46 protein-coding genes and 4 pseudogenes (1 of these 50 cut by a window edge) are annotated in these 57,671 nt (G+C 69.4%); 23 read left to right on the forward strand and 27 right to left on the reverse strand.

Annotated features, from left to right (window positions below):
- Positions 1–471: 471 nt before the first annotated feature.
- Positions 472–1,548: a glycosyltransferase family 2 protein gene (locus tag GA0070609_RS14060; RefSeq protein ID WP_088994226.1), complete on the forward strand. Its 1,077-nt coding sequence runs from the start codon at positions 472–474 to the stop codon at positions 1,546–1,548.
- Entirely contained in the window at positions 1,533–1,736 is a 204-nt protein-coding gene (locus GA0070609_RS33180) for a hypothetical protein (protein ID WP_197700288.1), read from the forward strand. Before GA0070609_RS14060 ends, GA0070609_RS33180 begins: the two co-directional genes overlap by 16 nt.
- A 102-nt stretch (positions 1,737–1,838) precedes the next feature.
- Here the strand turns inward: GA0070609_RS33180 and GA0070609_RS33185 are convergent, their stop codons facing one another.
- Together GA0070609_RS33185 and GA0070609_RS35325 are read right to left on the reverse strand one after the other, a co-directional pair.
- The gene (locus GA0070609_RS33185; protein WP_157748152.1) at positions 1,839–2,018 is read right to left on the reverse strand and encodes a hypothetical protein; all 180 of its coding nucleotides are present in this window, start codon (positions 2,016–2,018) and stop codon (positions 1,839–1,841) included.
- A gap of 423 nt (positions 2,019–2,441) precedes the next feature.
- Positions 2,442–2,727 (reverse strand): annotated as a pseudogene (locus tag GA0070609_RS35325) (IS110 family transposase); the annotation flags it as partial.
- Positions 2,728–3,080: 353 nt separating this feature from the next.
- On the opposite strand from GA0070609_RS35325, the pseudogene GA0070609_RS33610 reads away from it, so the two are divergent.
- The 3 genes and pseudogenes from GA0070609_RS33610 to GA0070609_RS14085 form a co-directional block, all read left to right on the forward strand.
- Positions 3,081–3,609, forward strand: a pseudogene (locus GA0070609_RS33610) (vitamin K epoxide reductase family protein); the annotation flags it as partial.
- A 553-nt stretch (positions 3,610–4,162) separates the two neighbouring features.
- Complete coding sequence (locus GA0070609_RS14080) at positions 4,163–5,494, forward strand: SWIM zinc finger family protein (protein ID WP_172899337.1); 1,332 nt, start codon at positions 4,163–4,165, stop codon at positions 5,492–5,494.
- A complete protein-coding gene (locus tag GA0070609_RS14085) occupies positions 5,487–8,168 on the forward strand; it encodes a DUF6493 family protein (protein WP_157748154.1) in 2,682 nt (893 codons plus the stop codon). Before GA0070609_RS14080 ends, GA0070609_RS14085 begins: the two co-directional genes overlap by 8 nt.
- 146 nt (positions 8,169–8,314) lie before the next feature.
- Here GA0070609_RS14085 and GA0070609_RS14090 read toward each other — a convergent pair whose 3' ends face one another.
- The 3 genes from GA0070609_RS14090 to GA0070609_RS14100 are packed head-to-tail and all read right to left on the reverse strand — an operon-like array spanning position 8,315 to position 11,388.
- Positions 8,315–8,923 (reverse strand): cysteine hydrolase, encoded by a 609-nt coding sequence (locus GA0070609_RS14090; RefSeq protein ID WP_088994230.1) that lies wholly within the window; start codon positions 8,921–8,923, stop codon positions 8,315–8,317.
- 10 nt (positions 8,924–8,933) lie between these two features.
- Positions 8,934–11,024 (reverse strand): amylo-alpha-1,6-glucosidase, encoded by a 2,091-nt coding sequence (locus GA0070609_RS14095; protein ID WP_088997725.1) that lies wholly within the window; start codon positions 11,022–11,024, stop codon positions 8,934–8,936.
- Complete coding sequence (locus GA0070609_RS14100; protein ID WP_157748155.1) at positions 11,017–11,388, reverse strand: SCP2 sterol-binding domain-containing protein; 372 nt, start codon at positions 11,386–11,388, stop codon at positions 11,017–11,019. The genes GA0070609_RS14095 and GA0070609_RS14100 overlap by 8 nt, the downstream gene beginning before the upstream one ends.
- Before the next feature lie 88 nt (positions 11,389–11,476).
- Between GA0070609_RS14100 and GA0070609_RS34875 the strand changes: the two genes are divergently transcribed.
- Positions 11,477–11,659, forward strand: coding sequence for a hypothetical protein (locus GA0070609_RS34875; RefSeq protein WP_157748156.1), 183 nt, complete (start codon positions 11,477–11,479; stop codon positions 11,657–11,659).
- A gap of 43 nt (positions 11,660–11,702) precedes the next feature.
- The gene (locus tag GA0070609_RS14110; RefSeq protein ID WP_231928751.1) at positions 11,703–12,410 is read left to right on the forward strand and encodes a DinB family protein; all 708 of its coding nucleotides are present in this window, start codon (positions 11,703–11,705) and stop codon (positions 12,408–12,410) included.
- A 27-nt stretch (positions 12,411–12,437) separates the two neighbouring features.
- On the opposite strand, the pseudogene GA0070609_RS35180 reads toward GA0070609_RS14110, so the two are convergent.
- Positions 12,438–12,548 (reverse strand): annotated as a pseudogene (locus GA0070609_RS35180) (hypothetical protein); the annotation flags it as partial.
- A 302-nt stretch (positions 12,549–12,850) separates the two neighbouring features.
- Positions 12,851–13,246 (reverse strand): hypothetical protein, encoded by a 396-nt coding sequence (locus GA0070609_RS33205; RefSeq protein ID WP_157748157.1) that lies wholly within the window; start codon positions 13,244–13,246, stop codon positions 12,851–12,853.
- 34 nt (positions 13,247–13,280) lie between these two features.
- On the opposite strand from GA0070609_RS33205, the gene GA0070609_RS14115 reads away from it, so the two are divergent.
- Positions 13,281–13,535: a hypothetical protein gene (locus GA0070609_RS14115; RefSeq protein WP_088994233.1), complete on the forward strand. Its 255-nt coding sequence runs from the start codon at positions 13,281–13,283 to the stop codon at positions 13,533–13,535.
- Between the two features lie 180 nt (positions 13,536–13,715).
- Here the strand turns inward: GA0070609_RS14115 and GA0070609_RS14120 are convergent, their stop codons facing one another.
- Positions 13,716–14,270, reverse strand: a complete 555-nt coding sequence (locus GA0070609_RS14120; protein WP_157748158.1) for a TetR/AcrR family transcriptional regulator — start codon at positions 14,268–14,270, stop codon at positions 13,716–13,718.
- A gap of 37 nt (positions 14,271–14,307) precedes the next feature.
- On the opposite strand from GA0070609_RS14120, the gene GA0070609_RS14125 reads away from it, so the two are divergent.
- Complete coding sequence (locus GA0070609_RS14125) at positions 14,308–14,661, forward strand: DoxX family protein (protein ID WP_088994235.1); 354 nt, start codon at positions 14,308–14,310, stop codon at positions 14,659–14,661.
- Positions 14,662–14,874: 213 nt separating this feature from the next.
- Here the strand turns inward: GA0070609_RS14125 and GA0070609_RS14130 are convergent, their stop codons facing one another.
- The 5 genes from GA0070609_RS14130 to GA0070609_RS14150 form a co-directional block, all read right to left on the reverse strand.
- A complete protein-coding gene (locus GA0070609_RS14130; RefSeq protein WP_088994236.1) occupies positions 14,875–16,107 on the reverse strand; it encodes an MFS transporter in 1,233 nt (410 codons plus the stop codon).
- A gap of 296 nt (positions 16,108–16,403) precedes the next feature.
- Positions 16,404–17,675: a TIGR02679 family protein gene (locus tag GA0070609_RS14135; RefSeq protein WP_088994237.1), complete on the reverse strand. Its 1,272-nt coding sequence runs from the start codon at positions 17,673–17,675 to the stop codon at positions 16,404–16,406.
- Positions 17,672–21,712 carry a TIGR02680 family protein gene (locus GA0070609_RS14140; protein ID WP_088994238.1) on the reverse strand — a complete coding sequence of 1,347 codons (4,041 nt, stop codon included), beginning with the start codon at positions 21,710–21,712 and terminating at the stop codon, positions 17,672–17,674. Before GA0070609_RS14140 ends, GA0070609_RS14135 begins: the two co-directional genes overlap by 4 nt.
- Positions 21,709–22,932, reverse strand: coding sequence for a TIGR02678 family protein (locus GA0070609_RS14145; RefSeq protein WP_088994239.1), 1,224 nt, complete (start codon positions 22,930–22,932; stop codon positions 21,709–21,711). Before GA0070609_RS14145 ends, GA0070609_RS14140 begins: the two co-directional genes overlap by 4 nt.
- Complete coding sequence (locus GA0070609_RS14150) at positions 22,929–24,614, reverse strand: TIGR02677 family protein (protein WP_197700289.1); 1,686 nt, start codon at positions 24,612–24,614, stop codon at positions 22,929–22,931. Before GA0070609_RS14150 ends, GA0070609_RS14145 begins: the two co-directional genes overlap by 4 nt.
- 296 nt (positions 24,615–24,910) lie before the next feature.
- On the opposite strand from GA0070609_RS14150, the gene GA0070609_RS14155 reads away from it, so the two are divergent.
- Positions 24,911–25,405, forward strand: coding sequence for a hypothetical protein (locus GA0070609_RS14155; protein ID WP_088994240.1), 495 nt, complete (start codon positions 24,911–24,913; stop codon positions 25,403–25,405).
- A gap of 244 nt (positions 25,406–25,649) precedes the next feature.
- Here GA0070609_RS14155 and GA0070609_RS14160 read toward each other — a convergent pair whose 3' ends face one another.
- The 3 genes and pseudogenes from GA0070609_RS14160 to GA0070609_RS14170 all read right to left on the reverse strand — a co-directional run bounded on the left by GA0070609_RS14160 (position 25,650) and on the right by GA0070609_RS14170 (position 27,163).
- Positions 25,650–26,024 carry a hypothetical protein gene (locus GA0070609_RS14160; protein WP_088997727.1) on the reverse strand — a complete coding sequence of 125 codons (375 nt, stop codon included), beginning with the start codon at positions 26,022–26,024 and terminating at the stop codon, positions 25,650–25,652.
- Positions 26,025–26,617: 593 nt separating this feature from the next.
- A pseudogene (locus GA0070609_RS14165) lies at positions 26,618–26,870 on the reverse strand (hypothetical protein).
- Positions 26,867–27,163 carry a DivIVA domain-containing protein gene (locus tag GA0070609_RS14170; RefSeq protein ID WP_088994241.1) on the reverse strand — a complete coding sequence of 99 codons (297 nt, stop codon included), beginning with the start codon at positions 27,161–27,163 and terminating at the stop codon, positions 26,867–26,869. Before GA0070609_RS14170 ends, GA0070609_RS14165 begins: the two are co-directional and overlap by 4 nt.
- A 132-nt stretch (positions 27,164–27,295) precedes the next feature.
- Here GA0070609_RS14170 and GA0070609_RS14175 point away from each other — a divergent pair, with 132 nt between their 5' ends.
- Complete coding sequence (locus GA0070609_RS14175; RefSeq protein ID WP_088994242.1) at positions 27,296–27,493, forward strand: helix-turn-helix transcriptional regulator; 198 nt, start codon at positions 27,296–27,298, stop codon at positions 27,491–27,493.
- A 256-nt stretch (positions 27,494–27,749) separates the two neighbouring features.
- Here the strand turns inward: GA0070609_RS14175 and GA0070609_RS33210 are convergent, their stop codons facing one another.
- The 7 genes from GA0070609_RS33210 to GA0070609_RS14205 all read right to left on the reverse strand — a co-directional run bounded on the left by GA0070609_RS33210 (position 27,750) and on the right by GA0070609_RS14205 (position 41,348).
- A complete protein-coding gene (locus tag GA0070609_RS33210) occupies positions 27,750–28,868 on the reverse strand; it encodes a glycosyltransferase family 87 protein (RefSeq protein ID WP_331716924.1) in 1,119 nt (372 codons plus the stop codon).
- A 267-nt stretch (positions 28,869–29,135) separates the two neighbouring features.
- Complete coding sequence (locus tag GA0070609_RS14180; protein ID WP_088994243.1) at positions 29,136–30,731, reverse strand: serine/threonine-protein kinase; 1,596 nt, start codon at positions 30,729–30,731, stop codon at positions 29,136–29,138.
- Positions 30,732–30,786: 55 nt separating this feature from the next.
- On the reverse strand, positions 30,787–33,849 hold the full coding sequence (locus GA0070609_RS14185; protein ID WP_088994244.1) for a type I restriction endonuclease subunit R: 3,063 nt from the start codon (positions 33,847–33,849) through the stop codon (positions 30,787–30,789).
- On the reverse strand, positions 33,846–35,975 hold the full coding sequence (locus GA0070609_RS14190; protein ID WP_157748160.1) for an AIPR family protein: 2,130 nt from the start codon (positions 35,973–35,975) through the stop codon (positions 33,846–33,848). The genes GA0070609_RS14185 and GA0070609_RS14190 overlap by 4 nt, the downstream gene beginning before the upstream one ends.
- An 86-nt stretch (positions 35,976–36,061) precedes the next feature.
- Positions 36,062–37,336 (reverse strand): restriction endonuclease subunit S, encoded by a 1,275-nt coding sequence (locus GA0070609_RS14195; RefSeq protein WP_088994246.1) that lies wholly within the window; start codon positions 37,334–37,336, stop codon positions 36,062–36,064.
- Complete coding sequence (locus tag GA0070609_RS14200; RefSeq protein ID WP_231928752.1) at positions 37,333–39,294, reverse strand: type I restriction-modification system subunit M; 1,962 nt, start codon at positions 39,292–39,294, stop codon at positions 37,333–37,335. Before GA0070609_RS14200 ends, GA0070609_RS14195 begins: the two co-directional genes overlap by 4 nt.
- A gap of 119 nt (positions 39,295–39,413) precedes the next feature.
- Positions 39,414–41,348, reverse strand: a complete 1,935-nt coding sequence (locus GA0070609_RS14205; protein ID WP_088994247.1) for an N-6 DNA methylase — start codon at positions 41,346–41,348, stop codon at positions 39,414–39,416.
- Positions 41,349–41,447: 99 nt separating this feature from the next.
- Between GA0070609_RS14205 and GA0070609_RS14210 the strand changes: the two genes are divergently transcribed.
- The 10 genes from GA0070609_RS14210 (at position 41,448) to GA0070609_RS33215 (ending at position 50,852) form a co-directional block, all read left to right on the forward strand.
- Complete coding sequence (locus GA0070609_RS14210; RefSeq protein ID WP_088994248.1) at positions 41,448–41,981, forward strand: DUF4352 domain-containing protein; 534 nt, start codon at positions 41,448–41,450, stop codon at positions 41,979–41,981.
- Between the two features lie 92 nt (positions 41,982–42,073).
- Positions 42,074–43,834 (forward strand): DUF6119 family protein, encoded by a 1,761-nt coding sequence (locus GA0070609_RS14215; protein WP_088994249.1) that lies wholly within the window; start codon positions 42,074–42,076, stop codon positions 43,832–43,834.
- 76 nt (positions 43,835–43,910) lie between these two features.
- Positions 43,911–44,528, forward strand: a complete 618-nt coding sequence (locus GA0070609_RS14220) for a hypothetical protein (RefSeq protein ID WP_088994250.1) — start codon at positions 43,911–43,913, stop codon at positions 44,526–44,528.
- An 11-nt stretch (positions 44,529–44,539) separates the two neighbouring features.
- On the forward strand, positions 44,540–45,361 hold the full coding sequence (locus GA0070609_RS14225; RefSeq protein ID WP_088994251.1) for a ribonuclease HI: 822 nt from the start codon (positions 44,540–44,542) through the stop codon (positions 45,359–45,361).
- Positions 45,362–45,383: 22 nt separating this feature from the next.
- Positions 45,384–46,319, forward strand: coding sequence for a hypothetical protein (locus tag GA0070609_RS14230; RefSeq protein ID WP_088994252.1), 936 nt, complete (start codon positions 45,384–45,386; stop codon positions 46,317–46,319).
- A 157-nt stretch (positions 46,320–46,476) separates the two neighbouring features.
- Positions 46,477–48,960 carry an AAA family ATPase gene (locus GA0070609_RS14235; protein WP_088994253.1) on the forward strand — a complete coding sequence of 828 codons (2,484 nt, stop codon included), beginning with the start codon at positions 46,477–46,479 and terminating at the stop codon, positions 48,958–48,960.
- Positions 48,957–49,361 carry a hypothetical protein gene (locus GA0070609_RS14240; protein ID WP_088994254.1) on the forward strand — a complete coding sequence of 135 codons (405 nt, stop codon included), beginning with the start codon at positions 48,957–48,959 and terminating at the stop codon, positions 49,359–49,361. The genes GA0070609_RS14235 and GA0070609_RS14240 overlap by 4 nt, the downstream gene beginning before the upstream one ends.
- 143 nt (positions 49,362–49,504) lie before the next feature.
- Positions 49,505–49,834: a DUF4190 domain-containing protein gene (locus GA0070609_RS14245; RefSeq protein ID WP_157748161.1), complete on the forward strand. Its 330-nt coding sequence runs from the start codon at positions 49,505–49,507 to the stop codon at positions 49,832–49,834.
- A gap of 57 nt (positions 49,835–49,891) precedes the next feature.
- On the forward strand, positions 49,892–50,389 hold the full coding sequence (locus tag GA0070609_RS14250) for a hypothetical protein (RefSeq protein WP_088994256.1): 498 nt from the start codon (positions 49,892–49,894) through the stop codon (positions 50,387–50,389).
- Between the two features lie 205 nt (positions 50,390–50,594).
- The gene (locus GA0070609_RS33215) at positions 50,595–50,852 is read left to right on the forward strand and encodes a hypothetical protein (protein WP_157748162.1); all 258 of its coding nucleotides are present in this window, start codon (positions 50,595–50,597) and stop codon (positions 50,850–50,852) included.
- 31 nt (positions 50,853–50,883) lie between these two features.
- Here the strand turns inward: GA0070609_RS33215 and GA0070609_RS14260 are convergent, their stop codons facing one another.
- Positions 50,884–51,858: a DUF4184 family protein gene (locus GA0070609_RS14260; RefSeq protein ID WP_331716925.1), complete on the reverse strand. Its 975-nt coding sequence runs from the start codon at positions 51,856–51,858 to the stop codon at positions 50,884–50,886.
- Positions 51,859–51,912: 54 nt separating this feature from the next.
- On the opposite strand from GA0070609_RS14260, the gene GA0070609_RS14265 reads away from it, so the two are divergent.
- The gene (locus tag GA0070609_RS14265) at positions 51,913–53,214 is read left to right on the forward strand and encodes an outer membrane protein assembly factor BamB family protein (RefSeq protein WP_269459284.1); all 1,302 of its coding nucleotides are present in this window, start codon (positions 51,913–51,915) and stop codon (positions 53,212–53,214) included.
- A 215-nt stretch (positions 53,215–53,429) separates the two neighbouring features.
- Here the strand turns inward: GA0070609_RS14265 and GA0070609_RS14270 are convergent, their stop codons facing one another.
- Positions 53,430–53,921: a hypothetical protein gene (locus tag GA0070609_RS14270; RefSeq protein WP_088997730.1), complete on the reverse strand. Its 492-nt coding sequence runs from the start codon at positions 53,919–53,921 to the stop codon at positions 53,430–53,432.
- Positions 53,922–54,395: 474 nt separating this feature from the next.
- Here GA0070609_RS14270 and GA0070609_RS14280 point away from each other — a divergent pair, with 474 nt between their 5' ends.
- Positions 54,396–54,680 carry a hypothetical protein gene (locus GA0070609_RS14280; RefSeq protein WP_157748164.1) on the forward strand — a complete coding sequence of 95 codons (285 nt, stop codon included), beginning with the start codon at positions 54,396–54,398 and terminating at the stop codon, positions 54,678–54,680.
- A 154-nt stretch (positions 54,681–54,834) separates the two neighbouring features.
- On the opposite strand, the gene GA0070609_RS14285 is transcribed toward GA0070609_RS14280, so the two are convergent.
- Both GA0070609_RS14285 and GA0070609_RS14290 read right to left on the reverse strand, forming a co-directional pair.
- On the reverse strand, positions 54,835–56,493 hold the full coding sequence (locus GA0070609_RS14285; RefSeq protein WP_088994261.1) for a hypothetical protein: 1,659 nt from the start codon (positions 56,491–56,493) through the stop codon (positions 54,835–54,837).
- A protein-coding gene (locus GA0070609_RS14290) for a hypothetical protein (RefSeq protein ID WP_088994262.1) crosses the window boundary here: on the reverse strand, positions 56,486–57,671 show its 3' portion. Its footprint extends 773 nt past the window's final position; only the last 1,186 of its 1,959 coding nucleotides appear in the window; the start codon falls outside the window, past its right edge; it ends in the stop codon at positions 56,486–56,488. Before GA0070609_RS14290 ends, GA0070609_RS14285 begins: the two co-directional genes overlap by 8 nt.

The raw sequence follows: 57,671 nt of genomic DNA on the forward strand, positions 1-57,671 counted from the left end.
TCAACGTTTCAGCAGGTTAACCTGCCTCTTCCCAGGCTGACACAGAGGGGACGCTCGTTGAGATCACTTCATCGACTCTTGGGCGTACTTGACTGCCGTTCAGTGCACGCGTCTGGCCCCATCCCGCTCCCGATCCTCCTGCCCGGCCTGCAGTCTGGCCGAGACCTGAACGCTCTGTCGCCGGCGACTGAGTAAGGTGCCGCCGCCCTGTCGACTGATTGAGTGTTCCGAAATTCCGCCGTTCGGTCATTTCTGCCGGCCCTCCGTGCGCCTGAAACGACTGAACTGGATGTGATCGAGGCTCACTCGCGATTGAGGGTCACTTTCGTCATTGTGTCTCGTTAATGCGAACGGGACAGCGTTGCTCGTTCGCATCTTGCGGCCGCACCGACCCCACAACGGACGTGACATGTTCAGCGACAGAAACGGGACTTGCTCGGAGATGCCGACGACTTCACGGGCGGGCGCCGCATGAGCGTCTACTGGCGCACCCGGGTGGTCGTGGTGGTGCCCGCCTACAACGAGGCGGCCACCATCGCGAACACCATCCGCGCCCTCCTCGCGCAGACCCGTCCCGTGGACCGGCTGATCGTCGTACCGAACAACTGCTCTGACGACACCGCCAAGGTCGCATGGGCGGCCGGGGCCGAGGTGTGGGAGATGCCCGGCCCGAATCCGCACAAGAAGGCGGGCGCCCTGAACTGGGCCATCAACCTGTTGCTGCCGCAGTTGGACGACCGTGACATGCTGCTGGTGACGGACGCGGACAGCATCCTGGCCCCCGGTGCCGTCACCGCCGGGATCCGCGAGCTCGGGCGCCGCGGCGTCGGCGCGGTTTGCGCCGACTACCGACTGGGCCGGCAGCCGCGGCTGTTGGACATTCTCCAGGGCAACGAGTACGCCCGGTTCTCCCGCTGGATCTGGCGCAAGGGCGGCAAGGCAATCGTCCTGTCCGGGGTGGCCACCCTGTTCCCCGTCCCGGTGGTCCGGCGGATCATGGCCGCTCGCGCCAGCGGTGACCTGCCCGGCTACCCGGGCGAGTTCTACCACCGCGATCCGGCTACTGAGGACATCGAGATGACCTTCGCAGTCCAGTCCATGGGCTACCGGCCCCGGGTCGCGCCCGGATTCGACGCGATCACCGACTCCATGCCCACCGTCCAAGCCCTCATCACCCAGCGGGTGCGCTGGCAGCGCGGCATGCTCGACTCGCTACGCCTGTACGGCCTTCGCTGGTGGAACGTCGGCAACTGGCTGCGCCAGCTCGGTATCTACACCAGCTCGCTACTCGTCCCGCTCTACGTGATCACCCTGATCGTGAGCTGGTTTCTGATGGGTTTCGTCGCGTGGGACCCCCGCTGGCTCCCGATCACCGCCGTGTTCGTGCTGGAGCGGGTCGTCACCGTTCGCCGGCAGGGCTGGTGGGCACTCCTCACCGCAGCCGCGCTGCTCCCCGAGTGGTGCTACGAGCAAGTCCGGTCGTTCGCCTACTGGCGAGCCCTTGCCCAGACCGTGTGCGGAACCGACCGCGTATGGATCAACTCCTGAGAAGAAAGGCACTCATCATGTACAACCGCGGATGCGCCGCTGCCGCCGCCGGCTGCTCGGCCACCCTGCCCACCACCGGTGTGAGCATTACCTGGTCGCTCGTGGCCGGCGTGACGCTCCTGATCGCCGGCATGGCCCTGCTCCGGCTCGCCCCGCGCATCGGGCGCCGCCGACTCAAGGCCCGCTGATTTCCTATCGGGGGATCGATTGTCAAGCCGCGTGCTGGCTTGACGCTCCGTGACGGTGTCGCGGAGGATCGGTGTGGGAAAAGCTCGCCTCGTTGCTGCGCTTCAAGCGCTTCGTTGATCATGCCCCGTGAGGACTTGGTGAGGGGTCTTCCCCGCCCTGCTCTTGTTGCTGCGCCGCCGGCGGCGCACGTCCTCGGTCACGGTCCAGCGCTCGGCGATGATGTGCCTGGCCTGCTCCGGAGTGACCGGTGTGCCGTCGGTGTCGCAGATGACGTACGGCATGCCGCGGCGCATCACCGTCCGGAGCCGCTCGGCGAGGCGGGCCCCCACGACGCAGCAGGCCCTTGAGGTGGTCGGCGCCCCGTTCGACCATCTGCTGGTGGTATACCCGGGCACGCTGGGGTCCTGTCTGCGGGCCCAATCCGCGGCCCTTGTCAGGGTGGCCCGGGCCAGCCGGACTACCTGGGCGGGTCATCTCCCGCGCGAAGAAAGACGCCGCCGCCTTCAAGATCCCGTTTGCGCGGGCGCAACTCGGCGTTCTCACGCTCCAACTCGGCGATGCGCTGCCGTCGGCGCACAGCACCGCGTCCGTCAGGTCGAACAACGCGTCAGCCCGGGCAGTCAAGCACTCGTAGAACCCTCGCCGGAACCTCGCCAACTTCCCAGACGGCATCAGCCGGACCACAGTCAAGCACACTGGTCACCAGTCTTGTTCTCCCCGGCGAACGCGGCGGCCATGTGGAACGCAACCGTGCCGGAGACGTAGCGAACCTGAACCTGCCGCCGCCACAGCAGGTCAGCAGCAGCGCGGACAGGCCGCTGGTGACGTCGACTGCCCAGCGGACCGGTCGCCCGACGGCGGAGACTTCGACCATGACGGTGAGCAGGGCGGTCTCGTCATGGCGACCCGGCGGGAGTAGACCAATCGGCCGTCACCGTCGACCGCGGCCACGTGGTGGTAGGTCTTGCCGATGTCCACGCCGATCCACAGCCTCGCCGCCGTCGCGTTCCCCTTCGTCTGATCGGTTTTCTCGGATGGCCCTCGTCTGCGGGTCCGGGATTGCCGGCGCCTTCAAGCGATGCGATCAAGGTCGCAGATCTCCGTCAGCGGTCTACCGAATCTCACAGACGATGAAGCGGCGGGCGGCATCTCCTACCGTCAGCCAACCCATCTCGGCGAGACACACGCAGCCATACCCACCGCTTCCCGGGCATCAGGGTCCACGGCTACCGGGCCGCGCCCGTTCAACCAGCCGGACGCTCGAGGCGGGTGTGGGTGGCACCTCCAAGGTCGGCCATAGGCGCGGCGAAACACACGAGACGGACCCCGAGCCCGGTGCCGGGCTGTCCGACCGCCTCGTCGGATGGGTCCTCACCATCGGCGGGCTCGTCGGCGCCCTCGCGGCGTTCGTCCTGATCATCGAGAAGATGGCCCTGCTCAAGAACCTGGCCTACGTCCCGAGCTGCTCCATCAACCCCGTCTGTCCTGCGGCTCCATCATGACCACCAGCCAGGCCGAGGTGTTCGGCTTCGCCAACCCGCTCATCGGCCTGGCCACCTTCCCCGTCGTGGCCGCCACCGGCGCCGCCGTCCTGGCAAGGGCCTGGCTGCCCCGCTGGTGGTGGCTCGCCCTGCAGACCGGCACCGTGTTCGGCATCGGGTTCGTGCACTGGCTGTTCTTCCAAAGCCTCTACCGCATCGGCGCGCTCTGCCCGTACTGCATGGTCGTCTGGGTCGTGATGATCGTTCTGTTTCCCTACACCACTCTGCACAACCTCCACCGCAGCCGCATCCCTGCACCCGCACACTCACCGACACCTTGGTACGCGTCCACACCGCCATCCCGACACTCTGGCTACTGATCCTCGCCTCAACCTTTCAGGCGGAGCCGACAGGCGTGCGTTTACCGGCCCACACGAGTCATCCCGCTACCGCGGCAGCTATCTCGTGGTTGTTCCGTACCGAGACGATCAGATTCCACACCCCGCAAACCGAACACGAGCTTGCCGCGAATCGACAGTCCCGCCCTTCACCGAACGTGATCCAGGGCTCACCGATGACCGAACGATCCGGTCTGCTGATCTTCAGCAAGCGAGCACCGCAACGCCGCGACCTGCGCCCGACCGAAGAAGTAAAGAAGCTGCAGGTCACCAGCCTGCGGACACGGGCGGAGCGTCGGGTTAGGAAGCGGTTGCACCAACGCGTCCAGCCCGGGCCGGTGGTTCGAGCCGGAGCGAGGTGGAAGCCGAGGAAATGTCGTACGGCTCGGGTTAGCTGCCGCGTACCGCTCGCCGTGCGGAGCCGGGGCATCGTCGATGCGTTGTGGGCGGGCGGAGGACAGCGCGGGTTGCGCGGTGCGTGGCACCATTCCCGGACGCCGCGCGGGGGGGCCCAGAGAGGATCGAGCATTGAGTGCGAGCCCGTCCGTGGTGGATACCAGGATCTACCGGCACGCGTCGGGCGTGGTCGGCGACACCGTTGCCCTTGCCACGTCGGCGCCGGACCGGGTCGACGAGCAGACCTTCTTCGCCGGTTTCGTGCGTACGCCCCGGGTGGTGGCCGGCGGGCTGCTGGCACTGGCCGACATCGCAGCCGCCGACTTCCGGCCGGTACGTAGTCCGGGCGGGCGCGATCCGGTGGTCACCGGCGACGGCGAACGGCTGCGGTTCGAGGCGCTGTCGACCTGCGGCGGCGTGTACGGGCGCCTGGACCTGGCCGGAGAGGAACTGGACGGCGCGCCGGTGGGTCAGGGCGTGACCAACGTGGACATCAACCCCGAGTTGTACACCGCGCTGACCCGCGTCGGGGCCGGGGACCCGGTGCGACTGGCGGTCGGCGAGGACGAGCTCGCCGTGTCGACGCTCGACGGGCGCGTCGTCGAGAAGCGGGTGCCCCTGCCGCAACGGTGGCTGCGCGGGCTGGCCGAGGTGTCGGCGCACGCGCTGCCGATGGACCCGCTGCTGGAGCTCCGCCCGGGCCGCGCGGTCGCGCTGCTGGCCGAGGTGTCGGCGCGTACCGGCCGGCGGACGCGGTGGTTGATGCCGGCCGCGACCGGGTGGCGCTCCACGAGCCGACCGGATCGCGGCGCGATCTGCGCGGCGGACGGCTACCGCCTGTCGGTGCTGCGTCCGCTGCTTCCCCTCGCGCGCACCGTCACCCTCTACGCGCCGCCGGTCAGCGGCGCGCCGACCCAGGTGAGCGGCTGGGTGCTCGACTTCGGCACGGCCCGGTTCACGCTGCTGCTGTCGACCGCCGTGCAGCACGGCTTCGCCGGGGACGGTCAACTGCTGGCCGACCTCGGAGCCGGGTCCGCCGCCGACACCGACGCCGACGCGTTGAGCGCCCTGCTGGTCAGCGACCCGGTCGTCGACCGGTCGTCGGTCGCCGAGCGGATGGGCTGGGACGGTCGACGGGCCACCGCCGCCCTCGCCGCGCTCGCCACGGCGGGCCAGGTGGGCTACGACATCGCGGCGGCGGCGTCGTTCCACCGGCCGCTGCCCTACCGGGCCGATGTCGTGGCCGCGCTGCATCCGCGGCTGGCGGCGGCGCGGGCGCTGGGGGCGGCGGGCGGGGTGATGTCGACGGCCGCCGGCGTGGAGGTGACCTCCGGCGGTTCGACCTATCTCGTGCACCGGCGCGGCGCCGGGTACGCCTGCACCTGCGCCTGGTGGGCCGAGCATCAGGGCCTACGCGGGCCGTGCAAGCACGTCGTGGCAGCGATGCTCAGCGAGAAGAAGGGAGTGACGCACGGTGCGTGACGGATGGCCCGAGGTGTGCGCGCTGATCGACGAGGCCGACTTCGACGCGCTCGGGGAGACGCTCGCGGGTCTGGACGCCGCCGGGCGGGCCACCCTGCTGCCGACGCTGGAGGCGCACACGCCGACCCGTGCCGAGCCGAAGCCGGTCGTGCTGCCCCCACCCGAGCCCGAGCCGGAGCCGGAGCTGCCCACGTCCGGCACGTTCGGTTTCGCGTTCATGACCGCTCCCGGGGAGGAGATTCCCCGCGACCTCGCCGGCATCCGGGCGCTCATGGCCCGCCAGCGGTCGCAGCGGCAGGAACGCCAGCGCGGCTTCGAGCAGCAGCGACTGGAGTGGCGGGCCACGCACGAGGCCAGAGAGCTGAACGAGCGCCGCCACACGGTCCTCGCCATGGCCGTGCTCGCCTGCGCTCCCACCGTCGCTGACGCGGTGAAGCGGTTGTACCGGCCGTGGTCCGCGGGCCCGTCGCTGCGGGTGGCACCCGAGATGGTGCCCGGCCTGCTCCGGGCGCGCGGCGCCGACTGGGGTGCCAGCCTGGCCCGACAGCTGCTGCGCCGGTCCGGCTCGCGGATCCGAGGGGCCGCTCACTGGCCGTTCACCGAGGCGCTCATGCGGGCCGTGGGTACCGGGCCGCCGGACACGTCCGCGGCCGTGGCGCAGTACGTGGGGATGCGGCGGGGCAACCCGTCGCTGGCCGCTGCCCTGGCCGCCGACCCGTGGCTCGACCACGTGGTGCCGTACCTCTTCGACGACGACCGGGTGGCCGCCGCCTTCGCGACCGGCGTCGCCAGCCGGGACTGGCCTCCGGCCCTGCTCGAGCTGGCCGCCAGCGGCCGGATCGACCGGCGGGTGCTCATCGCGGGGTGCCTGCGCCGGTTGCGGGCCGGCGGGCGGAAGGGGCTGCTCCAGCCGTACCTCGATCTGCTCAAGCAGCTGGCACCGACCCTCGACGAGTTGGCCGGGCACCGGCAGGAGCTGATCGGCCTGCTGACCGCACCGATGTCGACGGTCGCGAACCTCGCGTACACCGGGCTGCGCGACCTGCACCGGGTGTCCGCGCTGGATCCGGCGGCCCTGCTGGAGATCACTCAGAGCATGCTGTCCCGCCAGGAGAAGACGCTGGTGCGGGCACATCTGAAGTGGCTACGGACGTTTCCGGTCGAGCCGCTGCTGGACGGGCTGGTGGTCGGGCTGTTCCATCCGGTGCCCGAACTCGCCGACGCCACCCTCGATCTGATCGAGCGAGGGCTGCCGACGCTGTCGGCGGAGGGCCGGAACCGGCTGCGCGACGAACTGCCGGCGCTCGACGGCGCGGTCGCGCGCCGGCTGGCCGGGCTGCTCGGCGCCGCGCCGCCCGCTCCCGCCGCCGTTGCGCCGCGCGTCGCGGAGCCGCCGGCGGAGATGCCACCGCCGCTGGATCTCGGCGCGCTCGCCGGCGAGTTGGCGATCGTGTTCCGCAAGGGCAACGACGATCCCGTCCGGTACGAGCTGCTGCTCGACGGGCTGGTGCGGGCGGCGCGAGGCGACCGCGCCGCTGCCGAGCGGGTGCTGAGGCCGATGGTCCCGCAGTGGACCGGACCGTGGCCGGCCGTGGTCGCCGCCGCCACCGGCAACTACGTGTCGGCTGAGACGCCGCACCGGTGGGCGGAGCCGCATCCGGTGACGCGCTTCCTGGAACGCCGGGTCACCGAACTCGCCGAACGGCTCCTCAAGGAGCCGCCGCCGGCGCTGTTGGCCACGCCGGCCACCGTCGCCGGGCACGTCGATCCCGCTCGGGTGCTCGACCTGCTCCGCACGGCCGAGGACGACGGCTGGCAGCCGGGCCACGCCGACCTGACACAGGCCATCCTGCGGCTGCCGCGCGAGGTCAACGAGGTCGTCCACGCCGGCGCGCGGCGTCTGGCCTCCCCCGCCGGGCGCCGGTTCGCCGCGGCGCTGACCACCCGGGTCGAGCCGCGCACCTGGGTGGAGGAGGTCGGCCACCAGCCGTACCGGACCGGTCGGCGAATCGCGATTCTGGACCCGACCGGCCTGCCGGCCGAACTCGCCGAGCCGCTCGACGCGGTCCAGCGGATCAACCACATCGGGTGGACCGGCGGCCTGCCGCTGTGGCCGATGATCGCGCCGTCGCACCGGGAGGTCATGGCCGCGCACCTCCAGCCGTTCGTCGCCGCGGCGGTGGAGCGGGGCACCATCCCCACCGGGATCCTCAGCGGTCTCGCCACCGCCGACGGCCCACCCGGCCCGGCGATGTGGTCGACGATGGCGTACGCGCTCGCCAACCATCGGCAACCCGTACGGTTGGCGGCCGGCGACGCGCTCATCACCCTCGCTGCCCGGCCGGACTGGGACAGCGCCGGGATCGGGTCAGAGATCGGCGCCCTCGCCGCTGCCGGTCGGATCGTGCTGCAGCGGGTCGTCCCGCCGCTGACCGAGGTGCTCAGGGCCGGTGCCCGCGAGGCGGTCTGGCAGGTGACGTCGGCGGCGCTGCCGATGCTGCTGCCCGCCGGAGCCCGGCCAGCCCTGGCCGACCTGGTCACCCTCGCTGCCGACGCCGCACCCGGCAACCGCCCGGTCGACGTGCCGGGCCTGGCCGCGCTCGCCGCCGATCCCCGGCGAAACCGGCTCACCGAGGCCGCCCGACGCTTCACCGCCCGCACCGCCGGCACCTGATTCGTGCCCTGGCACCGGCTTCGACACACCGCCCTGACGCCGGCACGGACGAGCTGCTACCTCACCGGGCGCGGGTGTCTGGTGGAGGGCATGGAGGTGTCAGAACATGGTGGCCGTGCCCGGCGCCCGCCGCCCACGTGAAGGGCTCAGGGTCCGCCCGTCAGGCGGCGGACCACGTCGTCGGTGCTGACCACCGGTCCGAGCTGGCCCAACGTGGCCAGACTCGCCCGGTGCGCGTCGTCGGTGGCCGCCGTGCACGCGTCCGAGACGGTCACGATGCGATACCCGTGGTTGACCGCCTCGTACGCGGTGCCGGTGATGGACAGGTTGGTGGCGACGCCCGTGAACAGGACGGTCTGCACGCCCCGGGCGCGCAGGATCGTGTCCAGGTCGGTGCCGAAGAAGCCGCTGAGCCGGACGTGGGTGATGACGACGTCGCCGGACTGCGGCGCGACCTCGTCGATGATCCGGGTCTTCGGGGCGCCCTCGAGGAAGGCGTTCCGCTGCCGGATCAGGGCGAAGGCGGGGGTGTTGGGGATGAGGTCCGGATAGCCGGGACGGTGAGCGACGCGCGTGTAGACGACGGAACCGCCGCCGGTCCGCACGGCGGCGGCGACCCGTGCCGCGTGCGACGCGACATGGTGCCGGGCGACCTGGTCGGCGAAGAGCGGGCCGAACAGCCCGTCGGGGCTGACGACCTCGTGCTGCCAGTGGACGCAGAGGACGGCGGTACGCGCCGGGTCGATTTCCTCCATCGTCCCTCCGTCACGGTGGCGACAGCTGTAGCGGCGCCGGCTGGAGTTCGCGGCGGTCGGCTGTGGCCGGCCGTCTGCCGTAGGCGTCGAGGCGCCCCCATCGGCCGGGGATGTCCAGCAGCGCCACGAAGTCGAGGTTAGCGGGCAGAGCCGGCCTGATCACCAGATCTTCGCCGACCGGCCGGATGCCGAGCATCGTTCGCAGCAGGAGCAGTGGGGCGCCGGCGGACCATGCCTGAGGGCTGCACGCGGTCGGGTAGTTGACGGGGTACCGGGTCTCGGCGCGGGTGCTGCCGGCGAACGCCTCCGGCAGCCGGCCGTCGTAGAAGGCCGCCGCGTCCAGGATGCCGGCCGCGACCCGCGCCGCCTCGTCGGCGTACCCGTACCGCCGCATCCCGAGGGCGATGAACGAGTTGTCGAACGGCCAGATCGTCCCCACGTGGTACCCGATCGGGTTGTAGCGGGCCTCGCCCTGGGCCAGCGTGCGGATGCCCCAGCCACTGAAGAGTGCGGGCGACATCAGGTGCCGCACCACGGCGGCGGCCTTCTGTTCGTCGAGGATGCCGCTCCAGAGCAGGTGGCCCATGTTCGACGCCAGGGCATCCACCTGGCGGCCCTCACCGTCGAGGGCGAGGGCGATGTACTCGCCGTCGGCGACCCAGAAGTCGCGGTTGAAGCGGTCCTTGAGCTCGGCCGCCTCCCGCTCCAGCCGGTCCGCGTACGCCGGGTCGTTCCAGATGCCGCGGGCGAGCCGTGCGGTGCGCATCTTCGCGTCGTACGCGTACCCCTGCAGCTCGCAGGTGGCGCGGGGGAAGGACGGCAGCCGGCCGTCGCGGAACGAGATGCCGTCCCAGGAGTCCTTCCAACATTGGTTCTCCAAGCCGTTGATCGTGTTGCGCCGCTGGTAGGAGATGTACCCGGCACCGGTCAGGTCCGCGTAGTCGTTGATCCAGTCGATCGCCGCGCGCGCTTCCTGCTCGACCGAGCGGACCAGGTCCGCGTCACCGGTCCACCGCTCGTACTCGTCGAGCAGCACGAGGAACAGTGGCGTGGCGTCCGCGCTGCCGAAGTACGGACTGTGCGGCGTCTCGTCGAAGACGGTCCGCTCGCCGTATCGCATCTCGTGCAGGATCCGGCCGGGTTCCTCCTCCCGGAAGTCGTCGACCCGGCTGCCCTGCCGAAACGCCAGCACCTGCAGGGTGGTGGCGGCGAGTTCCGACGCGACCGGCAACGCCTGAAAGCTGGTGAGGATGCTGTCCCGGCCGAAGAGACTCATGAACCAGGGCAGCCCGGCCGCCGGAACACTCTTGTCCTCGGCGAGGAAGGGACTGAACCGCAGCGCAGCCAGGTCGATCAAGCTCTGTCGGTAGGTGCCACGCAGCGGCTCCCAGCCGCACTCCAGGCGCGGCGCCTGGTCCAGCCAGTCCAGCAGGTCGCGCTGTTTGTCGCGCCCCGCCCGCACCGCTCGACCGGGAATGGTGAGCCGATCCAGACCTCGTGGCATGGGAAGATCGGGCAGCGCACTGAGCCGGCCGGACCATCGACTGTGCGGCTCGATGTGCACCTCGAGCGTCACGCCGTTCTCGTCGAACGCCGCCGGCACCGACGCCGAGACGAGCGTCTCCCGCCGGAACCGTTCGCGCTCGTAGCCGAGGACGAGGCACCGCCCGTCGTCGACTCGCCGGTAGTGCCGTCCCTTCTTCGTCAACGCCGCGTCCTTGACCTCGAAGAGGTCCGCGAAGTCGGCGTCCACCTCGACCCGCAGGGTCAGGTCGACCGGTCGCCGATCGTTGTTGGTGATGATCAGTTCCTCGTGCAGGCCAGAGTCCAGGTTGTGGATCCGGCGCACGGTGAGGGTGCTGTTGACGTAGACGTCGTGCTCGCCGGGGACCAGGTAGAAGCGGTTCTCGAAGTAGTGGACCTCGTCGATGGAGAGGGTGGTCAGCCGCTCGCCGTTGATGGTCAGCTGCCACTTCGACAACAAGCGAGTGTCGTGGGCGAAAAGGCCGTGCTCAGCGTCGGGTGACGCGACGATGTCGCCCGTCCGATCGGATACGACGAAGGTAGTTCCGTCCAGAATGCTGACCTGGCTCTCACTCACGGCCACCTCCCGGCGTCCGGTCCCTCTCGGAAGTCGGCGGCGGCGGAAACAACCTCCGTACGGTCGCGAAGAGCCGAGGGCTGCCCTCCACGGTCGCCTCGCCGCGCAGCACCGTGGTCAGGAAATACGTCTCACCGGTGGCGATCCGGTCGAAGACCGCCCCATCCGCCCGGACGACCGCATCCCCGCCCGTCGCCTGCTCCGACACCGTGATGTCGCCCTTGCTGATGGAGATCAGCCAATGGGAGACCTGACCGTCCCGGCTGATGTCGAAACGGACACTGCCCTCATGCAACGCCGTCAACCGGCAGTCGCGTCTCCCCTGAGCAAGGCCGCGGAAGAAATCCTGGGTGGCATCAGCCATCGTGACCCCCTCACGGCCCAGCATGCCCCGCCAACATGCGGTCGCACCTCACCCGAAGCAGGTGAGGTTCACACGGGCATGGCCATCGATGCTGCGCGCCGACCTCGATGATGGTGCCGCCGTAGGTGAGCCGGTCGACGATGGGCCCGCGCAAGCGCGGATCGTGACGGTCTTGGTGCATCCGGAGAAGGATTCGGTGGAGGCGATCGCGACGCTGTCGCGTTCTTCGCGCTCGGTCAGGACATGGAGGATGCCACATCAAGCCGGCTGACTTGTCGGTGCTCGGACCTAGTATGCGGAGCATGAGGCGGTATGTGGACGAGGAGCTGCACGGTGCGGAGTTCCGCGAGTGCGATCTGACCGGGGCACGCCTGATCGGCGTCGTCATGCAGGATGCCGTGATCGACGGGCTCATCACCAACCTCGTAGTGAACGGTGTCGAGGTCACCGAGTACGTCGAGGCAGAGCTCGACCGGCGTCATCCGGTGCGGGTGCTGATCCGCTCCGAGGACCCTGCCGATCTGCGCGAGGCAGCGCGTCAGCTCCATGCCGGCTGGGCCGCCACGATCGAGCGAATCCGCCGTACGCCCGGCATCGAGCGCCGCAGCGTGAACGACGAGTGGTCGGCGGTGCAGACGATGCGCCACCTGGTCTTCGTCCACGACTCGTGGTTCCGCCGCTGCTGCCTGGGCTCGACGGAGCTGTTCACGCCGATGGGCATCGGGCCGACCGTCGAGCCCTACCGTGGAGCGCACGGGCTTGACCTCTCGCTCGATCCGACCCTCGACGAGATCGTGAGCATGCGTGACGCACAGGCCGCCGAGCTCGAGGCCTGGCTCGACGAGGTCACCGCTGTGCAGCTCGCAGCGCGAGCGCCGGTGCCCGACGACGATGTCTGGCCGCCGTACGCCCGGGGCCGCTCGGTACGGCAGTGCCTCGGCACGGTGCTCAACGAGACCTTCGAGCACCACGGCTTCTGCGTCCGCGACCTCGACCTGATCGAGGCACAGGACGCTGCGTAGGGCCGGCCACGGACTCAGCAACTTGCGGATGCGGGCATCGCTGACCGTCTGCGCGGTGCCGAGCTGCTGGGCCCCGAGCTGGACGCGGTACTTCTCGAGTATCCGGCGGGCCTGACCTAGGTGCCGGCCGGGCGGGCGGCCGCCGGGAGCGCGGCGAGCTTGTGCAGGTGCGCCGCTTGAAGGTCAGCGATGCGGTCCATCAGTGCACGATCGGCGGGGATGGTCGAGTCCAGCTCGGCGCCGCTCGACGACGCCCTGAGGCAGACCGGGTAGCGCTCCAGTCAAGCCTCCAGGTGGGACCACATCACACCGACACAACATTCGGCACCCCGACCGATGGGGCCGAATCACACCGCCAGGTGGGGCCAAGTCAAGCCGCTGAAGCCACCCATCCCCCACAGACACAGGCAGAACAGCTCATCAAGCCGATCTTGCTGAGATCACCTCACCGTCAGACCATACGAGTGAGCCCGCCCGAGCATTTCAAGCTCAAGATTTCCGCAAGTTGCGTTCGACATCGTCGTACCTCGAAGTGTTTCTGCCAGACTCGGTCGCACGAGGATGCCGATCCAGCCGGCCGGCAGTGGCAAGTGGACGGTTCCGAGGGTGCGCAATAATCTGCTATTCCGGCCCGCGCTGCCGGAACGAAATCCCAGGAAGGGAGAGACTGTGACACGTCTCCGCTCGATGGCCTGCTCGGCCCTGTTGGGAACCACGCTGGCGATGGCTTCCACGACGGTATTCGCACCTCCGGCGTCAGCCGGGTCGCTGTACTGGAAGAACGGAACCAACGTCTCGAAGTCAACGGTGTGGTCAGGAGCGACCGCCAGCAACATGCAGTGCTACTTCCCATCGGGATACAACGCGACCATGTGTATCCGGTTCGACCGGCGGGCCATCTACGTACGGAACGACAAGGCCAACGGCTACTTCAAGCTGGGGCAGTGGACCGGGGGCGGCAACACGTACATCTGCCAGAACAACCGCACGAAGACCTCCGGCGACGGCAGCTGGGTGGCCTGCCAATGGAACTGGCCGAAAAAGAACTGCTACACCAAGCGGACCGGATACGGGCAGCACGAATGGTACGTGATCAGCCCCGCCAGCGGCGTCAAGTGCTACTAGTCCCATAGGAGAGCACGCCCTGGCGGGAGCCGGAGCGCATCGCCGACGACACTCTCCTCATGCGAGCAGAGCGTGTCGTCGGCGGTGCGCGCGTCCGCGCTTTGCGTCAACCAACGCGGCACCGGCAAATCGAAGATGATGTGATCCGGGCGAACTCGGGGCACCTCTGGCGTGCCTGGTTCACGCCCCGGGAATCCGTACTCCGGATGCCAACTCGGAGAGGAGACCAAATACGGCGCGCAGGTCGTCGGCCGGCAGGGGTGGTTGAGCCATGCTCGCACCGATCGCGATGAGGTGGGGAACGAGGGCTGCGGTGTGCACCCGCCGCTCATCACGGAGAATTCGGGCCCACGTGCGGCGCAGGAACTCGAGCCGTGCGCCGTCCAGTCGTTCCTGTGTGGCGCGGGCCGCCGGGTCGGTCACCGCCCAACTGCGTACCGCCCGTTCAAGGTCGGCATCAAACAGGCCGGTCAGGCGGTCGGTCAGGGCGCCGAGAGCGGCATCGGCCGGGACCTGTTCCAGGTCCGCGGCAAGGCGTTCCAGCAGCGCCAACTGGTCCTGCTCGTGCCGCTCCAGCAGCGCCCGGCGATAGTCCTCCATCCCGGCGAAGTGATGGTGGAAAGAGCCTTTCGTCAGCTTGAGTCGGGCCGCGATGCGGTCGGCCCGGACACCCGACGCACCCTCGGCCGCCAGCGCATCAAGCCCTGCCGTGAGCCAGCGTTCCCGGGTCGACATAAGATCAACATACCATACCGTATGGTATGTTGATTTGATGTCAGCCCTTCCCGACCCGGTCTGGCCCGTCATCCTTCTTGCGGTGATCTCGTTCGGCGACGGTCTGCTGTGTCTGCGTCCGGTGTCGTTCATCGCGAGATGCCTGGAGGACGTGCACTGGCCCCGCCGCTACTGGTGGGTCCTCGCCCCCGTCAAGTTCGCGGCAGCCGCCGGCCTCATCGCCGGCATCTGGGTGCCGTACCTCGGGCTCATCACGTCGGCCGCGCTGGTGCTGTACTTCATCGTGGCGATCGCGTTGCACATTCGTGCCCGCGACCTCGGCCGCAACCTCTTCGTCAACGCGACCGGCATGCTGATCGTCTGCGTCTTCACCCTCGTCGCGAGCTTCTAGCTCGGACGGGAGCACATCTCACAGGAGCAGTCCGCTTTGGACCAATGTTGGGATTGGGCCGCAATGAAACGTCGTAATCTTGTATTCGCCGGACGGCCGCACTCGCCGCATGCGGCAGCCCGGGTACGGGTCCGAAGGGGAGCTCCGGCATGCTGGCCTTCGCCATGCGCGGGTGAGGGCCGGCAGCAGTCAGACAGCTGGATCTGATCGCATTCAGGGTGTACCGGCGGGTATCAGGGGGTGCTGTCCACGCGGTGGCCTGTGGCGCAGGTCGGATGAGTCTGGGTGCCGGATGAACGCCCAGGTGGCGAGGGCGAGAGCGATCAGACACAGCGCTCCCGGGACGAGGAAGCCGATCTGGTGTCCCAGCGTGGCAACGGACGCCATGGCCACGAGACTTCCGTTGACGGTCGCCACGTTTTCATGGCTGAGGTATATCGACGTGGCCGTACCGGCACGACCTGCCATCAACCGTTGGGCGAGGTCGAGACCGGCAATGACTGTGGCGGCGCCGAACACCGCGTAGACGACCTGCAGCAGCATCAGCTGTCCAGGTGTGGTGACGACGACGAGGCCGCCGTAGTAGGCGACGCTCGCGGCACCCCCGACCAGGAACACTTTGCCGCGTCCCCAGCGCAGGGCCGCGTACGCCATCATCGGCATGAGGGCCAGTTCGCACAGTGGCGGCAGCGCGAGCACGATTCCAGTCATCTGCAGCGGGGCGTGCAGGGACACGGTCACCAGGATCGGTAACTGGGACAGCAGCATGATGCGTCCGCTGGAGAACAGCACCATGACGACCACGAGGATCAGCAGTAGCCGCGTACCGCCGTCCGTCCTCTTCTGGGCACCGCGCCTGTCATCGGTGCTCTGCTGCTTGACCGGCTGAGGTGCCGTGGCGTCGGTGTTGTGCCCTCGCAGCAGGTACCACGACAGCGCCAGACAGCCAAGGCAGACGACGGCGACGACCCGGAACAGCGGGCGTGCTCCGAGGTAGGCCAGGCCGAGACCGCTGATGCCGAATCCGGTGAACGAACCGACGGACAACACGATGCGCATCAGGGCGATCACGACGGTGGGGGCGGCGGTGTCTTCCCGGCGATCGACGAGGTCACGCGCGTAGGCCATCAGCTGGGCGTTGGGGACGCCCACCGCGCAGAAGAAGACGACGCCGACGGCGAGCATCGCCGGGTACGTCCGCACGCTCGCTAGGGCCGCGTAGCCGATGCCCAGCCACGCGAGGCTCGCCGGGACGATCACTCGTCGGGCACCAACGAGGTCGGAGACGTGGCCCGTTGCGAGCATCACCGCCATACTGGCCAGTGCGACGACAACGAAATTGACCGTCACCATGGTGTCCGAGGCGCCCAGCTCATCCCGGGCAAACAACGACAGCACGCCGAGTGCCGCGAACGACGCCGTCGAGCTGACCAGCATCAACAACATCAACGGTCGGTATGGCGCTACGGCGCGCCACCCCACCACAACCCGGCAATTACCGCGAGCGTGCCGCCGAGCGTCGGTCTGCGCCACCACCAACACCTCCACGTGGGATGGGTGGCCATCGGCCACCTGGCGAACCTACGCGCGGCGCTTCCATCGATTCGAGCGCTGTCTTTCCAGATCCGCCCCAGCATCTGGCGACAAGTGTTCGCCGATAAGGTCCTGTCCGGACGGCCGCGCCAGCACGGCGGCAGCCCGGTGGTGGACCCCGCCCTGCAGCGGGAAGATTCAAGTAAGGGTCATCCGACCGGTGGATCGGCCCCCGGCCGAACGCCGGTCTCTTCCTCGGTCCCATCGCCGTCGACGTATGCTCCCATGTCGGCAAGCAGGGAATCCGCCACCACTTCCTCAAGCAGAGCTATGCCGTGTGCGCGGACGACTTCAGCCAGTTGCGGGTCCCAGGGGGTGTCGTCGACTCGACCCGCCGGTGGGCCCGCACTCGGCACGGCACGCCGGTAGTCTTCCGCCTGGAGCAGCCACGGTTCCGCGCCCGTCTTGCTCATCACGTGCGCGGCGATCCGCAGGCCTTCGCCGTCGAAGTCTCCGTGGTAGCGGAGCCTCGCCCCGCTGGCAGCGATCGCTCGTAACAACATGATCGCCGCCGTGCTCGGCCATCCAGCAACGCAGACCAGGGGTGGGCAGGCGACACCGAACCTCTGGAGCGCGAGTGCGATCACCGCCGGGTTCTCCACGACGAACACCGGTCCCTGCAGTGGACCGACAGGGTGACGCTTGAGGTGAGCCAGGGTGACCACGGATGCCTGACCGGCGTCGGCCCAGATGCGTAATCCTCGGGCGAGTGGGCCGTCGCCGGCGGGCCGCATCCCCGCGACCAGGACGGAGGTTGACAGCTCGTCACAGGCGACGCCCGAGTACTCCCACAGCCGCCGGCGACCCTCCGCGTCGGTCGGTGTCTCCTCGTCGCGCAGCGCGGCCAAGGCCCGAAGCACCACCTTGCCGAGCCGGCTGTCCTCGTCGAGCGCATGGGAGTCACCGGTGAGGCGGGCGGCCAGCACCGGGAGCGGTTCGCCGGCCGCGGGTAGTGCGGTAAGGACCTCGAATGCCTGCTCCAGCAGCGTCCGGGTGGCGGAGGTGTCGCCGGCGACGAGGCCGCCGGCGCGAACGCGATCGAGCCAGGTGAGCAGGGCCGGCTCGGCGAGGACGGTGGGATGCTCGCGGGCCCACTGCCACAGCTTGGCACGCTCGGCGGCGCGTTCCCGGCGGTCCTCCGCTCGACTGGTGAGGGGGCCACCAATCGCCTCGACCACGCCTCGGGTGTCCAGTCCGCCGGTGGCAGTCTGCAGGATCGTGTCGAGCAGCCGGACGGAAACGGTCACATCCGGGTCCGGGGTGTACGCGAGGCCGAGGAGGTCGGCCAGCGCGGCCCGTTCAGCCGGCTGGAGGTGGTGCAGGCGTACCCGGCTCACCCGCCCGTCGGTGCCCTCGAATCGGCGTCGAAGCTCCGTCCAGAGCGGTGCGAGTTCGGGACGGTCGAACCGGGCTGCCGTCACGGCTCGTCGTCGGCCACGACGTCGTGGCCGGTCCAGACGAAGCGGGCGGTGGTGACCGCGTCGTCGCCGTCCTCGCCGCCGGCGATCAACTGGTGGATGGCGATGCCGTCGACCTCCGCGTAGGTGCACCACTCCTGGTCGGAGGTGAGCAGCAGGTCGAGGTCGAGGGCTTTCAGCACGGCCATCAGCTGTCCACGGTTGGTCTGGTCGACGCCGACGAAGACCTCGTCGAGGAGGATCAGTCGCGGCGCCGAGGGGGCTGCGCGGTAGTGCGCGCCGGCCGCTGCGAACAGCGGCAGGTGCAGCACGATGGCCTTTTCCCCGCCCGACTTGGCGCCGTGCTGGCGTCGGGTGACCGGCGACCAGTCGCCGGTGGCGGACCGGATCTGCACGACGAACCGGTGCCACCGCCGGTAGTCGAGGGCTTCGCCCAGCTGCTGCTCCCAGCCCTGGGTTGAACCGGCGTTGCGGATGTCGTCGATGCGGGCGCGGAAGAAATCGTGCAGGGCTGCCCGCTGGGTCTCGGTCAGTCGCGCCGGGTCCTGCAGCAGGAGGTCCCGGGCCTGCCGTAGCCGGGCGTCAAGGTCGCTGTTGACCTCCCAGATCAGTCGTACGCCGAGGCCGGACACGGTCCGCACGCGTTCGAGTTGCGCGCTGACCTCGCGGACCAGGTCGGCGGCCTGCCGGATGCGTTGCGCGACGTGCCGGCGGGTGTCGCCGGTGAGGGTGCGGTCGAACAGTTGACGCTCCTCCTCGGTCAGGTGAGCTCGCATCTCGTCGCGTTCGGTGGTGAGCCGGTGCACCAGGGCCGTGGGTGTGGTCCGTAGGCCGTCGACGGTGGCGGTGACGATCTGCACGTCGCACTGTTCGTCGGGGATCATTGCCAGGTCGGCGTAGCCGGCAAGCGATGCACTGATGAGGTGCAGCACGTTGCCCAGTTCGCCTTCGTCCTGGCGGAGGTGGCGGGGACCGTGTGGCAGGGCGCCGATTTCCTCGGCGAGCTGCCGCGCGGCCTGCAGGGTCGCGGTCACGGCACCGACGCCGGACAGGTCGGTGGCGAGCGCCGCGTCGGCGCCGAGCAGGTCGACGAGTCGGGCCAGGCGGGCGACCGCGTCGTCGCGGACACCGGTGGCGTCGTCGCGGTCCTGTTCGGCGCGTTCGGCGCGGGCGTTGAGCTCGTGCAGTTGCCCGATGAGGGCCTCGTGGCGGGGGCGTAACCGTCGCAGGTGCTGTTTGAGTTCCTCCGCGTGGGTGCGTAGCCGGTGCACCTCGTCGAGGACGGCCCGGTACTCGACGCCGACGGTCCGCTCCACCGCGTCGAGGCGGGCCGCCAGGCCGGCGGCGGTTTCCTCGGCGGCCTGGGCGCGGGCCGCTTCCTCCTCGGCCAGCTCAATGGCGTGGTCGGCGGTCTCGCGGGCGTCGTCGAGCCGGGTGGCGGTGTGCTCCTCCCGGCCGCGGTCGGTCAACCAGCCCTCGGCCGCCTGCCGCAGTGTCCGCAGCGCGTCGGTCAGCCGGCCGAGGTCCGCCGCGGCGGTGGGCAGGCCGTGCCGGGAGCCGACGAGGGTCAGCTCGCGCAGCGCGGCGCGGACCACCTCGTCGGCGCCTGCGGCCTCACGGGTGGCCTCGTCGAGCAGGTCCTGCGCGCCGGCGAGCTTCAGCTCGGCCTGGACGATCTGGTCCGCCGCACGCACGAGCGGGCGGTGATCCGGTCGGGCTGCCAGCTCCGCCTGGAGCGTGCTGCGCTGCTCGGCCAGTTGCCTGCTCGCCTCGGCCACCGTGGCGCGTTCGGCGTCGATGTCGCCAAGTTCAGCGGTCAGCTCGGTCATCTCCCGCTGCCGGGCCCGCTCCTGGGCGGCCGCGCCCAGGAACTCCACGTCCGGCTTACCGGAGCTGCCGTGCAGCGGGCCGAGCCGCCAACTGCCGTCGGCGCCGACGGCGGCGACGTGGTGAGGGGCGTTTGGCCCGAATGCCACGCCGGCGAGCGCGGCGGCGACCAGCGGCGCCGGCACGGGCGCCCGCTCGTCGGGAGCGAGCACCGCGAGCAAGGACTCGTGCGGCGCGGGTAGCGCGGTGGCGGCGGCCAGGTAGGTGTCGTGGCCACGGCGGTCCGAGGTCACCGAACCGTCGGGCCAGATCCAGGCGTCGAGCAGACCGGACGCCTCGAGGGCGGCCTCCACGGCGGCCTGCACCTCGGTCGGCACGTCAGCCCGCCAGTCGACCAGGCGCCACAGCGGAGCGCCGGGTCGGTCACCGCGGGGCGCCGTCCGCTGCCGCGGCGCCACCGGCTCGTGCGTGGCCGCGCGCGACAACGCCGCCAGCCTGCCGGCGAGCGGTTCCCGCCGCCGAACCAGCTCGGCGTCGCGTGCCCGCCGCTCGGCGTGCGCGGCGGCGAGCTGTTCGCGTACGGCGGCCGACAGGTCGCCGACCAGGGCGTTGAGCGCTACCTCGTCGCCGGCCAGGTCGGCCAGTTCCGCCGCCCGGTCGGTGACCGGCAGGACCGCACAGCCCGACGCCCAGCGGGCGATGACGTCGCGCAGTTCGGCGACCTCGTCGTCGTAGGTTCGCTTGACCTGCCGCAGGGCGGCGCCTGCCGCGTCGCGCTCGGTGCTCCGTCGCTCCCGCCGGGCCTGCGCCCGGTCGCGCTCGACCACGGCCCGTTCGTGGGTGGCCAACGCGGCGGCGACGGCGGCGATCTCGTCCTCTCGGGCGCGGATGATCCCGCGCAGCAGGTGACGGGCCCGGTCCGCGGTCTCGGCGGCGAGCGGTTCGACGTGGGCGGCCATCCCGGCGGCCAGCGCCGCGGCGGTCGTGTCGCGCCAGGACCTGTTGGTCTGCGCGGCGGTGGTGGCGAGTTCGGCGACGAGCCCCTCTGCCCGTTGACTGGCCCTCGCCGCCTCCGCACGGCGGCTGGCTGCCGCGACGACGGCCTGATCGGCGGTGCGTCTCGCGGTTGCTGCCTCCCGCCGCAGCTGGTCGAGCTGCTGGCCCTCGCGGTAGGCGTCGCTGTCGCGTAGGCCCCCGATGGTCTCCTCGGTGACGGCCTGCTCGCGCTCATTGTCGCTGATGGCCGTGCTCACCTGCGCCAGCTCGGCGGCGGCCGCCGCGTGTTCCTGCCGGCGTTGGCGGGCGTCCCGGGTGACGTTGTCCAGCTTGGTGGTGGCCGCGACGACCTCGGCAGCGCCGCGCCGCAACGCCCGGCGCGCGTACCGTTGCTGGCGCTCGGCGAGCCGGCGTGCCGCGGTCACTTCCTCGTCGAGCCGAGCCAGGCGCTCGCGCCGTCGGTCCAGCTGCTCGAAGCCCTCGGCGATCTCAGCCAGGTCGGCGGCGTCCAGCGGCGGCAGGGCCTTCGACAGCACCTCGGACAACGCGTCGGGGTTCAGGTGCTCAGACAGTTTCGGGGTACGCAGCTGCAGCAGGGTCGCGATCAGCGCCTCGTACTGCGTCTCGCTGAGCCCGCGGAACAAGGTCTCCCGTACCGCGCGCCGGTAGGACTCGGCGCCGGTGTGTACGGCGCCGCGGTCACCGAGTGCCTGGGTCAGGTCCTGGCGGGTCAACGGGACGTTGCCGTCCTTGACCAGGGACAGACCGGCGGGCTCACCCACCCGCAGTTCGGTGGTGAAGTAGGCGGTGTCGACGGTGCGGGTGTTGGTGGAGGCGGCCAGCCGGGCGCCGCAGGTGAACCAGCGCGGTCCGTCGTCACCGTCGTGTCCGAACTCCAGCCACACGTAGCCCACCCGGGTGGTGTGCGGGTAGCCGTCGCCCATCAGGTTCCAGTGCATGGTGCGTTCGGAACCGCCGAAGGTGGACAGTCGCGAGGGGCGCAGGTTGGCGTCGAGCAGGTAGGGCAGCAGCAGTTCCAAGGCCTTGGACTTGCCGGTGCCGTTGGGTCCCCGCAGCAGCAGTCGACCGCGGTGGAAGGTGAACACCTCGTCGTAGTAGCGCCAGACGTTGAGCACGCCGGCCCGGGTGGGCTGCCAGCGGTCGGTACGCAGCGTGCCGGCGGGAGCGTCGCCGCTGGGCAGGGTCAGGACGGTCACCGGCGGCTCCTGGCTCGGGTGGGGCTGACGACGGTGGGCGCGCCGATGGCGTAGCGGGCGGCGGCGGGCAGAGCGCGAACACTTCCGCCGGCCCGGTCGACGAGCCCGAACCGGCCGAGCAGGGCCAGCGCTTCCTCGGTGAGCCGCTGCGGGCCGCCGTCGGAGCGGTAGGTGCGCGCCCACTGCGGCACCGCCGCGAACCGGGTGGCGAGCTGCCCGACGAGCTGTTCCTCGTCGACCGGGGCGGGGCGGGCGGCGAGGACGGTGTCGAGCAGCAGCAGCGCCGCCTGCCCGGCGACGCTGCCGGAAGCCGGGAACCTCTCGTCCGTGGCCAGGGCATCCGGGTCGACGGCAAGGAGCCCTTCGGCGCGTTCCTCCAGCAGCATCCCGGCGTCGGCCATCGCGGTGCGCAGCATCCGACGGCCGGTGATGCTGGCCGCGTAGGCGCGTTGCGCGTCGGACAGGTCGCTGAAGTAGACCACCGGGTCGTCGAGGAGCCGCCGCACGATCGAATGCCGCAGCCAGCGGTTGCGCTGCTCGTCGGAGACGTCAGCGGCGGGATCGTCGGCGCCGCCGTAGCGAGGCTCGTGCACCAGCGCCGCCACATCCCGGTCGGGTAGCCGCGACGGCGCCTGCCGCGCGGCGAGCAGCCGGACCAGCCTGCCGCTGTCGACCCGGTAGAGCACCTTGGCGTCGGCGTGCTGCAGGTAGGCGTCGGTGCTGCCGTCGACGGCGGTGAGCACACCCAACTCCTCCAGCACGAGCAGGGCGTCGACGTACGCCCGGCGGTCGTCGTGCCGGGAGCTGTCGAACGCGGCGATGTCCGGCTCGACGGCGGACGCCTGGGCCAGCCGCTCGGCCACGATGCCGATCGTGGTCACCGGCCCGGCCAGCAGCTCGGCGGCCACCAGGCAGAGCAGGGTGTAGCGGCGACGGTCAAGCGGGCTCCGCGCGCCACGCGGACGGCGGGCCGGACGATCGAGCGGCGGCCGTGGTGACGTCTTCATCAGCCGGGCGTAGCCGGCGCGGGGTTCGACGATCAACCGCCAGCCGGCGTGCGTGTCGAACCAGGCGACCAGGTCGGCTCGGTGCCGCACGACCAGGGCGAAGTCGGCGGCCGCGGTGTCGCGGGTGAGCAGGGGACGGGCCAGCAGGGCTCGGATCGCCTGGGCCCGCTCGGCCGCCCGCTCACGGTCGAGCTCGCTGCGCAGATCGCTCACGCCGACCGCCCGTCGATCATCATCGGGGCCTCGCTGCCGAGTCCCGGCGGGCTGGCGTCGCCGGGCGCGACGAGCCGCTCGGCCTCGTCGAGGATCGCCGGCAGGTCGGGGGGCTCGGTGTCGGTAGCCTGGCGGGGAAAAGCGGGCGTCGGGCGGGCCTCGCTGATCGAGACCAGCAGATCGGGGGCGGACAGTACGCCGTGTGGTGTCCGGAGCAGCGCGCGGCCGGCACTGTCGGCGTCGGTGAGCGTCACCACCAGCCGACCGTCGGCCGTCGCCGCGCGACGCACGCCGTGCCGTTCGGGGGCGGACAGCGCCCGCGACAGCAGCTCCAGCAGCCGCGCGAAACTGCCCGGGTCGAGCCGTCCGAACGCCGACAGTCGCACCGGCCCGGGGGTGGCCAGCTGCCGCCACGCCCGCTCGAGCTCCGCCCGCTCCGCCACCACCCGCTCGCGGCGCAGCCGGCGTACCTCGGCGGTGTCGCGGACCCTGGCCGTGCGGGCGACCTTGTCCGCCTGTCCGGTGGTGCGCAGCAACGGTGACACGGGCACCGCCGGCGCGTGCCACCACGACGTGGTGGCCGGTACCGCCGTCGGGTCGTCCAGTGCGAGGTGGGTGTGCCGGGCGGGCCACAGCCCGAAGGCGGCGGACCACAACGTGTGCGCCGCCTCGTCGGACTCACAGGTGGCGAACCAGCGGGCCAGCGCACGGAAGTCGGCGGCGGTGCTGGTGCCGCGCCGCCGACTGTCGGTCAGCCGTTCCAGGGCCCGCATCAGGGCGACGATGGCGCGTCGGGCGACGTCGGCGAGCTGGTCGATGCGGGGGCGGGCGCCGTCGCCGGGCCGGAACCACGAGCACAGGCCGTCCCACCGCGCGGCACGCTGCTCCAGCCAGCGCGGGGCGGGGTCGCTGCTGCCGGGCAGGGTAGGCAGGTCGGCGCCGCGCAGGGCCCGGTGATGCAGGACGGTGACGCCGCGCTGCTGGATGCGGGCCACCGCCTCGGCGATCGCCTGCCGGCGCCCGTCGAGGTTCGTGACGAACTCCGACAGGTAGGCGATGGTGGCCTGCTTGACCTCGGCGAACGTGGTGGGGTCGGCGCCCTCCTCGCGTAGCAGCCGCTGAAGCTGGCCGTTGAACTGTTTGGTGCTGGCCCGCAGGCCGGCGAGGTGCCCCTCGAGTTCCATGAGGGCGGCGTAGACACGGCGGTCCGCAGCGGTGTCGTCGGTGAGCAGGTCATGCAGCTCACCGAGGCGATCGAGGATGGCGTCGAGCACCGCCGTCTGCAGCGCCCCGGTCGAGGACAGGTGCTGCACCGCGTGCAGCACGCCCTCGTAGGCGGCCTCCCCCTTGCGGCTCAACGAGTAGTGCAGGTTACGCCGCTCGTACTCGGCGGCGGAGGCGTAGTGGGCGCTGTGGTTCTGCGTACGCTCGATGAGCCCGTACTTGTGCAGCGCCCCGAGGGTGTAGTCGAGCGAGCTGTCGGCGACCGGCTCGTACCAGCCGACGCCGGGCAACGCCGCGAGGATCTCGTCGAAGGTCAACGCCGCGACCAGCCGCTCGTGGGCGTCGCCGAAGACCTGCATGACGGCGGTGTGCAACTCGGCCCGGTCGGTGGTGGTGAAGGCGAACATGTCCGCCGGGACCTGGCGGAACATCGGTCGGGAGCGCGGACCGTCCACCACGTGCCCTCCCCTGCTCGTCGTCCTGCGGACGTTCCCGCAGGCTACCGGGCGACACCGACAGGCCGCCGCATCGCCGGCCACCGGCGCCGCGGGATCGATCGCGCCCAGCCCATGGTGGCACCACGCCGAAGGGGCTGGCCCGACCGGACAACACCGCTTGGCCCGTCCGCAGGTCAGCGTCAACCCTTCGTGATCAACTTTGGCCCGTCCGGCCTGCGGAAATGGCCAATCCCGCTCCCGGTCTCCAGATCAACACCTGATCTTGGATGTCGTACCCGCACGGCACGATGTGCGCCATGACGACGCACCACCCGACCACCCGCCGCCTGGTCTACGGCCATGCGCAACTGCACGACTGCCTCGCCTTCGCCGACGCGAACACCGCTGCCGAGGAGGCCGAGGAGATCAAGGCGCTCGCCGCCGCCCGTACCTGGGGAGAGGCCCGCCAGGTCCGGATGACCCACCTGTCGAATCCTGCCGCCGCGGATGAAGACTTCCCGGACGAGGATCCCGCCGACGACGAGGCCTTCGATATCAACGAGCTGAACTCGGTCGCGGAAGGAGACTGGCCCCCGATGGTCACGGAGCGGGCCTTCAAGCTGCTCCCCGAGGACCTGCAGGACCAGTTCGGTGAGCGCCAGTTCACCGCGCTCAACGGAGACTACCTGGAGATCCCGGTCGACCGTGAGGGCGAGCTGGTGGCGGAGTTGCGCAATCGCGGCTACGAGGTCAGCCGCGACGACGAGGTCATCAACGTGCTCGACGGCCGCAGCTTCAGCCCGCTCGGCTGAGCGTCTCCCCCTTCCGCCGGCGCGTCGCTGGTCCGGCGGCGCAGCCGGAGGAGCCCGGAAGGAACCGGGGATATCGGCGCTCACGGACGCGGCTACCAGGTGACCCGCGACGACGCCCTCAGCAACCGGATCAACGGCTTCAGCCTGGGCTCGCTCGCCGGCTGCGGGACGACGGAGACGCCGGCATCGCGTCCGAGGATCCGCTCCGCCATCCGTGCGCGGCCGGCGTCTCCGTGGCTCAAACTCACCGGCGGCGCTTGTTCAGGCTCGGGAGGCCACCGGACACGGTCCGCACGGTGCCGTCCGGGTTGCTCCAGCCCGGCTTCTGCAGCGCCTCGGTGACCCGCCGCCCGGCGAGGTCGGAGGCGTTCAGGTTGACGACGACCCGGTCCGGCCGCTGCCAGCTCCGCAGCCGGGCCCGAGCTTGCTCGCTGTCGGCGAGGCCGGTCAACGTGCGAATGGCTGGCATCGCCCTGGACGGGTCGGCGAGCAGCAACTGGGCGACGTCAGCAGGGCTCAGCCTGCGCGGTGGGACGCCGCCCACCGCAACGAGGGAGGCGTGGATCTGCCCGTTCTGAAGCCACAGCCACACCAGCCGCTTGCCATCGCCAGCCCGCATCACCGGCGTCGTCGAGGCGGTAGCCGATCTGGGCGACGGCGTCGACGAGGCTCCTCCGGTCCGGCCGGTGGAGGCGGGCCTCGCCGCCGGCTTGGCGGAGAGGTGGGCGCGCAGGGCGGCCGGCGGCTGCGCCCGTCGCCGCGACTGTGGCGGGACGTCCGCAGGTGGGCGAGGCGAGGCCGCCCCTCCCGGCGATGCCTCCTCGCCGGGATGCGGGCGCTCGGTCGGTGCCGCTTGCCGCTGCCGCACGAACCAGCCGGCGTGCTCCCACTGCTCCGGCGTGAACCTGACCGGGATGACCTCGGTCAGGTGCGGCGCCGCCGGGTCATGGACGGTGAGGTTAGCGCGTCGCCTCGCATGGTCGGCTGCGGTGAGCGACCCGATGTCGAGGACCGTGGCCAGCGGTATCCACCTGACATCCGCCTTCCGCCACGGCAGCAACCGACGACGCCGGACGACAAGATGCTCCCTCTCGAACCAGGCGTCCCACCGCGCCACTCCGACCACCTCCCGTGCTGCGCACGTTAGTGGCCTGATGATCGCCCCTGCACTCGGCGCAACGGCCAGGTGTCATGACAGTTCGTCGGGTTGTGTCAGCGGCGCAGGCGGCGGGAGCACTCGCCGTCGTGACCGTCGCGGAGCACGCAGCGCCGCCCACCGGGCAGCCGCACGTCGCAGAAGACCCGGTGGCGCAGGAACTGCCGATCCTCCTCGGAGACGGTGGTCTCCCCCGGGGTCGGTCATCGGCAGCACGGACATCCAGCGGCCGATGACCCGGGCCAGGCGCTGCGCGGCCGGTAGGTCGGCGGCGACCACGGGCAGGTGGATGACATACCGCTGAGTCATCGTGCGCGGTCCTGGTCGGCGCGGGCCTGGTCGGACTGCCAGGTGCGCAGCGCGAGCTTGATCCGTGCGGTCTCCCGGCGGCTCTCGGCGAGGGCGTCGTGGAGTGCGGTCATGTCGAGGGCGATCCGGTCGAGGAAGGCGTACACGTCGTCGGGGTTCAGGCCGCGGCGTCCGAGCCGGGTGGGCGGGAAGCGGCGCTCCCGCACCTGCCACGGCAGCAGGCTGGGGTACGCGGCGGAGCGGTAGGTCGTCCCACCGCCCTCCGGGAACGACCTCTGGTTGCAGACGCTCATCTCTACCTGCCTTCCTCTCCCCACGCCCGGAAGGGCATGAACAGGTGCGCAGCCTACACGATAAGGGAGCATGTGATGAGTGCATCTACACAGCGCACACATGTTCAGTTCGCATGCTCTTAACGTGACGGCGTGGGAGAGCTTCGGCTGGTGGCAAGCCAGGAGATCCAGGAGATGCTGGGCGTCTCGCGAACGCGCGCGTACCAGATCACCAACTCGAAGTCCTTCCCCGACCCGGTAGCCGTCCTGTCCGTCGGGCGCATTTGGCGCGCGGACGATGTGGAGCGGTGGATCAAGGCCCATCGGCGGGACCTACAGGATGAGGAGTAGCAACGCCGTTGCGAGTGCGCCGGTCCCGCAGAGACAGTCACATGAGCCGGGGTAGCGGCGTCCTGATCAGCGCCACTCCGACGCCCCCAAGGCGATGTGCGGTCTGCGCGGGGTCTCCCCGGAGATGACCGACGCGGCCGGTGGCCAAGCGCGGGATGTAGTGCCGAGTTTGCACGAGCTGCACCTCGGCCAGAATCCGCCACTGCGGTCTTGGTCAGGACCAGGAAACGGCGATCGGCACAGCCCTACTCATCACTCAACCACTCGCGCGTGTTGATCTTGCTGTTTCTTGTCGGCAGTCGGGGACGCCGTCCGGTATGGGCGGTCCAAGTCGAATGAGCGGAGGTCTTTCCGCCCTCAGCTTGGTGCTGGCCCTGCAAACTGTTCGACTCTTCACTTCGTTAGCCCTGAAGTACAGGATGGTCCGACCTTGGTCCTCCAACAACACGTGCCATCCATCTTTATATGAGAGCGTGTACCCAATCCACGACTTACCGTTCGTCAGGGTCACTTTCTCGGGCGGCAGCCACGGTTGCTGTACGATCTCAGGGACTGCGCTTGGTTCGCCCGGCAGCTGGTACATGCGATCCGTAAGAGCGAGGATGAACAGGGCTAACACGGGCATCCATAGCGGCAATATACGGAACTTCACACTCGTCCACGAGATTGATCGATCCTCGCGGGAGTGACGCCAGCGACGACCTGCATTTACCGCGAGCGCAAACGCGGACAGGCAGTACAACGTCGACTGGATTCGCCAGTCCGCTGCGACGTCAACGACGTCACCAGGCGACCCGATATCCGCGGTCAGCGCCCGCCACATCGCCGGAAAGGTGTCAATATTCGATTCGTTCTCCTCCACCCATTCGGGGAGGCGCGCTGGCCCGGTGAACACAGTGACAAAACGCTGCCACGCCGACTCCAATGCCTCTGGAGCGGAGGCGTAAGCCGGCGAGACAAGAATTGTTGCCACGCCGGCCAGAAGGGCCAGTACCATCTTACGATAGAGAACGAGTGCCAGAAAGAGCACGGGAAAGAAGGCCGGGAGCAGCGGAATGACGGTGCCTAGAAGGGTCCCCACTGCACCAGTGGTTGAGGCAATCGTCGTCGCCGTAGCGGTATCATAATTGGATATCACGATCAGGCGAGTCGCAGTGGCCAAGAGGATGACAATTGGCGACGCGATTAGCGCCTTAGCCGTTGCCGATACCGCCAGCGATAGATTCCCGGGACCCCTCTGCCGCTGGGTTTGGACAGGTATTGCGGCGGGCGAAGCCGGCGGCTCTTGGTCTTTTGATCTATCGCTGCCTCTCGTCATCGCGCTCCTCGATGTGATAGCGCCGCCGCAAGTCGTAGACCAGCCATTTTCGTACATGAACTCGCGTCTGCGACAGCTTGAGTCGGGTGGACGACAGCGCGTCCCGGTATCACTTCAAGTGTCGTCCTAGCCGCTATCGAGGTCACTCAAGGAACGGAGTCATGCGGAGGGCGAGAGGTAGCGGAGCGGCCATACCTCGCCAGCGATTCTGCCGACTCGCCAGCGTTACTTAAACGTAGCTAGTAACGCGACGGCAGCGCCGAGGAACATCCGGAATAGACCGGCAGATTTCCTGTCAAAGCCGCCGCCCATTCGCCACCCATGTCATCCGCCGATTCGACCCTGCCGATCACCCCGGTCAATCCGATCGAGATGAGTGAGTAGCACTCTGATCTCATCGACCTCGGGCGCCTGCGACCCGTGCAGCGCCTGCACGTCCGCCAGCAGCTCTTCGAGTTGCTGGCCAGCACTCGTCACATCTCCGAGGCCAGCGGTAAGCATGGCGATCTGATGTCGCAACGGGAACAGCTCTGGCGACTGAATGGGAAGTGCCTGCTGCTCCTCGGCGAGTAGCTCGCACAGCTCCACCAGCGCCGCGCTGGCCTCGCCCAGCTCCGCCTGACAGACGGCAGCCTGCTGTCGGCACTGCCAAATCAGTTCGCGGTCCGGGACGGGGCGTTCGGCCAGGTCAGCGATGAGGCGCTCAAACAGCGGAAGGGCCTTTCGGTAAGCACCGGCGAGAAGATACAGGTTGGCCAAGGTCACCCGGAGGTCGAGGATCCTCGGCTGTTTGGCACGATGACCCTGCATCATGGGAACTAGAGCCGTGGCCAGTACCTCAGCCGCCTGGGTGAAGCGTTCCGCCTCCGCCAGTTCCCAGGCCCGCTCCTCGGCCTCGGCCAACTCGTCGAGAGACGGCGGTGCAACGACCACTTGTGCGTTCCGCGAGCGAACAATATCGACCCGGGTCGGCTGAAGGGGTGCCTGTGACGGCAACGGACCGAAGGGGTACCGGTAGGGCATGGTGGGATCAACTGACTGGCCCCCTGCCATCGACATCGCAAGGTCGCCAGCTAGGTCCCTGTCCAGAGCACCGAACGGCGCCAGGATCTCGTACACATCGGCGGCCGAGCCGGGTCGGTGTTGCGGGTCCTTCGCGAGTAGCCGGGTTACGAGCTGTTCCAAGTCGGCGGGTACGCCGGCACGGTGTTCGGCGATCGACGGAATTGGGTCGTTCATGTGCCGATGCAGCATGCCGAGCGGGTTCTCCGCCCGATAAGGCGGGTTGCCGGTCAGCACCTCGAACATGACACAACCCAGCGCGTAGAGGTCGGCCCGCGGCCCGACCGCACTGTTCAATGCCTGCTCGGGGGCCATGTACGTCGGGGTCCCTAGGGTATGGCTGGTGGCAGTGAGCCGGGGTACGTCCGCCCCAAGCAGCGCGGCCACTCCGAAGTCGAGGACCTTGACCGACCCGGCAGGGGTGACCATCAGGTTCTGCGGCTTGAGATCGCGGTGCACGAGCGAGGCGGCATGTGCAGTAGCGAGGACCGAGCAGATCTGGGCGCCGATTGCGGCGGCCCACGGCACGGAGAGCCACCCACGCTCTGCGATCAGGTCGGCGAGGACCATGCCCGGCACGAGCTGCATGACGATGTAGATGTCGTCGCCGTGGTATCCGACGTCGTGAACGCTGGGCACGCCGGGGTGGTCGAGCCGCGCGGTGACTCGGGCCTCCCGCATGAAGCGCTCGACCGCGGCTTCCCGTTCGCTCTCCGGGATGGCGAGCTTGCGGAGGAACTTGATGGCGACCGGCCGGTCCAGCTTCTCGTCGTAGCCCGCCCACACCTCCCCCATGCCGCCGTGACCGACCGGGTACGTCAGTTCGTACCGGTCGGCCACACGGTCTTTCGCCTGCACTGCCCTCGCCTCCCACGCGGTCGAGCAGGTGCCAGCCCAGGGCTGACGAATCGGTCTAAGCGATGCCCTTGCGGCGACGGATCATCTGGTACGCCTGCCGCCGCGCGAACTGGTTGAGCTGCGAGCGCAGGTTATCGTCGTCGAGGTAGCGCTGCATCAGCTTGCCGTTGTCGTCGTGCCGGGACAGGATCACGTCCTCGATCCGCTTGTCGCAGACGACGCCGAAGTTGCTCTCGTCGTTGACCATCGCGGCGGCTTCGAGAGTGCCGTCCTCGGCCAGGGCCACGATCTGCTGCTCGACCCAGACCTTGTCCGACTCACCCAAGCCGATCCCGAACTTGTCATTGAACGCATCGATCAGCTCCGACAAGACGACCTTCTCCAAGTCGTGTTGCCGGCCCGCTCCCCCGCCGACGAAGCCAGGCAGCATCTGCTCACCCTCCGGTGACAGCGACGCATCGTGCTCGCCGGTCTTGCTGACCCGCAGGTGGGTCAGCTGTACCTCACCGATGTCGACGCTCGGATCCTGTCGGCGCGGCAGCCGGTTGAGCAGCGCGCGCCCGTACAGGTAGAGCCGCTCCAGGTCCGGGTCCTGGTAGGGCACGATCTGGCTGAGGAACGCGTACATGCGGGTGTAGTCGCGCAGCGCGGACCGGAAGCCGTCCGCGGCCTCCTGGTGCTCCTCCGCCAAGGCTTTGAAGCGCTGCACGGCCGGCTCGGTAAAGCGGTAGAGAGAGGCGTGCGCCCGCTGGAGCGCGGTGTCACTCGTCGCCTTCTGCTCCGCCGCGAGCAACGCCTCGGCGTAGGCCTGCATCTCGGAGTCGACCAGGACCGGGTACCCGGTCACCGCGTTCTGGGCGGTGTAGAGCAGGTTGGGGTCGGTGGGGGTGGTGGCGGCGGTCTCGAAGTACGGCTTGAACTGCTCGGCGATGTCGCCGGCCTCGTTGACGAAGTCGAGGACGAAGACGTCGCCCTGCGCCTTGAGCGGGTGGGTGCGGTTGAGCCGGGACAGGGTCTGCACGGCGGCGACGCTCTTGAGCAGCTTGTCCACGTACATGGTCGTGAGCAGCGGCTGGTCGAAGCCGGTCTGGTACTTCTCGGCCACAACCAGGATCTTGTACTCGGTGTCCTGCTTGGCCTTCGGGGTGCCGGCGTACTTGTCGTCCGCAGCGGTGTAGGCGAACCGCTCGGGCAGCTCACCCTCGCTGAACCCGTTGATCCGCGCCTCGGTGTGCTCGACGCCGTCGACCTCCAGATCGCCGGAGAAGGCGACCAGCGAGTCGCAGCCGACGTAGCCCTGCATCTCGACGTACTTCTTGATGGCGGTGTGCAGGCGGACGGCGGCCTCGCGTGAGCCGGTGACCACCATGGCCTTGGCGCGGCCGCCGAGGCGCGGCGCGGTGTGTTTGCGGAAGTGCTCGACGGTGATCTCGGCCTTCTGCGCCTGCATGGTGGGGTGCAGGCTGGCGAAGCGAGCGAGCTGGGCGCCGGCCTTCTTCGGGTCGACCTCCGGGTCGTCGGGGTTGGCGTTGGCCAGCTTCCAGTACGCCTTGTAGGTGAGGTAGTTGCGCAGCACGTCGAGGATGAAGCCCTCGTCGATGGCCTGCCGCATCGAGTACGTGTGGAACGGCTGCGGGTTGCCGGTGACCGGGTGCAGCGTGCCGAAGAGTTCGAGGGTCTTCGGCTTCGGCGTGGCGGTGAACGCGAAGTACGACAGCGTCTCGTGCCGGCCGCGGGCCAGCGCCGACGCGGTGAGCAGGTCGCCCGACTCGTCCACGTCGTCGCTGCCGAACTTCAGCAGCACCTTCTTCAGCGCCGCAGCCGAGTCGCCGGACTGCGACGAGTGCGCCTCGTCGACTATGACGGCGAACCGCTTGCCCTTGAGCCCTTGCACCTTGTCGAGGATGTAGGGGAACTTCTGCATCGTCGTGATGACCACCTTGGCCGTCTCGCCCTGGAGGGCGGCGGCGAGCTGGGCGGAGTCCTTGTCGATCCGCTGCACCACGCCGGGCACGTGCTCGAACTGGAAGACCGTGTCCTGCAACTGCCGGTCCAGCACCACTCGATCGGTGATGATGATGACCTTGTCGAAGACCGGTTCGTTGGGGCGCAGTCCCTTGGTGAGGGCGTCTTGGCCGAGTGTCGGCGCGGTGTGCAGGCTGGAGAGCCGGTGTGCCAGCCAGGCGATGGTGTTCGACTTGCCTGACCCGGCTGAGTGCATGACCAGGTAGTTCTGGCCCGAGCCGTTGCGGGCGGCGTGATCGGTGAGCTGGGTGACCGCGTGCCACTGGTGGTAGCGCGGGAAGATCAGGCTCCGCGACTCCTTGTCGGTGTGGAGGAACCGCCGGACCAGGTCCAACCAGGTGTCCGGGTGCCAGATCTGCTCCCACAGGTAGGAGCTGCGGTAACCGGATGCGCCCGCCGGCGGGTTGCCGGCGCCGCCGGAGACGCCCGGCCCCTCCGAGCCCGTGTTGAAGGGCAGGAACCGGGTCTTGTCGCCCGCCAGCTTCGTCGTGACGAAGACCAGGTCGGGATCCACGGCGAAGTGCACGAGGGTACGCCGCGCGAAGAGCAGTTCCTTCGGGTCACGCGTCTTGCGGTACTGCTCCTTGGCGTCCTCGACGGTCTGCGCGGTCAGGGGGTTCTTCAGCTCGGCCGTGGCGAGGGGGATGCCGTTGACAAAGAGGACCAGGTCGAGGGTTTTGTTATTGCTCGTCGAGTACGCGAGTTGGCGGGTGACGGTGAGGCGATTGGCGCGGTAGAGCCTCAGCGCATCGTCGGTGATGGCGTGGGCCGGCTTGAAGTAGGCCAGCCGGATCAGGACGCCCTTGTCCTTGACCCCCCGGCGAAGCACGTCCAGTGGCCCACGCTCGTCGATCTGCTTGGCGAGGTGCTGGGCGAAGTGGCGCTGCGCCTCGTCCAAGTTGTTCCCGTGGTACGCAAGCAGCCTTGACCAATTGTCTCGCTGGGTTGCACCGATGAAGGCAAACAGTTCAGCGGTGTCGAGGCCGAAATCCTTCGAGTAGTCGTCGGAAGAGCCCCGCTCCCAGCCGGAAGCGAGCAACACTTCCTCGATAACCTCCTCGAACCGCTCCTCGCCGTACACAAACGCGCTCATTCGACGCTCTCCTCGTCGGAGTCCTCGGTTTCGCGCAGGATCGCCCGAGCGAGCGAGACCAGCGACCCCTCGTTGCCGAGGAACCACCGGTGCGGGCCCTGCACGGCGACGGGCGCACCGTTCCACTCCGCCAGCGCATACATCCGCATGACCAGACCGCTCGGGGTGTACCGCTTGCCGTCAGCAGCCCACACCAACGGTCGCGACCTGCTGTTCACCCAGGTCGCCGTGCCCCTCCGGCCGTCCTCGGCCAGCCACGCGGACAGGGCCTGCCGCTCGGGCTCCGTAGCCGCCCGAAAGCTGAGGCGGCTGCCCTCCTTGATCCGAGCGGCATCTACCAGGACGTGCACGGAGTTGCGGCGCCGGGTGGTTCGCTGCCGTGGCACGGGGAGGTAGTCCGGCCGCAACTCGGGCACGGCTGCGCCCGTCGCGAACGCGGACAGCACGGACCGCACCAGCGGCCGGATACGCTCAGCCGAAGCTAGCGTCGGCCCGATAAACGAGTTCTGGCCGAACTGCTCGTCGATCTCGGTCACCAGCCATCGAACCGCCTTGCCGACCAGATCGGGAACGCCGTCGAGCACACTCTTCCAGTCGTAGGCGACATCATCGATGCCGTCCAGGCCTACCTCCTGAAACACGATATGCGCAACGGTCAGGCTACCCTGCTCCGCGACGGCGGCGGCGCGGCCCTCAAGCTCCGACTGCATGGCGTGCAGCGAGTCGCGAACCCGGCGCAGCAGTTGAACGGATCGCCAGATCTGTATGGCCGGCGGGCGTTCGCCGAAGACTCGGGCATAGGCACCCTGGGGACCTTCCTCCCACAGGAGGTCCTCGTTGTTGCGAACACGTTGCGCCAGCCTCGGATCGGCGTGTGCACAAGCCAGCGCTATCGCGGCCTCGCGGACGGTACAGCCGCTCTCCGGCGAAGGCTCGAACTCGCTCCTCCTGATTGTGTAGGTCAGCCCGAGGGTCAGCGAGAACTCCTCCCGGATCGCGAGCTGCACCTCGTCGAGCGCTACAAAGTCTCGCCGTTCGATGTGGTTCTGGGTGTTCGTTGCTTTTGTTATCTGGGCGCTGGTCGTTTCGTCTGCGCTCTCGATGAGCCGGACGCCCACGAGTGCGTCCAGAACGGCATCGCCGCCGTCCTTGACGGCCGCGGCGATCGCCGCGACCGTCTGGGCGCCGTTGACGACGCTGACGTCGGTCGCCTCGATCGTGGCCGTGCCATAGGGCGAACTCCGACTCTTCGGCGTCAGCCGCAGGCCGTCACACAAGATGGTCACGCCGTTGTTTCGATACCAGAACTCGTAGGGCTCCTCGTGCAGGCTCCGTGCGATGTCGGCGTTGACCTGGGTCACCCCAAGCGATTCCCGGATGTTCTTGCGGAACAAATGGTCGCCGTTTTCCTCGTACCACGAGGCCACTGTGGCTGCTGTGGTGACACCGTTGACCGCCCGCATCGGGGTGCTCAGCTCAAACCAGCGGTCCATCTCGAAGTTCAGTTTGATCGGCTCCGACTGTGCGGTCTTGCGGACGATATTCCAGACGTCGTTGACGTACAGTACCTCGAAATCGAGGTACTGTCCGTGGGCGTTGAATTCGTCTCGCAATTCCCCCAACCGCAGCAACACATTGTCGTGCAGCGGCGCTTGACGCATGAGTCCGATAGTCAGCATGATCCGCGCCTGCGGATCGTCGACGATCGTCGTGATCTGATTGGTGAAGGGAAGGAACTTCGCATTAAACCGGCCGAACTCCCGGCGGTCAATCCGACGCAGCCCGTCCGCCATTGTCATTACATCGGACTCACCGAAGTTTGCCTCCGCCCGATCGCTCCACTTTGTCTGAATCAGCCAGAGCCGGGGCGCGCCAGCGGCGAACGCCACGGCGTCAATGCCAAAGTCTTGACCGCCGTCCGTCACCATCGCCGCGGCGCGGTCGTCACCGCTGTCGGTGCGGGTGTTCACGATGGCTGCGGCGAGCGCCCGAGTGAGGAGGCAACGACGCCGCTGCTGCTCGTCCGGATGCGTGAAGTCGCTGATATCTATGCGATCCTCGAATCTCCGGCGCAGTGAATCGGCGATGACTCTCACCTGTCGCGACGCGTCCGTCGGTTGGGACACCCGGTCCTCCCAGCAGTTCAATGGCCTGCGAGTTCGCTATTTCACTTTCGATGATGCCGGGGCTCAGTTCTTCTCGATGGTTGCACTCATGCCAGGTCGACACCGGACGCCGTCGGCACGTCGATTTGTCCCGTCACGGCCGCTGCAATCAACGCCTTCCGCCGCTCGGCCAACAACTTGTCCTGCTGCTGCATGAGACTCACCGCTTCGTCAATAGGTTGGACCGCTCGATCGATCTCGGCAACTATCCGTTGCTGCTGAGAAGGACTTTTCCGAGGAACCGGCATCGCCTTCATCGCGGCAACGTTGAAGTGCGATTGAATGCTGCCGACTGCAAACTCCGCGACCCGCCGCTTGGCGTAACTTGAATTAAGTAGATACTCCGCGAACTTTGGCACGAGGGACACGCCTGGCCGGACAATCACGAGGTCAATACAGTTCGCGCCATCGAATTCCGAAGTTACGACCGCTGCAGCGCCTGCTTGGCCGGTACGCACAACCACAAGATCACCGGACCGCAGTCGGGACTTGCGATGAACCAGGTGGCCCTCATGGCTGATTCTCACTAGATCTCGGGGGTCGATCTTCCCTGGCCGAACGTTGATGCCACGCAGGGCAGGCACACCGCTCCCATCTACATACCAAGCAGCCGGGGTGACGACAATTCCGACCGTCACGGCCTCCACAAGGTGCTTAAGTGGGATAAGGTCCTCACCGTTCTGCTCGGCGCCGATCAGTTGCTCGATCACGCGTTCGCGCTTCATCATAAGGAGAGAGTGCACACGCGCCCTGGATGCACGCACTTGATCGAGCCGCCCCGTCTGCGCGTCAAGGAAGTCGGCGATGCGCCGCTGCTCCTCGATCGACGGCACTGGGATTGACGCAGATGCCAGCCGTTCGCCTACAAGCTCAATCTGGTTAGTTGCACCAACAATGAGGGCGGAGTAGATGTAGTGCTGGAACGGCTCGGAGGAAAGGTAGTAGTAAGCGTATCGGGAATCGAGCACATCCGGCGAGACTCTCACTCGGGTCACATGACCATCAGCCATGGCCGGTCGGCCGTCGGGAGTTTCCGAAAAGTAGCCCACCCGGCCAAGCGTGCCGCGCCCGGTCGAGTTGAGTAGGACATCACCCTTTCTCAGAAACCCCTTTAGGTTCAAAGGGTTACCTGCGAAGGCGTGGAAGCGGGCCCGACTCCAGTCAATTCCCTCCGGCTGGTTTGCGGCCTGACTGACCGCCCACACCGGTCCGTCGTCAACATACTCCGGAGCAGATCCTCGATTGATAGAAAGGACAGCCCGCTTTAAGGGCAACCATCGCCAGGAAGCCGGTATGCCTAGCCCGGCAAGTCCAACGCTCACCTCGTCACCTCGCCGAGCAGTGACTGAATCTCCGCCTCGAGTGCCTTGATCTCTGCGTCGATCTCGGCGAGTGGCCGGGGCGACTGGTAGACGTAGAAGTGGCGGGTGAACGGAATCTCGTAGCCGATCTTAGTCTTGGTTTCGTCGATCCAACCGTCTGGGACGTGCGGCAGTACCTCGTGCTTCAGGTACACGTGGATGTCCTCGTCCAGCGGCACGTTCTCGTTGTCCCGCAGGTCTGCGTCCGCGACCGGCTTGCCCTTGCGGTCGGTCTGCACCTCTCCTTCGGGGTTGCTGACCGAGAATGCCTCCCACACCGCCTTCTCCACCGCCGCCGGCAGCTTGCCCAACCCGTTCAGCTTCATGGCGAACTCAGCACGGGTCGCGGACTTCAGTCCGATCAGGGACTTCGCCGCCGCCAGCAGCGACTCGCGCTCGGCGTACTTGAGCACCGCCCGGGCCTCTGCGAGCAGCGCAACCGTCTCCTCACTGACCTCGAACCGCAGCCGCAATGGGCGCTCGACAGTGATCCGCTGGTAGCCGAAGTCGGTGGTCTTGAAGACCTTTACCCTCGCGTGCTGCGGGTGCTCCGCGTCGTCCGCGATGGACAATGCTTCAACGTATGTCCGAGTCAGCTCGGCGATGTGCTCGTCGGTGAGCATCTTGCGCTTGTCGCCGAGGCTCTTGCGCATCTTGGTCCAGTAGTCGCGGCCGTCGAGCAGCACGACCTTGCGCCGCCGGGCCGGCTCCTTGCGGTTGGTGAGGATCCAGAAGTAGGTGAAGATGCCAGTGTTGTAGAAGAGTTGGTCGGGCAGCGCGACGATGCCCTCCAAGAGGTCGTTCTCCAGGATCCAGCGGCGGATCTCCGACTCCCCCGACCCGGCCGCGCCGGTGAAGAGCGGCGAGCCATTGAAGACGATGGCCAGCCGGCTCCCGCCGTCCTCGGGACGCTTCATCTTCGAGATCATGTGCTGGAGGAACAGCAGCGAGCCATCGTTGATCCGGGGCAGACCGGCGCCGAACCGGCCGGCGTGGCCGCGGGCCGCCTCGTCCTTGATGAACTTCTCAACCTTCTTCCACTCCACGCCGAACGGCGGGTTGGCAAGCATGTAGTCGAAGCGCTCGCCCTCATGGCCGTCCTGGCTGAACGAGTTGCCGAAGGCGATCTTCGTCGGGTCGCCGCCCTTGAGCATCATGTCCGACCGACAGATCGCGTACGTCTCGCCGTTGAGCTCCTGCCCGTACACCTCGACGGTGGCGTGCGGGTTGTGGGCCTGGATGTGCTCCTGTGCCTCGGTGAGCATGCCGCCAGTGCCGCACGCCGGGTCGTAGACCTTGCGGACGATGCCCGGGGTGACCAGGTCGTCCTCGTCAGGAGCGAGCAGCAGGTTGACCATCAGCTTGACGACCTCGCGCGGGGTGAAGTGCTCACCGGCGGTCTCGTTGCTGATTTCCGAGAAGCGGCGGATCAACTCCTCGAAGACGTAGCCCATCTGGTGGTTGGAGACGACATCCGGGTGCAGGTCGATGTCGGCGAACTTGGCGACCACCTGGTAAAGCAGCCCGGCTTCGGCGAGGCGGCTGATCTGGGTGTCGAAGCCGTACTTCTCTAGCACGTCGACGGCGCCGGGCGAGAAGCCGCCGATATACGCCCGCAGGTTGAGCGCGACATGGTCCTGGTCTCCGAGAAGCTTGCGGAAGGACATCTCGCTGGTGTTGTAGAACGACAGCCCGGCGGTCTTGCGCAGCACCGGGTCCATGTTCTGCACGCCCATGTCGCTGAGCTGCTTGTGCCGGGCGAGCACCGCGTCCTTCGTCGGCTCCAACACGCAGTCCAGACGACGCAGCACGGTCAGCGGGAGGATCACCCGGCCGTACTCGGAGCGCTTGTAGTCGCCGCGCAGCAGGTCGGCCACGTCCCAGATGAAGGTCGCGAGTTCTTGGTGCTTGGTGCTCACCAGGTTCCTTTCGATTGCCTTAAGCCAAGGAGTATGGCCGCTGGTCTCCAACGTTGCAGTCCCCCACCCGGTGCAGATCAGGGGCCTGTTCCGTCAGTAGGCGCGGGGGTCAGGGCCCCTTACTTCGCCGGTCGCTTCCGACTCGAGCGCTGATCAGGGTAGAGCGAGCCACGGGCCAGGCCATCGGCGGTGAGCCGGACTAGGTCAGCGCCCAGCGACGCGGCCTGTCGGATAGCCGACTCGAAGGCGTCGAGGCGCCGGAACGCCTCCCCGTGCGCCCGTTGTTCGTCCAACGGCAGCCGCCGCACCTGCGCCCGCCGGATGTCGAAGCGCAGCGTCCCGGACAGGCTCGACGCTTGCTTCTCGTTGGCCGAAGTGCGGAGCTGGCCGGCGAGAAACCACGGATCGAGCGCGGCCGGGTTGGGGCGCAGCAGGTAGAGGTTGCGGCCCAGCAGTGCCCCGTCGGCGGTGACCACCCGAGCCGTGAGCGTCCGGGCGATCATCGGCACCACCACGTCGCCGATGGCAAGCGGGATCTCCTGACCGAGTCGCTCGTCTGCCTGCCCGGAGGCGTCGACACCGGCCAAGACATCCGGCACGGTGAGCACCGGCGGCCCGCCGGTTGATCCGCCGCCGTCTGGTGATGAGCCGGCTCGGATCGGGCCGATCAGTTGCAACGCGCCGCCGCGCGCCAGCTCGGCGACCGTGACGACGAGCGGCGTCACCCCGTCTGATGCGGGCGCGACCTGCGGCATCAGCGCCGGTAGGTCACCGACGATGGCGGCCAGCCGCTCTCGGGTGCGTACCAGATGCTCGCCGGTCTGCTCGACCCCGGCGGCAGGCTGCCGGCGCGCGGGGGTGAGGTCGACCTCCTCGTCAAGCAGTTCGATGATCGGCACAGCGCGGACGAAGCCGGCCTCTTCCAGGTCGGCGTCCGGCGCGGCGGTGAAGGCCCGCCAGGCAGCGAGGATCCGCGCGGACAGGTCGGCGATCTCACCCTCGGCGGCGTCGACCAGCAGCGCCCGCGCCGGTGCGGGCGCGTCCGCGAGCGGCCGCCGCAGCACCCACAGATGCAGCGGTACGCCGTGCGGCGCGGCCACCCCGCTGGGCAGCGCGATGACGGCGCGCAGCGCGCCACTTCTCAGCAGCTGGGCGCGGATCCGTCGGCCCGCGCGTCGGCCGGCGGCCGCGGGTGGCATCAGCAGGACGGCGTGTCCACCGGGCCGTAGGTGGGCCAGGGTGTGCTGCACCCAGGCCAGCTCCGGTTCGGTACGCGGCGGGATGCCGTACTCCCAGCGGGGGTCGTAGCCGAGTTCCTCGTGCCCCCAGGTGGTGATGCCGAACGGCGGGTGACACACCACCGCGTCGACGGTGCGGCCCGCGAAGGCGTCGGCGCGCAGCGAGTCGCCGGGGCACACCTCGCCGGGTACCTCGCGCAGGGCGAGCCAGAGTCCGGCCAGCTTGGCAAGGTCCTCGTCGAGCTCCTGCCCATAGGCCGAGGTGCAGCCGGCGCGGACGGCGGCCCGCAGCGTGGCGCCGGAGCCGGTGGCCGGGTCGAGCACGGAGCCGCCACCGACGCCGGCGAGCCCGGCCATCAGGTCGGCCAGCTCGTCGGGGGTGGCAAATGGGCGGCCGGGGCCGGGTGTGGAGAAGCGTTGCCAGAGCTCGTCGAAGGCGGCCTGCGGTCCGAGTTCCTCGGCGAGCGCCTCGATCTCGGGTCGCAGGTCGGCGACGGGTGTGTCGAGGCGGCGTGGTCGTTCGCCGCGCTGCCGGGCGAGTAACAGGGCGCCGACGGCGGCGAGTGCGGTCGCCGGACTCGCCGAGACTGCGGCGAGGTGGCGCCAGAGCCGGTCGGCCCGGGACAGCTCGGGGAGCTTGCCCTGCTTGCGCAGCCACTGCTCAACCTCGGCGAGATCGAACTCCGGGCTGGCACTGGTGCCGCCCACCGGCGTCGGGAAGTCGGGATGGCGTTTCCGCCAGTTGCTGACGGCGGCGCGACCTACCCCGGCGAGCCGGGCGATCTCCGCTGCCGTGATGGTCGGGTTCACCTGCACCTCCGAAGTGTGTCACACCCGTCAAGCATCATGTGTGTTGACAGAGTTCACAGACGGTGCTCTCATTGACGCCGCAACGTTCACACCAGGAGGACAACGATGCGCAAGACCACCACTCTCGCTCTGATCGCCACCGCCGTCGTCGCGCTGGGCTGCGGCTCCGGGGCCACCGACACCGCGAGCAGCTCGGGCAGCGGCGAGGGTGCCGCCAAGGGTGAGGAGAAGGCCGCGAAGACCGCCAAGATCGGCCAGCCGGCTCGGGACGGGAAGTTCGAGTTCACGGTGAAGTCGTCGAAGTGCGGCGTCGCCAAGGTCGGCACCGACCTGCTCGGCGAGAAGGCGCAGGGCCAGTTCTGCCTGATCACGATCAACGTGAAGAACATCGGCAAGGAGGCGCAGATGTTCGACGGAAGCAGCCAGAAGGCGTACGCGGCTGACGGCACCGAGTACTCCTCTGACACCGGCGCCGCGATCTACGCCAACAAGAACGCTGAGACGTTCCTCAACGACATCAACCCCGGCAACCAGGTCACCGGCGTGGTGGTCTTCGACATTCCGAAGAAGGCCAAGCTCGCCAAGCTCGAGCTGCACGACTCGCCGTTCTCCGGCGGCGTCGAGGTCGCGCTCAGCTGACCAGCTGCGCCGAGGGCGGGCCCCGCGAAGCCCGCCCCGGCGCACCCTCCCCGCACAACCGCCATCCCGGCTCTCGACGCGAGGAGACCGACATGCGCCGTGCGAACCCGCCGACCACGACCAGACCGGCCAACCACCGGGTCGTTCGCAAGGACGTAACCCGACCTCGCCACGATCCGCCGACGCTCTTCGACCTCGACCTGCCCGAGCGGCCGGAGGGCACGTATCTGACCTCGGTCTACCAGCTCGAGCGAGTACCGGCGACGACCGAGGGTCTGCACGACGCCGTCGACCAGCGGTACCTGCGCAAGCACGACTTCACGGTCGAGGAGCGCCTGGTGGCCGGCGCACCGGCTCTCCTGGTGCACGGAACCGTGCCGCGTCAGCGGGCGGACTGGTGCGATGTGCTGGCTTCGTTGACCGGGGAGATGATCGACCTCGGCTTCAGCAGTGGCGGCGCGGCGCTGCTCGTGGCCGTCGACGACCACGTCTATGCGCTGGCCTACGGCACCGTCGGTCGCCACATGGTCGACCTGGACCTGGCCAACACCGGGTTCGGGATCGGCTTTGCGGTCCGTTCGCTTGCTCCCGACGAGATCAAGCAGGTGCGCCGCCGGGTATTCGGCACCACCGGCCGTGTGGACCGCAACATGGTGCCGGGCGGTCAGCACATTCGGATGTACGGGATCGACAAGTGGGGCGAGATCGTCGGCCAGGTATGCGGGCGGACGTTCAACCCGAACCTGACTGTCTGCCGGTCCACCCGCAAGGCCACCCCGGTTGAGGGTAGCGATGCCCTGCGTATCCACCTCGGCGTGGAGCCCGAGAACCTGCTCGCCGATCTACGAGAGATCAATCGGGTCTGCAAGCAGGAGGCCCCCTTCGAGGACCTGGAGTTCATCACCCAGATCCGTCCTATCCCGTCCCGCGACCCGCGGTTGTCCGAGGTGGAGGGGCGGCTTGACGCGCTGCTCGCGTCACCGGACCCGGACGAGGTCGGTCTGGCCGTACCGGGCCGGGTGCTCGGCGAGATCGAGCGGATCCGGTCGTACAAGCTTCGGGTGCCGAAGTCGGGGCTCAGCACGGCGCGTCTGTCGGAGCTCACCCTCGCCGACATCCTCACCCAGACTGGCGGTGTGCCGGAGGGCGAGCGTTGGGCCTCCCTCTGCAACGGACGGATCACCCTCTGCGCCGACACCAGGGGCGAGGAAGAGATCGGCTCGACCGCCGCGTCGCGATGGATCACCGCCCAGCTCCCACACGGCACGAGTCAACTGCTGCTGCATGAGGGCGGCTGGTATGAGATCGGCGACCGGCACCGGGAGTTCCTCCGCGCCGAGATCGAGCAGATCCTCGCGGTGCCGGCCAGCATCGCGCTCCCGGCATGGACCGCCGACCTGACTGACGAGGCGGAGTACAACATCCACGCCGCCGCTGTCTGTGGTCTGACGCTGCTGGACCGGCGCCTGCTGCGGACGAGCCAGCACCACCGCGGTATCGAGGCGTGCGACCTGCTCGGGCCCAACGACGAGCTGATCCACGTCAAGAGGGCCAAGGGAAGTTCAGCACTGAGCCACCTCTTCGCCCAAGGCGAGGTATCGGTCGACGCGCTGCGCTACGAGGCGGACGCCCGGAAAGCCCTGGTCGAAATGGTCCGCCAGCAGCCGACGGCGCGGCTCATCGACGCGGACTTCCGTCCCCGCAAGGTCATCTACGCGATCGCCCTCGGCTCCGGCAAGCCGCTCACCGTCCACTCGCTCTTCACCTTCGCCCAAGTGGCGCTCTACCGGGCGATGAAGTCCCTGCGCAACGAGGGCGTCGAGGTCGAGGTCGTCGGCATTCCCTCCGCCTGATCCGTCCACGACATCAGCTCCACACCGCTCCGCCGGCACAGCTACAACCCACCACCGCCTTGACGAGGAGATGACTATGACCGAACCCCAGGCCCAGCCGGACCCGCAGCCCGATCCCCAGGCCCAGCCCGAGACGACGCACACCGCCACTCCGCAGGACACCGTTCAGAGGAAGCCCCGTGTCCGGTGGACCATCCCCGGCGCCATCGTGCTGGTCCTGCTGCTCTGCTTCGGCGGTTGCGGCGCGCTGCCGGCCACGACCAGCGGTGAGGAGCCGTCCGACGGTAAGGCCGCTGCTTCCGCCGCGCCGCAGGCGCACTCCACCACGTCCGCCCCGACCACCGCCGCGGCGCCGACCACCGCGCCCGCTACGACCTCGCCGCCCGTTCTCGCCTACGAGACCCCGACGAAGAGCGACTTCAAGCTCAAGGTCAAGGTCCTCAAGAAGCAGTGCTTCGGCAGCGCCGGTTGCAACATCACCTACCGGATCGGTGTGACCTACACCGGTGACGGCGACCTGGACCCGTCCAAGACGTACGAGGTGACGTACCAGGTCAAGGGCGCCGAGGACCCGATCATCAACACCTTCGAGGTGACCGGAGACTCCGCCTCCGTGCAGGAGGAGGAGATGGCCAGCACCAAGCGCTCCAGCGACAAGCTCACCGCCGTCGTCACCGACGTCTGCGAATTCTGAGCGGAGCAGCCATGCGTCCCGATGAGTTCCTCCGCGCCCTGGACCTGCTCCCCACTCCGCTGCACGAGCGCGCCCTCGCGCTGCGCGCCTACGCCCGGGCGACCCACTGCGCGGACTGCCAGCGGATCGGCGACGCCGTGCGCCTCGCCCTCACCGCCGCGCACTACGACGAGTTCGGCTCGGCGGCCCAGCTGCTCGACGCGGCGGAGCAGCAGGCCGCCGGGCACGGCTCGGCCTGCCGGGCGCAGCCGACCAACCAGCAGCTCGGTCGCGGCCGGGTCGGCCGCTGGGCGGGGACGACCGCGCCGCTGGTCGCCGCCACCGACGCAAGCTGGAAGGGCCGCGCCGGCGGCATCGGGTACGTGGTCAGCGACGGCCACTACGGCCTGCGCAGCCGGGGCACCGGCCGGCTGGACCCGACCGGATACTCGCGGGTCCTGATCAACGAGCTGCGCGCGGTCGACTTCCTGCTCTCCGCGTACGAGGAGGTGCCGTCGGGGCTGACCGTGCTGCTGGACAGCCTGGCTGCCCTGCGGTACCTGCACCGCTGGCAGGCGGGCGAGACCGAGGCTATGCCTGCCGGCTACAGCCTGCGGCCACGCAGGTGGTCCGCCCAGCCCACGCTGGTGCGCCTCGCCGAGCTGGTGAGTCGCCAGCCGGACCTGTCCTTTGCCCACGTCAAGGGACACTCCGGCCACGCCCTCAACGAGGCCGCCGACAGCCTGTCGCACATGGCGCGGCGGCGGATTGGCGAGTCCTTCGACGTACGCCCCCGGGCCCATGCCCTGGTCGACGCGTTCCTGCGCGACTGGCACTCCACCGTGCCCCACTGACCGCCCCTGCAGACTTCGCACCTTGGAGATCATCATGGTTCCCACTGAGCAGATCAGGGCCGTCTGGTCCACGGCCGCGTCGTTCCGGTCCTGGACGGGTCCCCGACTGGACACTCGACGGCGTGCCAGCCTCCTGCTGGTCACCGCCGCGCTCACGACCGGAATGCTGACCGGATGCGGCAAGGACCAGCAAACCACCGAGAGCTTGCCGACACTGTCGGCCAGCCCGTCGGCGAGCCCGTCCCTCACGATGGGCCCGACGCCTCCGGCCGACCGGGACGGCGACGGCCTGCCTGACCTCACCGACCCCTACCCCGACGACCCGAAGAACGTCCCTCAGCAGGCACCGATCACCGTCGAATGTGAGGACGAGCAGGGCTTTTCCTCGCTGCTCACCATCACACCCGGCACGGACGGGCTGCCCGACTTCACGACGGTGTGGCTCACGAAGGCGACCTCGTGCGAGGTCGAAGGCGCAATCACCGTCGTCACCGACACTGAGAAGGCCGCCTACAAGACGTCGGGCTATGCCGACCAGGACATCTCGACGCTCTACGAGATCTGCGCCGAGGTCGACCCGGATGACGTCTACGCCGAGCCCGGCTTCACCGCCAGCCGCGAGCAGGTCCCGGAGATCAATGCGTCCCTGATGCTCTGCCCGAAGCATCCGTACGCGAAGAAATGGCGTGAGGCGGTCAAGCGTGGCCAGCGCGACATCGACCTGGAGGCGCAGGGGCGGCTCTTCGGGCCCGGCACGTTCCGCGTAGGCAAGGAAATCAAACCCGGCACGTACGTGACCACCGACGTCGAGGGCTGCTACTGGGAGCGGCAGAACAAGTCCGGGGACATCATCGACAACTACTTCACCAACAGTGCCCGCCGGGTGCAGGTGACCATCCGCTCCTCCGACTACGCGTTCAGCTCCGAACGCTGCGGCGAATGGCGCCCCGCCCGCTGATCTCGCCAAACACGCCCGCCAGAACGGTTCGACAGCCGACTGACCAGCACTGATCCGTTCACGACATCAGCTACACGTACCGAAACCTCTTCCGCCGCTCCCCCGGGCGGGTCGGCGCGTTCGCCGGCCCGCGGACACCTCGCGCCTGGAGACGACCATGCAGCTTCCCCGCCAGCACTCCCCCGCACCGGCGACCGTCGGCAGGTCCCGTACCGAGCCCCTGGTCGAGCTGATCTTCGAACGGCTCGCCGACGACGACGTGCCCGATCACACCGCCGAGGTGGTCCTCGCCGCGCTCAGCGGCGACGCCGACCTGGCCGCCGCTCTGCGGGGCGAGAAGACCAGCATCGGCCCGGGTCCTTCGGTCGACGATGGCCCGAAGGAGCAGATCTGGCTCTCCTCGGTCACCGTCGCCGGGTTCCGCGGCGTCGGCCCGGAACGCACGGTCGAGATCGGTCCCGGTCCGGGCCTCACGCTGGTGGTCGGTCGCAAAGGTTCCGGTAAGTCGAGCTTCGCCGAGGCGGTGGAGCTGGCGTTGACCGGCGACAGCGCGCGGTGGGCGGACCGCAACAGCGTCTGGCGTACGGGGTGGCGCAACCTGCACTCCCCCGACCCGTGCTGGATCGTGGCGAAGCTGCGAGTCGACGGTGTGGCGACGCCGGTGACGGTGACCCGGTCGTGGCCGCTCGGCGCGGCGCTGGCCGACGCGGAGGTCACCGTCACCAGCGACCAGGGTCGGCACGCCGACCTCGCCGAGCTGGGCCTGGCCCGCCCGCTGGAGCTGTACCGGCCGTTCCTCACCGCCGCCGAGCTGGGCCGGCTGACCGCCGGCACGCAGAGCCAGCTCTTCGACGCGATCTCCGCGATCCTCGGCCTGGAGGCGATCACCGAGGCCGACCAGCGGCTGATGGCCGCCGCCCGGCCCGTCGAAGCAGCCATCAAGGAGGTACGCGCGCAGCGCGTCGCCCTCCTCGGCGGCCTGGCCGACATCGCCGACGACCGGGCCCGGCGGGCCAGGGTGCTGCTCGCCGGTCGAGGCGCGGTCGATCTCGCGGCGTTGACCGCGATCTGCGACGAGCCGGAGGAGGTCACCGCCGACGGGCCGCTGCTGTTGTGCCGGCGGCTGGTCGAGCTGACCCTGCCGGCGCCGGAGGAGGTGACCCGGCTGGCCGCCCAGCTGACGGAGGCCACCGCCGAGGCCCAGCGGCACGACGGCGGGCGGTCCCGGGCGGCGCTGCGCAGCGCCGAGCTGCTCCGCCTCGCCATCGAGCACCACGAGGACGCCGGCGACGGCCCGTGCCCGGTCTGCGCCGCCGGCACCCTCGACGCCCAATGGCAGACGGCCGCGTCCGCGTCGCTGGCACAGTTGCGGGACCGCAGTCTCGCCGCGCAGGCGGCGGCCGCCCGGCTGGATGCCCTGCTGCGGCAGGCGCGCCACCTGGTCGACGACGTCACGGTGCCCGACGGAGACCTGCCGGACACGCCACTCGACGCGCTGCGCGAGGCGGTGGCCGCGCTGCGGGACGTACCCGGTGAGCCGGCGGAGCTGGCGGCGCACCTCCCCGCGCGGTACCCGGCGGTGGTGACGGCGGCGCGGGCCGCACGTGCGTACGCCGAGGGGTTCCTGCGCCAGCGCGACACCGGGTGGCGGCGGGCGGCGGCCGAGCTGCGCGGCTGGGTCAACGCCGCGGGCCGGCTGCCGGAGCGGGAGGCGACCCTCGCGCGGTTGAAGGCGGCGCGGGCCTGGTTGAAGGACACCGCGGCGCAGCTGCGCAACGAGCGGGTGGCGCCGTTCGCCGAGCACTCGCAGCGGATCTGGGCGCAGCTGCGGCAGGAGAGCAACGTCGAGTTGGGTGCGATGACCCTCGCGGGCACGAACACCCGGCGGCGGGTGGTGTTCCCGGTGAGCGTGGACGGCGCCGACAACGGCACCGCGCTCGGGGTGATGAGCCAGGGCGAGATGCACGCCCTCGGGTTGGCGACGTTCCTGCCGCGCGGCTGCGCGCCGGAGAGCCCGTTCCGGTTCATCGTCGTTGACGACCCGGTGCAGAGCATGGACCCGGCCAAGGTGGACGGTCTGGCGCGGGTGCTCGCGGAGCTGGCCGAGCAGCGGCAGGTGGTGGTCTTCACCCACGACACCCGACTGCCGGACGCGGTCACCCGGCTCGGTCTCGGTGGCGCCCGGATCATCGAGGTGACCCGAGCGGAGCGGTCGGTGGTGACGCTGCGGCCCGGCTCCGATCCGGTGACCCGGTACCTGGACGACGCGTACGCGCTGGCCCGCAACGAGGAGATCGCGGCCGAGGTACGCGGACCGGTGGTCGCGGAGCTGTGCCGCTCGGCGATCGAGGCGGCCTGCCACCGGGTGATCTGGCGGACCCGGGTCGGGCGGGGCGTGCCGCACGCCGACATCGAGAAGGCGATCGAGGCGGCCTCCCGGCGGCTCACCACTATCGTCGCGCTGGCGGCCTTCGACGACGCCGACCGGGGCGGTGACGTGCTCGGCTGGCTCAGCCGCCGGCACGGGCGGCGGGCGGTGAACGCGTACCAGGCGTGCCGGGAAGGCGTGCACGGGGCGTACCTGGCGGACCTGCCCGGACTGGTCGCGGACGCCCGCCTGCTCACGGCGGCGCTGTCGTGACCGCGCCGACCCCGCAGCGCTGCCTGGCGGCGGCCGACCAGCTGCTGCGCGGCGCCGGTGCGCTCGGCGCCGCCGCGGTGACCGCCGGCTGGTGGCCGCGAGCCTGCGCCTGCCTGATCCGGCTCGCCCTCGAAGGCGGCATCGACGGCTACTGGCGGCGGGTCAAGCCGACCGTGGCCGCCTGCCGGCAGGGTCGCGCCAAGCAGTTGATGCTGCGCGGCCGGCTCGGCCCGGGCGCGGAGACCGCCCGGCGGGTCGCTTTCGCCTGGGCCACCCTCTCCACCGCGGCGCACCACCACTGCTACGAGCTGGCGCCCACCGCTGCGGAGCTGCGTCGCCTGCACACCGAGGTGAGCGCTCTGCTCACCCGCCTCGACGGAAGAACGGAACCCGGACGATGACCTACCCCCAGCCTGGCCACGACCCGTACCAGCCGCAGCCGCCGGTCTCCGCTGTGCCGGGGCCGTACCCGCCGGTGTCCGCTGTGCCGGGACCGTACCCGCCGGTGTCGGGTGTGCCGGGACCGTACCCGCCGGTTTCCGTCGTGCCGTACCGGCCCGGCGGCTACCCGCCGGCGGCGCAGCGGGCGGCGGTGCAGCCGCCGCTCACCTCGGGCATGGCGACGGCGTCGATGGTGCTCGGGATCCTCGGCGTGCTCGGCGGCTGGTGCCTGTTCGGCCTGCCGTGCATCCTCGCCGTCGTCCTCGGCCACCTCGCCCTGCGGGAAACCCGGGACGGCACCCGGTCCGGCCACGGCATGGCGGTCGCCGGTCTGGTCATGGGCTACGTCTTCGTCGGCCCGATGATCGCCTTCACGTTCCTGATGTTCTTCGGCAGCGCCATGGGCGCGGTTACTCCGACGGCGACCCCCTGACGTCGACAGCGTCATCCAGCCACCGAGGTGCCACCGGGCACCGGAAAGGGGTGTGTCGTGTCCCCGCCGAATCGCGATCGCACCGGCACCGATCGATCCGTCGAGCTGTCTCGTCAGAGCACGGGCTGCATCATCACCGCACGCTGGCGTGCCGGAGCCGAGCCGGTCGGCATTGCCGGACCCGACGAGATCGTCGTCCGCGTTGCCGACGACGCCGCGCCCGACGTCCGGGAGCGCGGCCTTACCTCCGAGGCTCTGCATCGGATGGAATGGCAGGTCGACGACATGGTCGCCGAGTTCCACCAACTGCCGAGCGCCGGGGCGTACCAGGTGATGGTGCGGCGGTACATCGAAGGACGGCTCGCTGAGCTGGCCCGAGGTGCCGCCGGTGTCGGCTTCGAGTCGGCGTTGCTCGCCGTCTTCGAGGACCTGGCTGGCCGCGGGCACGCCGACCCGTTGTCAGCGCTTGCCACGGCCACCGGCCGGTCACCGGAGGCGCTCGACCACCTGCTCGACGTGGCCCGCCAGCGCAGGAGCCGCCGTCGACCCTCGTGAGCGCCACGCCCAAACCCGAAGGCGCCCCGGCGGTCGGGGCCTCGAGCAGCGTGCCGGCTGGCCGCACGTCGCAGCGACCCGGTCGGCCCGTAGGCGTCCCGCCGGGGCCTGATCGGCTCGAGCGCGCTCGGCGGTGTGCCGAACCGCCGACACATCGCCGGTTTCGCCGGCTCCGTTAGGCGGACCGTGCATGGGGGCCGGGCGCGTGCTGGTTGGGGAACTCGTTGTCGTGGTGGGTGTCGGTGTCGGGCAGGTCGATGAGGCGGTGGCGGCCGGTGTCGTGGCCGATCGGGTGCCATATCTGCTCGGCGGGGCTGGTGCCGGTGGTGGCGCGGAGTTCGGCGGTGGTGGTGGCGATGACCGCCTGCAGATCAACGGTGGCGAGGCGGTGGTGCAGGTCCGCCGCCCGCCAGTCGACTCGTGGTCCTTGCGGCGGCGGGAAGGTCGCTGCCGTGGAAGCTGAGTTGGCGAGCGCGCTCCGTGAGCGGCTGCGGTCAGCGCGGGGTCGATTGGTCGTGCCGGGCCAGGACGGCGTAGCAGGCAGCGAAGACGATCGCGGTCGTCAAACCGGCACCGCCGGCCTGGGTGACGGCCAGGAACACCATTCGCTGCGGTGCTACCTCCTCGGTGGCGGCCAGGGCGGCGCCGCTGGTGGCGGCGAGCCCGATGGCCGTCCAGGCCGCCACTACGAGCACCCGCTCGGCCAGTGGCCGCTGCGCGGTCGCGGGCGTGGGCGACTGCGTTTGCCACCATCGAACCAGCCAGACCACGACGGCGGCGGCGCCGACGATGGTGCTCACGCGCTGCGCCCAGCGATAGCCGGCCGTGCCGAGGTGCGGCTCGGCCAGCCAGCCGATGTGCGTGGCGCCCCACATCCCGTCGTGCGTGAACGAGTCCCACAGCACGTGTGTCGCCGCGCCGACGGCCAGCGAGACGACCAGCATCGCCGCACGGCCAGCCGGCCAATGACGCTGACGCGCGGGCGGGGGTAGGCGCTCGCGTAGCCGGGCCGGCGAGATGGCGGTCAGGAAGCGGGCCAGCAGCCCGTGCCACAGGGCCAACGCCACCAGACCCAGCACCACGTCGACGCCGAGGACGCCGGCGAGCGAGTGGGTCAGCGTCGCCTCCACCGGCAGCGGCAGGTAGTAGGGAAGGTCGGGAACCATGCTCCCGATCACCAGGGCCGACGGCACCAGCCACGCTGACCGTGTCAGCGGCAGCACGGCCGCGACGTGACTACCCGTGAACGGCACCTCCGCCTCGCCTCCCTCGCCCGGCTGGATCCTACGGACAGCCAGGCGCGGCTCGCTGGCCTCGGCCGCGGGAGATTCAGGAAACCACCGACGCGAGTCGAAGCTCGGAGCAGGGCCACTCACGAGCGTCCGCTCTGCGGCAGATGAGCGCGACCAATGTCGTTTCTGGGAGGCCCCAGTCCCAAGCGTTCGCCTGCCGGTCGGCGTCTCGGGCACACCTACGCCCGCCCTACTCGCGTCGATGACTCGGTTCGCCTAATGTCCCTCGCTATGCGCCGAACGACGATCTTCGCGGGTATCGCCGGGTGGTGGCCGTGGTGGGTTTGGGCGGCGGTAGTCGCGGCAGTCCTGGCCGTCGTGTCATGCGTATCGGTGCCGCTGCTCGTGTTACGTCCCGGGTCTCAGCTTTCAACGGCGGAGGCCCCGTACCCGGCGCCAGCAGCAGCCAGTATCGGGGTTGTCGCCCAGCTTCGCGCGACCCCGCTGATTCTGGACCGTCGTTTGCGAGTGTTCGCGACCAAGAACGACGTGTGGGCCGAGCCGGTCGCCGCGCCCGACGGCACGGATTCCTACTGGTCCTACCACCGGTGGCCGGCGGAGGTCGTCGGCGTCGTCACGTTCGGTGCCGCCGACACCGCACTGTCCGTAGTCGTGGTGAAGTGGTCTGACGGGCAACTCGTAGCGCTGCATGCCGAGCGTGGAGATATCGCCTGGACGACCCAGGTCCAGACCAAAGACAGTGATGAGTACTGGGGGCGGCGCACCGGCACCCACACGGTCTACGGCGACGAAACACTCTTCAGCCTCTACAGCGCCCGGTCCGGTTCGTCCCCGGTAGTAATCAGCTCCGGTGACACCAAGGTCGACGCGTTCGATCCGATCAGCGGCCGTCAGTTGTGGAGCGTGGAACTGCCACCCTGCCATGGCGTCGACTGGACCGGTGAGCAGGTTTTCGCCACGATTCTGTGCTCCGACAGGTTGCACACGATGCATTTCTACGAAGCCGGCACCGGTCGCCCCATCGGTGCCTGGGTACCACCGGGCGTTTCCTCCTCGTCAGCTCCAGCGGAACGTTCCTGGATTCGCTGGCTGACTGCGTGCCGCACCGAGTCCTCCGAATGCCAGGGCTTCCAGGTGGGCCCGGACGAGACATGGCGTATCCAGGCCGATGGCTCCGTTACCAAGGAGCCTGTAGCGTCGTCCGACATCGATGACGTCATCGCCGGTGATGTCGTTGTCCGCCGGACAGGCGGGCAGGTCAGCGGCTTACGACGGGATACCGGTGACGAGATATGGCAGATCGCCCTCGAAAGCCGCGGCAGCGCGATAGCCACCAGCGCCGATGCGGTTTACCTCTTGACGTCGGCAAACGAGCTCGCCTGTCTCGACGCGAGGACAGGCACGGTGCGAGCGACCGTTCCACTGCCTGGTGGAACCACTTGGAAGGCCTTCTCCATGTACGCAACCGACGGCTTCGTCGTCATCGAGCGGCTCAAACCCGGTGCGGGCGAGCGCCAGGGCGACAGCGCCTACTACTACGGATCACGACCGGTCGTGCTGGTCACCTGCTGACATCCATGCCCGCTCCGAGGACACGGCAGGATCATCGCGTGTCAACGGCCACGTCGTCGAGGAGCCGAACGCCAAACCCCTCGGCATGATCGCCAGCCTTCTCGCGGCTAAGAACGCACTCACATCGGCATGACAGGGTGTTCGTCGGCGGCTCCTGCCCTAGATCACTGGGGGCTGTCAATGATCGCTGTGGGCAGCGCTTGTCGGTGGGCGAGCTAAGCCTCCAGCGGCTTCCAGCGCTTGATGACGGCTGGGTCAGCATGCGGCGCGGGCCATACCTGCAGTCGAAGTCGCTCCATTGTCGCCGGATCGTCATCAGAATCGATGCCGAGACGTTCTGCTTCGGCCAGGTTGCTTCTCGCGGCTCGTACGCGAACCGGTCCCGCCGCTATCCCGAACCGTGTAGCTTCTGGCTCGTAGTCGGTGCTGCCCATGACGACGAGTCGGCCCGAGGGAACTTGCAGGCTTGCCTCCACGACGTGGTCGAACTTCGCGCTGTCCTCTTCTGGCGCTGCCTCCAACACCTCGACGGTCAGGGCCACGTTGACGTTGACGGTGGTACCAACCGCCATGGCGTCCGTGTCGACGGCAAGGTGGTCGAGCACAGCCTCTTCGGTCCAGGCGTCCCCAAAATCGGTTACGGACCCGTCATCGAACAGGTGGATCTGGTAGTAGTCCGCGAAGAGCTCCAGTTCCGTCGAGATCAAGGCACCCTCCCGGTCTTCCTGCCCTGCGAAGTCTCGCCGCAGGCCAAGGCCGACTGTCAAGCATCTGGTGGAACGGATCCGGTCACGCAGGTCCTGAGACCCGACACGTCGGCAGCCGGCCGGATCGAACATGCGTTCGACTAGGCTCCTGCTGGTGGAGGTGCATGGTCGCTGGTGGAACGCGGCCTCGGGCAGCATTGCCCGGCGGGACATCTGGTTGGTCTCCGACGGCCAGCGCTGGCGGGTGCGTGGCCGTCTCGGAGGCGACGGAGGGCGTGAGGTCTTGTACGACTTCCCCGACGAAGGATCGGCCCGAGAGATGGTCGACCGGATGATGAGGACCTCGGCTGGTACATGGCGTGATCTAACCGAGGCGGTACGGCGGGAGTCGTACCGCAGACGCATTGAGTAGGTTGTGGTGCAGCATCGCGCCCCCCCCCATGCAGACGAGGTGCCATGACAGGCTCAGCCTTCGTGAGCGCGCTCGATCGTGTGTCCGGACAGAACCCGATGGTGACCTTGCTCCTTGCCCTAGCCGTCGTGTTCCTCGCCCAGGCCGGGGCAGTACACCTGGTCGCCTATCTCAGGTGGAGAAGAAGCCCGCGGGACGTATACGAGGGCAGGCCCGAGGCCTTTTCGGAGGGCTTCTATCGAGAGCCGCTCCGCTCGTCTGACCGATACCTCGCCGTCGTCGTCTATTTCGGCCTGGCAGCCCTCGCGCTCGGAGGGTTCATAACCCGGCTGTTGAATATCTGGTGAACCCGAAGTGGCGCGTTAGGCCAAGTACTCACGGTCGTTCGCCACTCGGGGCTACCCCCAGGGGCCGGATCCTCGGCTTCCCGCTTGTCCTTGCCGCCGCGTACGGGCTGGCTAACCGGTATCGGCAGAGCTCCCGAGTCCGGCCCCGCCGCCCTCACATCAGCGTGGTGGAGTTGTTGAGCCGGTACTCCACCCAGGCCACCGAGATCTCCACGCCACCCGGCAGCGCGTGCCGGCTCAGTTCCGCGCGCCAGGCGTCCTCCAGGCTGGTGGAGATCCGGGCGCCGATGACGTTGGGTCGGGTGTCCGGGGACTGGTGCAGGATGTGGCGGGGCAGTGAGATCTTGCCCCGGCCCCGCAGCATCGACTCGCCGACGTCGCGGCACACGAGGTAGTCGAGGTTCGGGTGGTGTCGGGCGTCCTCCACGCCGCTTCCCGCTGGGGCGAGACCGATGGCCTTGAGGGCGTCCATGAAGGCGATCAGGGGTGTCGCGAGACCGTCGTCGGTGCCGACGGCGCGCCAGGAGAACCACAGCGGGATGCGGTCGCTGCCCTCGCCGGGCCGCACGAGCATGGTCGGCCCGGTGAGGGACTGGTAGTCGCCGGCCCGTTCGGTCAGGCGGGCGAGCTTCTCGACGCCGGGCCGGCCGTTGCCGTTGCCGGTGACCAGCGGCAGGATCTCGGGGAGCAGCTCCTGCGGCGAGCTGGTGCGGCCTTGCGTGGTGTCCACGTGCGCCGAGCGGATGCGCCGGAGTAGTTCGACCTCGAACTCGTCGATCCCGCCGGCGGGGAGCCGGTTGACCGCGAGTTGCAGGTGGATGAAGGCGAGGTCGTCTAGCGAGATGATTGAGCAGGCCAGCACGCCGAGTTCGGGGAACTCGCGCAGGTAGGCCATGATCGCGCTGGTCGAGCCGACGCGGGCGGGGCCGACGAAGGTGACCGGTAGGCAGTACCGCGGCTGCAGGTCGGCGCAGCCGGTCCAGTCCGCGTACTGCTCGACCTTCGACCTGTCGTACGGGCGGACCAGGTACCAGTTGCCCTGCCGGTGGCCGGCGCGGGTGTCGGCGAGCCAGAACCCGTACCCGCGGGTGCCGGCGAAGTCGGCGAGCGTCTCGGCCAGCGCCAGTCGCCGTTGCGCGTCGGCGCCACGTAGGGCGATGGAGAAGCGTACGGCGACCACGGACGGCACCGGCCACTCCCGCGCCTCGGCGCGGGCGGGCATCTGCACCGGCGCGTGCAGGGACAGCAGCGGCGCCTTGTGCTCGGCGGCGATCCTCGATATGACGGCCGTCAGCTCGGCGATCGCCCGGCTCTGGAAGCTCGACCAGCGCGTGGTCCGCTCCTCGACCAGGATCAGTCCCTCGAACTTCTGCCCGGTCTCATAGATGAAGGCCGGGTTGGGCCACGCCGTGCCCTGGAAGACCCAGGCGTCCGGGGAGACGTGGTCCACCCGCAGCGCCACCGGGAGGTCGCTGCCCTGCCGGCGGCGTTGCATGTCGCGCGGGAGCGCGCCGGCGTACGTGCCGATCACCAGGCCGACGCCGTTCGCCGCCGACGAGAGGGTTTCCCGCGGCCGCTCGGCGACAGGCGGAGCGGCGTCCGGGGTGCCGCCGTTGCGGCCGCGCCCGGCGCCGGGCGTCGGCGAGTGTTCGGCCACGGCCCGGCGGTCGAAGAGCTCACGCAGGTATCCGGCCCGGTCCCGGACGTGGTGCACCTCGAAGTTCACCTGCATCAGGGACTGCCGGGCCATCAGGAACCCGGCTCGGGCGAGGTCGGCGAGGGCGGCCGGGGAGGCGTCTTCTTCGTCACTCATGGTCCCATCCCGTCGATCGGAAGACGGCGTCCACCGGGGCGTCCGAGCCGGACGCCGGTAGCAGCCATCGCGGAGCGGAGAGTCGAGCGGGTGCGATGTCGCGTTGCCGGGCCAGCCGCCGGTGCAGCAGGCCTGCCGTCAGCAGCGGCAGTGCCGTCGCCAGGCCGAGGGTCACCCCCAGTGGGGTGCCGTCGAGGCCGGTGGCGATGGCGGCGGAGGCGGCCACCGCCGAACCGATGGACAGGTGCGCGAGCCGGCGGGACAGCCGCCGCAGGTGGCCGAGGATCGTGTGGCGCATCGGCAGGTCCAACCGGGTGTAGAGGAACCCGGGCACCAGCAGCAGCACGGCGACCACCGCGTCCGCGTTCGTCGACCCTTGGGCCGAGCCGCCGTACGGCCAGGGGTTGCTCGCGAGGAGCGCACTGACCAGGTAGATCGTGGCGGCAACTGCGACGGCGAAGGAGATGACGCTGCCGGGGCGCGCTCCGGTGGCGTCGCGCAGGGTCAGCGTGCACGTCACGCAGGTGTGCTCGCCGCGGACCGACCGGGGTGAGCTGCGCCGCCAGTAGGCGTGCGCGCGGGTGCTCGCCGGGTCGTTCTCGATGGAGAAGTCGGAGCCGAGCTGCTGCGCGCCGATCTCCTCGGCCGCCTCTTCGAGGCTCGCCGGGGTCAGGGCGGGATCGCTGAGCAGCGGCGCCTCGATCCGGTCCTGCTCGTTGACCAGCCGCTCCGCCGACAGGTAGCGGGTGACCAGCCGACCGCTGCGGCGCAGCGCGCCTGTCGGCAGCTCCAGTCCGGCCTGGTTGGCATCCCACTGCCGGGTCCGGAGCAGTTCGGACAGCCGACCGAGCGCCCCCTGCAGTTCGAGTTCCAGCAGCCGGGTCTCGGTCTGCCGCACCGGCTTGTGCTTGCGCAGCCGACCGGCGAGCGTCCGCAGGTCGGTGGCCAGTTCCTTCGCCCGTACCTCGTCGACGTCGGTCACCAGCGACATCGCTTCGATGTGCACACCGGGCTCGGTCTCGGCGACCACGTGGTAGGACCGCAGGCTCGCCGGTACCCGCGCCAGGTACTGCAGCCGGTACCGCCCGGTGGAGCGGGACCAGATCCGGCGCGGCCGGAACCGGCGGGGCCCGGTCGCCGGTTCCGGCCGGTCCGGGTGCACCGGCGCGTCGTAGCTC

This window comes from Micromonospora echinaurantiaca (assembly GCF_900090235.1).
Lineage (GTDB): Bacteria > Actinomycetota > Actinomycetes > Mycobacteriales > Micromonosporaceae > Micromonospora > Micromonospora echinaurantiaca.

What these genes read in the sequence shown, in the direction of transcription:
- GA0070609_RS14060 (WP_088994226.1), top strand. Translation starts at nt 472, where the DNA reads ATGAGCGTCTACTGGCGCACCCGGGTGGTCGTGGTGGTGCCCGCCTAC.
- GA0070609_RS33180 (WP_197700288.1), top strand. Translation starts at nt 1,533, where the DNA reads ATGGATCAACTCCTGAGAAGAAAGGCACTCATCATGTACAACCGCGGA.
- GA0070609_RS33185 (WP_157748152.1), bottom strand. Translation starts at nt 2,018, where the DNA reads ATGCCGTACGTCATCTGCGACACCGACGGCACACCGGTCACTCCGGAG.
- GA0070609_RS14090 (WP_088994230.1), bottom strand. Translation starts at nt 8,923, where the DNA reads ATGGAGGAAATCGACCCGGCGCGTACCGCCGTCCTCTGCGTCCACTGG.
- GA0070609_RS14100 (WP_157748155.1), bottom strand. Translation starts at nt 11,388, where the DNA reads ATGGCTGATGCCACCCAGGATTTCTTCCGCGGCCTTGCTCAGGGGAGA.
- GA0070609_RS34875 (WP_157748156.1), top strand. Translation starts at nt 11,477, where the DNA reads ATGCTGCGCGCCGACCTCGATGATGGTGCCGCCGTAGGTGAGCCGGTC.
- GA0070609_RS33205 (WP_157748157.1), bottom strand. Translation starts at nt 13,246, where the DNA reads ATGTTGCTGGCGGTCGCTCCTGACCACACCGTTGACTTCGAGACGTTG.
- GA0070609_RS14115 (WP_088994233.1), top strand. Translation starts at nt 13,281, where the DNA reads ATGTGTATCCGGTTCGACCGGCGGGCCATCTACGTACGGAACGACAAG.
- GA0070609_RS14120 (WP_157748158.1), bottom strand. Translation starts at nt 14,270, where the DNA reads ATGTCGACCCGGGAACGCTGGCTCACGGCAGGGCTTGATGCGCTGGCG.
- GA0070609_RS14125 (WP_088994235.1), top strand. Translation starts at nt 14,308, where the DNA reads ATGTCAGCCCTTCCCGACCCGGTCTGGCCCGTCATCCTTCTTGCGGTG.
- GA0070609_RS14130 (WP_088994236.1), bottom strand. Translation starts at nt 16,107, where the DNA reads ATGTTGTTGATGCTGGTCAGCTCGACGGCGTCGTTCGCGGCACTCGGC.
- GA0070609_RS14155 (WP_088994240.1), top strand. Translation starts at nt 24,911, where the DNA reads ATGACGACGCACCACCCGACCACCCGCCGCCTGGTCTACGGCCATGCG.
- GA0070609_RS14160 (WP_088997727.1), bottom strand. Translation starts at nt 26,024, where the DNA reads ATGCGGGCTGGCGATGGCAAGCGGCTGGTGTGGCTGTGGCTTCAGAAC.
- GA0070609_RS14170 (WP_088994241.1), bottom strand. Translation starts at nt 27,163, where the DNA reads ATGAGCGTCTGCAACCAGAGGTCGTTCCCGGAGGGCGGTGGGACGACC.
- GA0070609_RS33210 (WP_331716924.1), bottom strand. Translation starts at nt 28,868, where the DNA reads ATGTACGAAAATGGCTGGTCTACGACTTGCGGCGGCGCTATCACATCG.
- GA0070609_RS14185 (WP_088994244.1), bottom strand. Translation starts at nt 33,849, where the DNA reads ATGAGCGCGTTTGTGTACGGCGAGGAGCGGTTCGAGGAGGTTATCGAG.
- GA0070609_RS14210 (WP_088994248.1), top strand. Translation starts at nt 41,448, where the DNA reads ATGCGCAAGACCACCACTCTCGCTCTGATCGCCACCGCCGTCGTCGCG.
- GA0070609_RS14215 (WP_088994249.1), top strand. Translation starts at nt 42,074, where the DNA reads ATGCGCCGTGCGAACCCGCCGACCACGACCAGACCGGCCAACCACCGG.
- GA0070609_RS14220 (WP_088994250.1), top strand. Translation starts at nt 43,911, where the DNA reads ATGACCGAACCCCAGGCCCAGCCGGACCCGCAGCCCGATCCCCAGGCC.
- GA0070609_RS14225 (WP_088994251.1), top strand. Translation starts at nt 44,540, where the DNA reads ATGCGTCCCGATGAGTTCCTCCGCGCCCTGGACCTGCTCCCCACTCCG.
- GA0070609_RS14235 (WP_088994253.1), top strand. Translation starts at nt 46,477, where the DNA reads ATGCAGCTTCCCCGCCAGCACTCCCCCGCACCGGCGACCGTCGGCAGG.
- GA0070609_RS14265 (WP_269459284.1), top strand. Translation starts at nt 51,913, where the DNA reads ATGCGCCGAACGACGATCTTCGCGGGTATCGCCGGGTGGTGGCCGTGG.
- GA0070609_RS14285 (WP_088994261.1), bottom strand. Translation starts at nt 56,493, where the DNA reads ATGAGTGACGAAGAAGACGCCTCCCCGGCCGCCCTCGCCGACCTCGCC.